We start from the raw sequence: 55,406 nt of genomic DNA, 5'->3' as shown, positions 1-55,406 counted from the left end.
CTGCGCTTGCGGCCGGTGCGGCGGCCGCCGTCGTCGGCTCGGCAGCAGGTGTCTGGCGGACACACGTCGATCACCTACGCGCGCGACTCGCCGTCGCGCACGGCGGCGACGAGGCCTTCGACGCCGTCGATGTCGCCCGCGCGGCGTCCGACATCGACGCCGCCACGCTGCAGATCGCCGCCGCGGCGGGGCAACCGGGTGTCGGCGCGGCGCCGTTCGTGCAGGCGGTCGCACGTGCCCGCGGCGCGGCGGACCGGCTGCTGGCGAGCAGTCGCCATGCTCTCGACGCGTCGAACCCGGTCGCGAGCAGGTGGCGCGACGTGCACGCCGGCTGTCTCATCGCAGCGCAGTTCCTCGACTGACCGCTACGGGGAGTGCGAATCCCCCGGTTCGAAGACGTCGATGGGCCGTACCGCCGAGAACATGAGCAGCGGTATGTGGCGACTCGTCGACCGCTGGTAGTTGATGTACGGCGGGAACAGGTGGCACATGTACTCCCACACGTTGTGCCGTTCGGTTCCCTCGGGTTCGTGCCAGGTGGCTTCGAACGCCTGCGTGGCGATCTGAACGTCGACGGTCTGGCCGGCGATGATGTTCAGATACCACTCCGGGTGCGTATCGGCGCCGCCCTTCGACGCCACGACGACGATCTCGCCGCCCACGTTGCCGTAGATCAGCGGCTTGACGTACACGCGTCCCGACGTGCGTCCCCGATACCGGACCAGGCAGTGCGTCGTGATCTCGCGGCCGCCGACCGAGGTCACGTCGAGGATGTGGCCCCGCGTGCCACCCGACTCCAGGTAGCTGGCCAGGTGCTCGGCCATGAAGTCCGCGCGTTCGGCGCGGATCTCGGCCGCGTCGACGTCGGCCATCAGCAGGGATCGCCGGGCGGCGTGTAGTAGGGCACTCCCTCGACGGTGTAGCAGGGCACCTCGCCGGGCACGTACGGGACGTGCTGCGACGCGATCGCGGCACCGACGGCGACGTCGCCCACGACGTTGGTACACCCGCCCGCTGCGAAGTGCCTGCCACCGGCGCCCGCGCAGACGTCGGCACTCGCCGGCGCGGCGAGGACGATGGGCGCGAGCGCGAGGCCCGCGGCGGAGATCAGAATCGCCGTGCGCTTCACGGAGAACTCCTCACTGCTCGATGGGGACCGGAGTGGGCCCACCAGGTGATTTTGACGGTGCGGTCAGCAAAAGTCCCGACAATGCGCAAACGCGTTTCGCGGCACCGCCGATCGCGTACCGTCCGGGTCGAGCGCAAGGGACATTAAGCCGTCTCCTGCAAGCACTTTGGGTAGCCTACGTTTGCTAGCGCCTTCGGCGTTTGTTCACTAGCTTGTCGGCCATGGTGGAGTCGGTGCGGTGACGGAGCGCAGCCTCGCCCACATCGGCGCACTGGTGGCACAACGGCGAAAAGAACTGGGCCTGACGCGATCCCGCGTGGCTCACCTCGCGGAGATCAACGCCCGCACCATCGCGGCGATCGAAGAGGGCACGCAATGGCCGCGACCCGACACCCAGACCAAAATCGAGTCCGCGCTCCAGTGGGCCGAGGGCAGCCTGGCCGACGCCCGGACGGGCGGCGTCCCGGAGGCGATCGTGCCGAGCACCATGCCCGCGCTCCAGGGGCGCAGCGACGCCGAGCTCTGGGATCTCATCACCTCGGGCACCCTCGACCCCGGTAGCCGCGCAGCCGTCGTCGCCGAGTACGAGAACCGGCAGGTGGCACAGCTGCCGGAACGGCTCGAGCGGCTGAGCAGGCACGGCCTGACGGCGGTGTCGCGGTACGTCGCGATCCTGCTCGAGTCCGCACCGTCGGAGGGTTTCGTCCGCCCCGCCGACGACGAGTCCTGAGCACACCTTCGATTAGTACAGATTCGCCTGTACCGTTGCCGTCATGGAGACGCTCGTCCATCGCGACGCCCTCGCCCGGTTCGGTTACGCCCTCTCCGACCCGACCCGCGCGCTCATCCTGCTGAGCCTGCGCGACGGCGGACGCTACCCGTCCGACCTGGCCGACGCGATCGGCGTCTCCCGGCAGATCGTGTCGAATCACCTCGCGTGCCTGCGCGGCTGCGGACTCGTCGTGGCGGAAGCGGAGGGACGACGCAGCCGATACGAACTCGCGGACCCGCGAATCACCCACGCGCTCAACGATATTCTGGGCTTGGTGCTGGACGTCGATCCCAACTGCTGCACCGAGAACGGTTGCAGCTGATGACGAACGTCAGCGCCGACCGGCGTCGCGTGCTGTCGCGGCGCATCCGATGGTTCGTCGCGGCGACGATCGCGTACAACGTCGTCGAGGCGGTGATCGCCCTGGCAGTTCGCCGGCCCCGATCACCGGCATCGCGCTCGCCGCGGTCAGCCTCGCCGTGATGCCCGTACTGTCCTCTCTCCGCCGTCCTTCTGGTGGGACTGCTGCTCAACGCGTTGTTCGGGTGGTCGTGGGCGGATCCCGTCGCGGCGCTCGTCATCGCGGCCTTCGCCGTGCGAGAGGGACTCGACGTCTGGCGGGGCGACGCCTGCTGCTGACCCCTACTCCACCCTGCTCCGCAGCGCGGCCAGCGACTTCGCCAGCAACCGGGATACGTGCATCTGCGAGTGCCCGATGCGCTCGGCGATCTGCGACTGACTCATGTTCTCGAAGAACCTCAACTGCAAGACGATTCGCTCCCGCTCCGGCAGCGACATGAGCAGCGGCCGCACCGTCTCCACGTCGACGACCTTCTCGATGTTGGCGTCGAGATCGCCGAACGTGTCGGCGATCGAGTAGCCGTCATCACCGCTGGAACCGATGGTCGCATCGGTGGAGCGTGTTGAGTAGGCGTTGGCCGCGATCAGTCCCTCCACGACCTCCTCGCGATCGACGCCGAGGTGCTCGGCGAGCTCAGTGGCGGTCGGTGCCCGGTTGAGTTCCTGCGAGAGTTCGGTTTTCGCCCGGTTCAGGCTCATGTTCAGTTCCTTGAGCCGGCGTGGAACCTTCACCGCCCAGCCGTGATCGCGGAAGTGCCTGCGGACCTCACCCATCATCGTCGGCACCGCGAAGCCGATGAACTCCGTCCCGGTTTCGACGTCGAACCGGTTCACCGCGTTCACCAGGCCGACGCGTGCCACCTGGAGGAGATCCTCGTGCGCCTCACCGCGGTTGCGAAACCGGCGGGCGATGTTCTCGGCCAGCGGCAGGCAGCGCTCGATGATCGCGTCGCGCTGCCTGCTGTAGGCGGTTGAGCCCTCCTCCAAGTCCGCCAGCCTGCGGAACATGTCGCTGACGTCGGAATAGTCGTTGGAGTATCCGGGCGCAATCGTCGCGTCGTCGATCATCCGACGGTGTTCGGCCGGAAGGTCATCGACACGCCCGCGACCGGGGGCTGCCCCTCGGCGGCGACGTTGTAGGCCTTCACGTCGTCGGCGAGGATGTTCAGCACATGGCCGGTGAACCCCTCGAGCGGGTCGTCGGTTAGGGCTCCCGCGGTGCAGACCTCGATGGCGAACTCGTCGGCCAGCCGGTTCACGATCACGCTGAGCGGCGCCCCCTGCGGATCCATGCGAAGGATCAGCGCGGTACACGCCTCGTCGATCGCCAGTTTGAGGTCGGCGACGGCATCCGGACCGAACCCGGCCGCGGCGGCGTGCGCCGAGATGACGGTGCGGAGCAACCCCAGTTTCGAGGGGTCGCCCGCGATCCGAATCTCGAGGGGACCGAATCCGTACGGGATGTCGTCGTTGCCAACGTCCATCAAGCACTCCTGCCTGCACTCGCCGACGCTCGTCCGGGACGGCGAAGACGCGGTTGCGTGATCACCGTGCCGGAAGCTCGACACGACGTTCGATCATGATAGGCGGTGACCGTCGGCGACGGTCAGGCGCTGGCGATCAGCGCATCCCAGTCGATCGCCACGACATCGGTGAAGCCGTCACAGCCGCACCGCCGAAAGGGGTGATCGTGCTGCTCGCCCTCGTCGCCGCAGTCGTTGCACCCGTGGCACGTGTCGAACGCGGAGTGTTCGGCCTTGCGGTGGCCGCAGCCGCACAACACGTCGAAACCACCGCGACCCGAAACGGGTAAAAGGTACGGCCTATCCATGTTTCGGATAGTACTGGTCGGTAATGTCGGAATCCAGTTAGAACAGCGAAGTTGCTCTGTGATTCGCATAACAGCATTTAACTGCATAAACGTCAAAGTGTGCGTTAACCGGGTATTGCGGTCGCGTGGACCCACCGTGGCTCCGTGATAGACACGGACGGTGACGGCTGCGCTCGGCGAGATCGACTTCACCGACCTGGACAACTTCGCGGCGGGCTTCCCGCACGACCTGTTCGCCGTTCACCGCCGGGATGCGCCCGTGTACTGGCACCGGCCGACCGAGCACACGCCCGACGGCGAGGGCTTCTGGTCGGTCGCCACCCACGCGGAGACTCTCGCGGTGTTCCGCGATCCGGAGACCTACTCATCGGTGACCGGCGGCAGCCGTCCCTACGGCGGCACGCTGCTGCAGGACCTCGCCGTCGCCGGCCAGGTACTGAACATGATGGACGACCCCAGACACTCGGCCGTCCGCCGGCTGGTCGCTTCCGGTCTCACCCCGCGGATGGTCAAGCGGGTTGAAGACGACCTGCGCGCCAGGGCGCGTCGGCTGCTCGACGGGGTCGTACCCGGCGAGCCGTTCGACTTCCTGGTCGACGTGGCCGCCGAGCTTCCCATGCAGATGATCTGCATCCTGCTCGGCGTGCCCGAGTCCGAACGACATTGGCTGTTCCACGCCATCGAGCCGCAGTTCGACTTCGGCAGCAGCCGCACGGCCGCCGTCGGCCAGCTGTCGCCGCAGGACGCCGCGTCGCGGATGTACGAGTACGGCCAGCAGCTCATCGCGGCCAAACGTGCCGACCCGACCGACGACATGCTGTCCGTCGTGGCCAACGCGTCGATGGACGGCCAGGCCCCGCTGTCCGACATCGAGCTCTACCTGTTCTTCAGCCTGCTGTTCAGCGCGGGCGCCGAGACCACGCGCAACTCCGTGGCCGGTGGCCTGCTGGCGCTGATCCAGCACCCCGATCAGTGGGAGCTCCTGCGCGCCGACCTCGCCGCCCTACCGACCGCCGTCGAGGAGATCGTCCGGTGGTCTTCGCCGTCGCCCTCGAAGCGCCGCACCGCCACGCGCGACGTCGAACTCGGTGGCTGCCACATCGAAGCGGGGCAGAAGGTGCAGATCTGGGAGGGTTCGGCAAACCGCGACGAGACGGTGTTCGTCGACGCGTCCCGGTTCGACGTGACGCGAACGCCCAACCCGCACCTGGGTTTCGGGCAGGGCGTGCACTACTGCCTCGGCGCGAACCTGGCCCGTCTCGAACTGCGGGTGCTCTTCGAGGAACTGCTGGCCAGGTTCTCGAGCGTCCGACTGGTGACGCCCGTCGAGTGGACGAGAAGCAATCGCCACACCGGGATTCGGCATCTCGTCGTCGAGGTGGCCCGCTAGCTTTCGGGCAGCGGCTCCCAGTCCCGTGACACCGAACGCGTCCACGTCGGCGTGCGGCGGGCCAGGAACGCCTCGACGCCCTCGCGGGCATCGGCGTGTCCCATCACCCGGCGATGCAGGTCCGTCTCGAGATCCGCGACCCGTCGCGGCGGATACCCCTTGATCACCGTGTCCCACAGCAGGCGTTTGCTCAGCGCGGCCGACATCGGCGCCACGTTCTCCGCGATGTCGCGCGCAACCCGCAGCGCCTCATCGAGTACGGCGCCCGCCGGAACCGCCCTGCTGGCGATACCCGTGGCCACCGCTTCCGCGCCGTCGAAGGTGCGCCCCGTCAACAACAGGTCGGCGGCGACCGCCACCCCCGCGATGTGCGGCAACGTCCAGTGCGACATGCAATCCGGGATGACGCCCCGCCGAACCTGCGCCACCGCGTACTTCGCGTCCGCCGCCATGATCCGGATGTCGGCCTGCAGTGCGATGGTGAGGCCGATCCCGATGGCGTGGCCGTTGACCGCCGCGATCACCGGGGTACGCAGTTCGAAGGCGGCCGGATCGGTGGGCGAGGCGGTGAACCCGTCAGCGTCACCGGGCGCATCGAAAGGTCTTGTCGCGGAGGAGAAGTCCGCACCGGCGCAGAACGCGTCGCCGGCTCCCGTCAGGACGATCGCGCGGACGGCGTCGTCGTCGTCGCACTCGACGTAGGCCTTGTTCAGCGACGCGCCCATGGCCGCGGTGTAGGCGTTCCGGCGGTCGGGCCGGTTCAGGGTCAGCACCGCGACGCCGTCGGACACGTGGACCGTCAGGTCGGGCATGACTGCGAATCTATCCGAGATCGCCAACCGGTTTCATTGACGGTCGTCATTGACGACTGCCAGTGAAACGGCTAGCGTGCGGATATGCCGACGTCGAGCACCCTGACCGCGCGTCAGGCGCGGATGCAGGAGACGCGTGCGCGGTTGTTCGACGCCGCACTGGCCGAGATCGGCCGGTCCGGCCTGGCCGGCGCCGACGTGACCGCGATCGCGAACGCGGCCGGCGTCGTGCGCGGCACCTTCTACTTCCACTTCCCGACGAAGGAGCACGTCCTCGTCGAGTTGGAGCGCAACGAAGAGGCCAGGATCGTCGCCGAACTCGACATCGCCCCGAGCGACGGCGCCGACCTCGAGTCCGTGTTGTCGCTGCTGGTGGCCCGAGTGGTCGCCGCCGAACGACGTTTGGGCGCCGTCGTCTTCCGCGAGATGCTGGGACTGCACTTCTCCGCGAACCGGCCCGTTGAGGACGAAGTCCCGCAGCATCCGCTGGCGGAGTTCGTCATCACGGCGATCACCACCGCACAGCGCGCGGGCCGCGTCGCCGCGGACGGCGACGCAGCCGAACTCGGGGTGTTCTTCCTGACCGGCCTCTTCGCGCTGCTCGCCACCGGCGCATACACGTCCACGACGGCGGACGACGTCGTCGGGCGATACGTCAGAACCATCGTCAAGGGAATGGAAAAACGATGAGCGACAACAGAATCGACGGCTATCGCGATTTCCTCAGACGACGTGACGGAGAGGCCGATCTACTGAATCGCCGACTGGCGAATCGCGAAACGTTCTTCAACGACCTGGAGTCGAATCCCGTCCGTTCGGCGCAGCCCGCGGACAGCGCGACGTTCCTGCGCAACCTGCGTCGCCGCACACCCGAAGCCGGCCTCGACCGCAAGATGCTGTTCCTGCTCGCGACCGCGAAACTCAACCAAGCCGAGCGTTTCGGGGTGGGACTCGGCGAGACGTACGGCCTGAACAGCGACGCGGATCTACCCCCCGAGCGGGTGTATCTGGAACTCGAAGAGCATTACCACACAAGACTTCTGGCGTACGTGCTGGACGTCTTCGACCTGACTTTTCAGGTGGTGCCACCGCCGTTCGTCATGCGCCAGCTCGTCAAGGCCGGCGTCTTCCTGCCGGAACGCCTGGGCTTCGTGTTCGTCGGAGCGGCGGAGATGGCGGGGTGCATCATGTTCGACGAACTGCGCCGCGTCGGCGACGAACTGTTCGCCGACGAACCCGACGTCCGCGAGCGGGTCCACACGCTGTACACGGAGATCCTCACCGACGAGGTCGGACACGTCGGGTACTGCGCGTCGCGGTGCACACGGGCGGAACGCGCCGTCATGCGCCGGCTCTACCCGCTGATCGGCCGGGTGTTCGCCCGCCAGACCGTCGAGATCAGCCTCCTCATCGATCCCGCGGGGATACGCGCACGGCTCGACCGGCCCTTCGTCGTGGACGAACTGACGGCCGGGCTGACCAATGAGACCTACGTCGTCACGCATCCCTGACCGAGCGGCGGATTCGGCGGCCCTGTGACCGGGAACACTCGCCGCATGGCATTCAAACTGACGTACACGGACGGCGCTGAAGCGGATTACGACGACGACACCGCATGGGAGGTCGACGACGGCGTGCTCAAGATCGGGCGCACCGAGGGCGACTGGAGCGTCCTGGTGTCGCCGAGCCACTGGGCCGTGATCGAGGTCGGCGGCGCGACGACGGCGAAGGACGAGTCGGACGATGACCAGGACACCGGTGAGGACGACGCTGACGACAAGGACGAGGACACGAAGAAGGACGAGGACTGAGCCGGACCCCTCGACCGGCTCAGCCCAGGCTGGACGCGATCTTCGCGTCCTGCTTGCCCGCGACGTCCAGCACGAACTCCGGCGGCACGGGATCTCCCGCGATGCTGTCGAATTCGAGCGTGGTGAACGCGTTGCCCTCAACGAACAGCAGCACCGTGACCTCCTTCGACCCGTCCGGTGAGGTACCCGCCACCATCACCGAGTCGGTGCCTACGTTCGCGACCTCGGGAGTGCCTCCGACCACCGCGGCACTCAGCGCCCCCTGCGCGCCCTGGAAGGCCACGACCGCGGCGTCCGCATCCGGGAGGACCAGGATGGTGTCACCGATCTGACGGGTGTCATCGCCGTTGGAGAACACCGTCGCCACACCCGGCTGCCCGTTCTGATGCAGGCCGAATCGGTGTCCGCGGCGACGGGTGAGCGGGTCTGGGATGCGCAGCTGTCCGCCCGGCGGCTGCGGTTGATCGCGCGGGCTACGGCTATCCGACCGGTGCCGGTCGCGGACCCCTGACGAGACCGCCCGGCCGGCTGTCGGTCAGTTCGCCGCCGGCGACGATGGTTTCGCCGAGCACCAGCGTTTCGACGTAGCCGTCGGCTCGCTGAATCAGGCGACCGGCCCCCGCGGGCAGATCCTCCACACGCTCCGGGTAGTGCAGGCCGAGATCGTCGAGGTCGATGAGGTTGATGTCGGCGCGTCGACCCGGCGCCAGCACGCCCCGGTCACCGAGTCCGTAGAACGCCGCCGGATCGCCCGTCAGTCGGTGCACCGCCGTCTCGAGCGGGATTCGCGGTCCGCGGGTCCGGTCGCGCACCCAGTACGACATCAGATACGTGGTCATGCTGGCGTCGCAGATGATCCCGCAGTGCGCTCCCCCGTCACCGAGGCCCTGCAGGCTCACCGGATCCGACATCATGTCGTGCAAATGGTCGTAGTTGTTGCCCGCGTAGTTCAGCAGAGGCAGCAGCAGGAACTCGCGACCGTCGGCGCCGAGCAGCGTGTCGTAGGTGACGTCCCACGGGTCGCGGTTCTCGCGCTCGGCAATCGCGGCGATGCTGCCGTCGGCGGACGGTTCGTAGTCGAGGCGATCGCCCAGCGGATAGAGCCGCTTGAACGTGTAGCGGTTGAGTTGATCGGCCGACGGCCCGTCGCCGGCGTCCGGAGTCTCCGCGAGGATGCGGGCCTTCATCTCGGGGTTCCGGAGCACCCGAACGCGCTCGCCCAGCGGAAGTTCCATCAGCGCGCGGTACGTCGGGCGGTGCCGGAACGGGTTCATCCGCGACTGATGACCCATCAGCATTCCGAACGCGCGACTGGCCACCTGCGGTCGGACGTTGGCCCCTGCACGGTTCGCGTCACGCACCGCACGGAACCAGCGCCGCCAGTCGTGCGGATCCTGCTCGTTGACCATCGCCAAAAAGGTCAACGGCATGCCGAACCGCGCACCCAGCCTGCTGATCCACTTCACCTCGGCGTCGATCGAATGGCGTTGGTCACCACCCATCTCGCCACCGACACCGGCCGGAACCACCTGCAGCACACCGGTTCCCGCGTCCACCATCGCCGACATCAGGGCCACCAGTTCGTCCTCCTCCGAGAACGTGCCGGGAACCGGTTCGCCGCTGAGACTGCGATGCCCGGCGGTCCTGCCGAACGACATGCCCAGCGCGCCCGCGCGCAGACCCTCGGTGACGGCTCGGCTCATCGCAGCCAGGTCGTCCGCGGTCGGAGCGTCGAGCGCACGGTCACCCATCACGTAGGCGCGCAACGCCGCCTGCGGCAGTTGCGTGCCGACGTCCACCGCGCGCGGCATCCGCTCGAGGGCGTCGAGGTACTCGCCGAACGTCTCCCACTCCCACGTGATCCCCTCCGCCAGCGCGCTTCCGGGGATGTCCTCGACGCCCTCCATGAGTTCGATGAGCCAGTCGTGGCGATCGGGTTTCACGGGTGCGAACCCGATGCCGCAGTTACCCATGATCGCCGTGGTGACTCCGTGCCAGCACGACGGCGTCAGGTGCGGATCCCAGGTGGCCTGCCCGTCGAAATGCGTGTGCACATCCACGAATCCCGGTGTGACGGTGAGCCAGTCGGCGTCGATCGTACGTCGCGCCGTTCCGTCGACTCGGCCCACCTCGACGATGACACCGTCAGTGACCGCGACGTCGGCGGTGCGTGTTGCGGCTCCGGTACCGTCGACGACCGTGCCGCCGCGAATGATCACGTCGTAGCTCACGACACCCTCCTGGTGGCTCCGGCGTAGCCGAGCGCGTGCGCGTAGGTGGACAGGTTGTCCGCGGTGATCCTGGCGTGCACGCGGCGTTCCAGCAGCGCCCGAAGAAGTGGGTTGTACGCGTGGTAGGTCTCGTGGAAGGTCAGCAGCGTCGAGCCGTCCGGCTGTTCGGACAGCGAGTGATAGCCCTCGGCGCGCGACCACAGCGGCTTGCTGATCGAGACGTACCTCGAGATCTCGTTGACCCTCGCCTCGGTGACGACCTCCCACGACCTCGCCTTGCCACCTGACAGTAGGTACCGGGGTACGTCGAAGACGCAGGTGCGTACCAATCCCTCGCCGGCGTCGTCGCCCTCGCGCAGGACTTCGATGCTGCCCGCCGGGTAGGTGATGATGCGGGGCGACGGCGCGTCCGCGGGCACCGGTGGGTGCAGGACGCGCCACACCCGGCGGACGGGTGCGTCGATCGCGAAAGTCGCTGTGCTCGAGATCATTACCGCTCACCCCAGGCGTTCCACGACGTGACGGTCTCAGGTGGCGGACGGGAGGCGGGCTTGAATTCGGTGCCCAGGGTGTAGGCCACCGGGAAGAGCGCGACCTGGGTCACGGTGTCGGGGATTCCCAGCAGTTCGGCGACCTCCTTCTCCTTGGCCAGATGCAGCGTCGTCCACACCGAGCCGAGGCCGCGCGCGCGCAGTGCGAGCAGGAAACTCCACGCGGCCGGGATGATCGACGCCCACGCCGACGCGGCGACCACCAGGTCGCTGCCGTCGAAACGCCTTTCGATGCAGGGGATGACGAAGACGGGGACGTCGGCGAGGATCGCGGTGAGAGCGTGCGCGCTCTCGTACACCCGACGGTTCTGCGGATCGGACGCCGTGCGGGCGGCGTGCTCGAGATAGGCCTCGCCGACAGCGCGATAGAGCGCCGCGATCGCCGCGCGCTTCTCGGCGTCGGTGACCACCAGCCAGCGCCAGTTCTGCTCGTTGCTTGCCGTCGGCGCCTGCATCGCCAGTCGCAGACAGTCGAGGATGACCTCGCGTTCGACCGGACGCGTCAGGTCCAATCTCCGTCGCACGGCACGCGTTGTCGAAAGCACCTCGTCGACCGACTCGATATCCACCACGTTCCGTCCGCTCGAACCCTAGGTGTCTATTTTTATAGCCTTAGCGTCAGGCAGACAAGGGTCGCGTTCCGCAGCGAGGGCGGGTTCGGTCAGGCGGGCTTGTGGAACGTGTACACGCGGTACTGCAGCAGGCCGGCCTTCGTCAGCCACTTGATCCAGCGGGTTCCCACGACCATCGTCTTCTTCGCGTCTTCCGACCCCTGCTCGCGGAAGAACTTGATCAGGAAGGGATACGTCGGCAGCGTGTTCCTGCGGATGTTGCGGTTCGCCTCGAGCTGCAGTCCGGCCCGCTTGCCCAGGGTCTTGTAGGACCGGATGGGCACGGTGCCGAGCGTGCCGTAGGACTTCGCGATCCGCGAGCGAACGCCCACCCAGATCGGCGTCTTGGCGAAGAAGGCCATCGTGGGTACGAAGTCGGACACCGCCAGGTAACCGCCCGGCTTGAGGACTCGCGCCGCTTCGGCGAGGAACTTCTCGCGTGAGGGGAAGTGGAAGATGCACTCGACGGCCAGCACGCGGTCGAAGGAGTTGTCCTCGAACGGCAGGTCACACGCGTCGGCCTCGACCCAACCGATCGTGTTGCCGTTGGCCGCCGTGGTCTGTGCCTCCGCGGCGGCGAGCTGGCGCGGATCGATGTTCAAGCCGGTGATGTCCATGCCCGAGTGAGCGGCGTTGATCGACTGGATGGTGCCGCCGAATCCGCACCCGACGTCGAGCAACTTCTGCCCGTCGGCGACCTTGCCGGCCTTCAACAGCTCGACGTCCATCTGCTTCATCGCCGCGATGTAATCGGCCCTGGTGCCGTCGGCGGCCTTGGGATCCTCCCAGTACCCCCAGTGCACCTGCTCTTCCCACAGCTGGCCGGTCTCGCCCCCGTCCTGCCGCTCGTCCATCAGCAGGTCGAAATAGGGCAGGTCAGCCATGGGCGGACCGTACCACGGTCGGCACGTCATTCAGTGGCAGCGCACCGATGGTCACATCGTGGGCATGAACTCGGCGAGCGCCCAGATCATGCACACCACCATGGCGAGCCCGATCAGACCGCCCGCCGGAATCATCGCCACGCACACCGCCACCCAGACGAGCAGCCTGGGCCATTCGAACGGCTGGTTGCCCACGACGCCGCCGCGGCGCGCCCGAACTGCGTGGTAGGTCGCCCACACCCCGGCGCCTGCGGCGGCACACGCGATGATCTTCACGCCGTCGGGAGCGACCCCCAGCGCGACGATGGCCGTGATCGCCACCGCGGCCAGACGTCCCCACACCGCCAGGCGATTCCCGACCGACGGGTTCACCGTGTGATCCCGTTCCGGCTCGCCGCGGTAGCGCGGCACCCGGCCTTCGACTCCGAATGCTCGCCACAGCCACCGGGACCACACCGTGCGCAGTCCGAGGTCGTCGGCGATCCGCCGGACGTCGGCGGCACCCTCGGCCATCATCCGTCGCGACTCCGGGCTTCTCCAGTACGCCGTCTTGAACACCCGCCGCGGCACGCCGAACTCCCTGGCGAAGTTGCGTGGCGGTCCCATCGACTCGCCGATCAGCCACCGCAGATAGAAGGGGAACGCGATCGCGTAGGTGGCCCGTCGGAAACGACCGAGACCGTGCATCCGCTCAGCCAGATAGTCGTCGGCGAACGTGATGTGGCGGGCTTCCTCCGCCAGGTGGATGTAGGTGACCTTGTTGAGCAGCGGCGGCACGTTCGCAGCACCGCGATGCTGCAGCGTCTGCTGATAATGCAGCGGCTGCTCGCCGCACAACACCCCGATGAAGTGGAAGATGCTCGCGTAGCCGCCGATGAAACCCAGGATCGGCCCGATGATCCGGGAACCTCGCCGCATACCGGGAACGTCCTCCCCGGTGCGGTTGATGAACTCCTGGAACATCATGATGTGGTTGGCCTCGTCGACCAGTTCGTGCATGAGATAGCGAAACACCGGCGAGCCGTTGGGCAGGGCACCCGCGGAGTGCACGACCCCGCGGATCAGCATCTGCTCGAACTGGATCGTCGCCTTGAGGGTGTTCGCGGTGATCCAGCGGCCCATGTCGATGCGCTTCTGCACCGACTGTTCGGCGTACCACTCCGTCGCCGCGAGTGGATCCGTCGCCGGGTCCAGCTCCCACCGGGGATCGTCCTTGTCCAGCACGTTGTCCGGGGCGTCCCAGTCGATATCGCGGTACGGCTCGAAGCTCAGCCGGGTGGTTGCCTCGGAAAGGGCCTCGACCCGGTCGAAATAGGTGTCCTGAGCTGTGAGGTCCGTGTCGTCGGTGGCCGTCACATCGGGCTCCGGTCACTGTGCACGATGGCACCCAGCAAGCCGCTCAGCGACGTCCAAGGCGTTCTCATATGTGCAATCCATGCTCTCGTCCGTGGACAGTAAAGCGGCTGACTTCGCGATTACTGTAGGGCCTGAGCGGTTGCGATGGGTCACTCCGGCGGAGCGGAGCGATCACAGTTCTCTAACGCCTCGTCACGATGCTCGGTTGAGTTCGCCGGGCGCAGGCGGGTTTTCGCACTCCCATGTCGCGGTGATTCTGTGCAAGCGCAACTACTCGACGACTGCCCCACCGCGTGCGACCAGGCTCGTTCAGCGCGCGCATCGATTCCCCACCCGGCCGTCGACGAAGACGGACGAGGGTGACACGGGCCGTTTGCGACGCGCGTTTCGGCCGCCCATCCGACGCCGCCCGGTGCTCGTCGGCCGGTCGTTAGAGGGCCGAGCACGTCCGGAAAGCACGCCGTTCGTGTCAATCCGACCCGGTTTCAGCAACGAATCACCCGCAATGAGCGAGACCGTGGGAGTAGCCGCACCCCTGCTTCTGGGCGAGGTGCGGTTTCGGCGCGACGGCGATCGGCTGTGCGTGGACCACGCCCCGTCGGTGATGTGGTTCGCGCTGTACGTGCTCGAGCGCTGTCGAGCCGAACCCGACGTCGGGTTGAGCTACGACGGCTCCCTCATCACGCTGCGCGCAGCCAACGGAACGTGGGTGTGGAGGCTCACCGGTCGCCGGTGCGGCCATCGGTGGAGCACCGACGGCGAGCCGTTCGACATGGTCGAAGCCGTCTGGCCGGACTGAGAAGCGGCGCTACGCGGCTGCGCGACGAGCGAAGTCGTTCGGTAGCGAGAGCCGGAACACCTTCTTCCAGGCGGACGCGACCTGTCGGGGCATCGACCCGGTGGTGTACGTCAGGCCGTAACGCTCGAACAGGTCCTGAACCTTCGGCGCGATCTCCTGATAGCGGTTGCTGGGCAGATCCGGGAACAGGTGGTGTTCGATCTGGAACGACAGGTTGCCGGTCATGAAGTGCAGCAGTGAACTGCCGGAGATATTGGCCGACCCGAGCATCTGGCGTACGTACCACTCACCCTTGGTCTCGCCGACGATGGAGGTCTTCGCGAAGGTCTGCACACCCTCGGGGAAGTGCCCACACATGATCACCGAATGCGACCAGATGTTGCGCGCCAGGTTGGCGGTGAGGTTCGCCGACATCGTGGTGAGCGCCGACGGACCGGACAGCAGCGGATGCAATACGTAGTCGCGGATCACGTGTCGCTTGATCTTGGCGAGCACCTTCTTGCCGTCACGGCGCAGTCGCTCCCTGTCCCCGCGGCCCTTCACGTGCTTTCCGAGTTCGAGGTCGTAGGCGGCGATGCCGTACTGGAACAGGCAGGCGTTGATGAGATTCCACAGCGGCTGCGCGAGGTAGAACGGCATCCACTTCTGATCCTCGTCCACGCGCATGATGCCGTACCCGAGGTCGTTGTCCCTGCCGAGCACGTTCGTGTAGGCGTGGTGCAGTTCGTTGTGCGAGTGCTTCCACATGTCGGACGGCGACGCACTGTCCCACTCCCACGTGGTCGAGTGGATCTTGTCGTCGCGCATCCAATCCCACTGACCGTGCAGCACGTTGTGCCCGATCTCCATGTTCTCCACGATCTTGGAGATCGACAGGCCGACGGTTCCGACCAGCCAGGCGGGCGGGAACAAGGAGAACAGCAGAAGGGCGCGGCTGCCGAGTTCGAGCTTGCGCTGGCCCGCGATGACCTTGCGGATGTACGCGGCGTCGCGCTCTCCGCGATCGGCGATGACGTCGGCGCGGATGGCGTCGAGTTCCCGGCCGATGTTGTCGATGTCGTCGGCGGTGAGATGGGCGGTGGGACCGCTGATGCGGTCGGCTTCGAGAGTCGTCATGGCGATTCCTTGAGAGTCGAGGGGTAAGAACGTTGTGGCTAGAGGTCGATGTCGCAGGCGCCGGCGGCAGCGGAGACGCAGGTCTGGATGACGACTCCATCGGCGGCGGCGGTGATGTCACCACTGCGGAGGTCGCGGACGGCGCCCTGGCGAAGCGGTGCGACACAGCCGAAGCAGATGCCCATCCGGCATCCCGACGGCATGAGCACGCCGGCGTTCTCCCCGGCCTCGAGCAGCGTCTGCGCCCCGCCCGCGTCGACGGTGGTGTCGGACCTGGAGAAGGTCACCGTCCCCCCGTCGCCTGCTTCGACGACGGCGGCGCGGAAGCGCTCGGTGTGCAGGCGGTCCGCGATTCCCTCGGCGGCCCAACGCCGTTCGAGCGCGTCGAGCATTCCGGCGGGCCCGCACGCCCAGGTGTGGCGCTCGGTGAGGTCGTCCACCATGCTGCCGAGTTCGGCGGCGTCGAGCATCCCGTCGGTATCGGTGTGGCGTTCGATCAGCCGAATTCGCCCCTGGCTGGCCATCTTCCGCAGCTCCGGTCCGAAGATGACGTCGCCGGAGGTCGGGGCCGAGTGCACGACCACCACGTCCGACTGCCGAGCCGTCATGTTGCGCAGCATGCCCATGACCGGGGTGATGCCGCTGCCTGCGGTGAGGAACAGCACCTTGGCGGCCGCATGGTCGCCGAGGGTGAAGTCGCCGGCGGCCTGGTCCAACTGGACGACCGTGCCGGGCGTCGCGCGACGGACGAGGTGATTGCTCACGACGCCGCCGGGAACGGCCTTCACCGCGATCGTGATGCAGCCGTCGCCGCGGCCGACCTCGGACGTCAGCGAGTACGCGCGCCACTGGCGGACGCCGTCGACGTCGATGCCGATGCGGACGTACTGACCGGGTGTGTGCGTCCGCCAGCCGCGGCCGGTCCTGATCACCACGGTCGCGGCGTCGGGCGTTTCGGGCTCGATCGCGACGATGCGGCCGCGCAGCGTGGCGCTCGACCGCAGCGGGTCGATGACGTCGAGGTAGTCGGCCGGGACCAGTGGAGTGGTCACGCGTTCGGCGAACCTGGTGACCCGTGCTCGCAGCGCGTGTGCGGCGGGGCGGGGGGCGATCGCTGTCATGCGTTAATCCTCGCCGAATGTGCGCACAAATTCTTGGCCGCGCGGCGTAGTCTACCGGTGAGTAACTGTTCGGAGGGAACAAATGAGCCAGCCGCTACGTCGATTCACCGGGCTGCACATCGCCCCCGAGGTCGCCGATCGACTGCGCGCTGTGCTGCCGCGGATGGCCGAGGAGACCGTCGCGGCCATCACGGTGGAGGTGCCCAGCTACACCGACGCGTTCAGCGGCAGCATGGGCCAGAACATCGAGAACGCCGTGCAGATGGCGCTCGGCGCGTTTCTGCGCATCGCCACCCACGCCGACGACTCCCATCCCGCCGGGCAACTCACCGCCGCCTTGGACGGCGCCTACGAACTGGGCCGCGGCGAAGCCCGCAACGGCCGCTCGATCGACGCACTGCTCGCCGCCTACCGCGTCGGGGCGCGCGTCGCGTGGCAGGGATTGTCGGCGACGGCACTCGAGGCGGGCCTCGACGGCGCCACGATCGCCCGGTTCGCCGAGATGGTGTTCGCGTTCATCGACGAGTTGTCGGCGTCGAGCGTGTCCGGCCACACCGACGAGTTGGCCACCACCGGTCGCGCGCGGGAGCGCTATCTCGAGCGCCTCGCCCAGGCCCTCCTCGCGGGAGAATCGGAGCAGGCGCTGGCGGCGCACGCCGAGAAGGCCGACTGGCCCGCTCCTCGGACGCTGACCGCGGTGCTTCTGCCGACCGGGCAGGTACGCGGGCTCACCGCCTTCTTCGGTTCAGCGACGCTGCAGCTGAACGCCGACCTTCCCGGCCTCGACGACGCGGAGTCGATGACGGTGCTGCTGGTGCCGGACGTCGACGGACCCCGAAGGGGTGGTCTCACAACGGCACTCACGGGACGGCGGGCGTGGGTCGGCTCGACGCGGCCATGGCGCGAGGTGCACGTGTCCTACGACCGCGCCGTCCGATGTCGGTCACTTCCGGTCGCCGAGGCGGACGGTGTCGTGGACGCCGATGACCACCTGGTGCAGCTGCTAATCGCGGCCGACCCGGAGTCGGCGCACGATCTCCGCCGAAAAGCGTTGGCGCCGTTAGCGAATCTACGCCCGGACACAGCCGCCCGACTGGCCGAAACGCTGCGGTCCTGGCTGCTGCACCAGGGCCGTCGCGACGCCGTCGCCGCAGAGCTGTTCGTCCACGCCCAGACGGTGCGATACCGGATGACCCAGCTTCGCGAGTTGTACGGCCCACAGCTCACCGATCCCGACGCCGTCTTCGAACTCCTGGTCGCCTTGAGCGTGCCGCCCGCTTAAGCGGTTGTGTCCGTCGCACCCAACCGCAGGTGCTCGATGTGGAAGACCGCTTCGTCCAGCAGTTGCGCGACGTGGTTGTCGAACAAGCGGTAGACGATGCTCCGTCCGTTGCGCTCCCCCGCCACCAGGCCGAGCGCCCGCAGCAGCCGCAATTGGTGAGACACCGCCGGCTGCTCCATGCCGACTGCGGTGGACAGTTCGCCTACCGAGCACGGCGACTGGCGCAGCCGAGTCAGGATCATCAGGCGATTCGGAGAAGCCAAGGCCTGCAACGTTTCCGCGATCTTGACCGCTGACGCCGCGTCGAGTGTCGCCGGTGGCGTGGCGCGCCCGTCGACTCCGTGTCCCATTCCCCCATTGAAGCACGTGCCGACCTGTGCATATGACACATGTAGAGATTTAGATGTATACATGTGCAGACTGTTGACGACGACACCGGGGAGTTCCGTTGAGCACGATGACTGCGCCGCAGAGCCGTCAGGGCGCACCGGCAGCGCCTCGACTGGGCCTCGCCGGACTGTTGTCGGTCGCATCGGTGCGATGGGCGATCGCCGCACTGTGCCTGTTCCTCGTCGGACTCGCCGCCCAACTGCTCGACGCGCCCCCCGCCACGTGGTGGGTCTGCTATCTGGCGTGCTATCTCGCCGGCGGATGGGCACCGGCCCTGGAAGGTGTTCGAGCGCTGCGTAGTTGGAAGCTCGACGTCGATCTGCTCATGGTGGTCGCCGCCGTCGGCGCAGCAGGCATCGGACAGATCTTCGACGGTGCACTGCTGATCGTCATCTTCGCAACCTCCGGAGCACTGGAGGATGCGGCGACCAAACGCACCGAGGACTCCGTGCGGGACCTGCTGGACCTGGCCCCGAGTAGCGCCGCTCGGATCGACGCGGACGGACGCGAGGAACCCGTCCATCCGCGGGACCTGAGAATCGGTGATCAGGTCGTCGTCCGGCCGGGTGAGCGCGTCTCCGCGGACGGAATCGTGGTCGGCGGATCGTCCGACGTCGACGAGTCCTCGGTCACCGGAGAACCGCTGCCCGTCGACAAACTCGTCGACGACGACGTGTTCGCGGGCACGCTGAACGGCGCGGGCGTGCTGCGCATCCGCGTCACCCGGAACCCTTCCGAGACCGTCATCGCCCGGATCGTCGCGCTCGTCGGCGAGGCCTCGGCGACCAAGGCGGGGACGCAACTGTTCATCGAGAAGGTCGAACAGCGCTACTCGATCGGCGTGGTCGCCGCGACGCTGGCGTTGTTCGCCATCCCGCTGATCCTCGGAGCGGATCTCGAGAGCACGCTGCTTCGCGCGATGACGTTCATGATCGTCGCGTCGCCGTGCGCCATCGTGCTCGCCACCATGCCGGCCCTGCTGTCGGCGATCGCGAACGCCGGACGCCACGGTGTGCTCGTCAAATCCGCTGTCGCGATGGAACATCTGGCCGAAACGACGGTAGTCGCGATCGACAAGACGGGAACCCTGACCACCGGAACCCCGCGACTCACCGGCGTCGTACCCCGTGAGGATCTGGACGCCGAACAGGTGCTCGGGATCGCCGCCGGCGCTGAGCAGTTCAGCGAGCACCCGCTCGGACGTGCCGTCGTCGCCGAAGCTCGCCGACGCGGAATCGACATACCGGCCGCGACCGCCTTCCACGCCCGACCCGGCTGCGGTGTACGCGCCCACTGCGCGGGACGGGTCGTCGACGTGGTGAGTCCACGTGCCCTCGGAGGCGATCCGCTGCCCGAGGTCGTCGACGTGCAGGACACCGGGTCCACCGCAGCCGTCGTGGTCGTCGACGCCGTGCCAGTGGGGGTGCTGGGATTCGCCGACACCGTCCGCGAGGGCGCCGCCGACGCGGTGCGTGCCATCACGGCCGTGACGTCAGCACCTCCGGTTCTGCTCACCGGTGACAGCCGGCGCGCTGCCGAGCGCCTGGCTGCCGAGGTGGGCATCGTCGATGTCCGCGCCGACCTGCTGCCCGAGGACAAGGTGGCACAGGTCCGCCGCCTGCAATCCGGCGGGCACCGCGTGTTGTTCGTGGGGGACGGTGTCAACGACACGCCGGCCATGGCGGCCGCGCAGACGTCGATGGCCATGGGACGGGGAGGCGCCGATCTGACACTGGACACCGCGGACGTCGTCACAGTTCGCGACGAACTCGCCACCATCCCCGCCGTCGTCGCACTGGCCCGGCGAGCGCGTCGGGTCGTCATCGCGAATCTGATCATCGCGGCGTTCTTCATCACCGTGCTGGTGGCATGGGACCTCTTCGGGCACTTGCCGTTACCTCTGGGCGTTGCCGGACACGAGGGTTCGACGATCATCGTCGCCCTCAACGGGTTGCGCCTGCTCGGCAATCGAGCGTGGCGCGGCGATCAACCCGGTTAGCTACCTTGTCTGACATGTCGACACGTCCCGCACCCAAGGTTCCCGGCCGGGTGTTCATCACCGGCGCCAACGGTTTCATCGCCCGCAGTCTCGCCGCCCGGTTGCGCGAACTGGGGGCGCGTGTGACCGGTGTCGATCTCACGGCATCACCCTCTGACGGCGTCGTCGTCGGGAGCACGGTGAATCCGGCTCCGTGGGCCGAGCAGCTGACGGACGTCGACGTCGTGGTCCACACCGCGGCGATCGTGTCCAACGCCGCGCCGCTGGACACGGCGTGGGAGGTCAATGTCCTTGGCACCCAACGGGTGCTGCGGGCGGCAATCGCCGCCGGGGTCACCCGGTTCGTGCACGTCTCGTCGATCGCCGCGTACGGTTTCGATTTCGCAGACGGGGTCGACGAAACCGACCCCGTCCGCGTCAGCGGCTACAGCTACGTCGACACCAAGGTCAACTCGGAGCACGTCGTGCTCGCCGCCGACGCGGCCGGTGAGATCGCCACCACGATCATCAGGCCGGGCGACGTCTGGGGACCCGCTTCCAGACCGTGGACGATCATCCCCCTGGAGATGATCGCCAAGGGTCAGATGATCCTGCCCGCCCACGGGCGAGGCGTCTTCAGCCCGGCGCACGTCGACAATCTGGTGGACGGAATGGTGCTCGCCATCGCCTCCGAGCGGGCGGTCGGGCAGATCTTCAATCTGACCGACGGCTTCGGGATCCCGTGTTCGGACTACTTCGGCAGGCTCGCCGCGATGGCCGGCGGGAAGGTTCGCACGCTCCCGACTCCCGCCGCGCTCGCGCTGACGACGTCGCTGGGCGCCGTTCAGCGACGACTCGGCATGGAGAGCGAACTCACCCCGGCCACGATCGGCATGCTCACTCGGCGAGGCACCTACTCGATCGAGAAGGCGCGCACCGTACTCGGCTATCAGCCGATCGTGTCACTCGACGACGGCATGACGCGCGTGGCGCAGTGGGCCCGCGGCCAGGGGCTGATCGGCTGACGAATCCGCGGGTCGGTCACGCGTCGGATTCGGAGATCTGATCGGCGTCGATCAGCGCGGCCAGCTTGGCGTAGCCCTGGTCCACGCCGACCTCCATTCCGCTGCTCAGCCAGGCGTCTCGCGCTTCGAAGCTGTCGCAGAGCGACTGCGTACGCAGCCGGGTGCGCCCGGCGCCGAGATCCTCGAAGAGCAGCGTCTCCAGCGCGACACCGTCCGGCTCGCCCTCCCACGTGAAGGTCTGCACGATTCGGTCCGGGCGGACCTCGTGGAAGCAGCCGTGAAAGCCGAACTCCTCGCCGTCCCCAACGGCGACATAGCGCCAACTGCCGCCGGTGGTGGCGTCCCAGCGGTCGATGGTGGTCGCCATTCCGTCGGGCCCGACCCACCGCGCGAACAACCGGGGGTCGGTGTGCGCCCGGAACAGCTGGGCCGGAGTGGCCGCGAAGTCCCTGGTGATGCGAATGATCGGAACGGTCGGATCCGCTTCGATCGTTGCGGTCGTCGTGTCGTTCATGCCGTCTCCTCTTCCGCCGGGCGATGCCCGGTGTTCTCGTTATCCATTTCCGCCAGAACGGCGTCCAACCGTCGGTATCTGGCCTCGGCCCGCTGCCGGTACCGCTCGATCCACTTGGTCATGAGATCGAAGACCTCCGCCTCCAGGTGCACCGGACTGCGGTGGCCCGGCGCGGTCCGACTGACCAAACCGGCCTGCTCGAGCACCTTCAGGTGTTTCGAGATCGCTTGCAGGCTCACGTCGTACGGCGCAGCGAGCTGACCGACGCTTATGTCGCCGTCGGTCAGCCGAGCAACCAGGTCGCGCCGGGTCGGGTCGGCCAGGGCCGCGAACACCTGCGATAGCGGGTCGCTCATGTCACCTCTTTCTCAACCACTTGGTTGAGATACACCGTAGGACGGACCCCTTTCAGATGTCAACCACTTGGTTGACATCTACGGCGGATTGCGACACCCACCCCAACCTCGGCCGGGAAGAGTAGCGTCGGCGCTGCACGCACACCGATAGCAGATCCTTCTTCACCGGCCTTTCGAGAAGGCATCGCGCGAGGAGACCCATGATCACCAACCGCCTGCCGCAGCGTCGTTCGGGGGTAGCGGCGGCCGCCCTCGTCGTGTTCTCCGGACTCTCCAGTGCCGTGGCCTTTCCTGGCGTCGCGCACGCCGACGTGTGCGCGGGTGCCAACGGACGACACGTGTACGCGAGCGGATGCGTCGACGTCGCCGGGGCGATCGACTATTACGCTCCACCGCCGGCCTACTACGCTCCGTTGCCGGAGGACTTCGCGCCACCGCCACCTCCGCCCCCGCTTCCGAACGTCACCGCGTGCGTTGGGGCGACTGGACGACGCGGGCACGTCTCCGTAAGCGGTTGCACGTAGAGCATCTCGGAGACCGCGGAGTGGAAAGTGGCGCTTCCGCGTTCAGTCTCCGCGTAGGCGTCGCGCCAACTTCTGCCGGTACATGTCGGCGTCGGCGTGGCGGAGCAACCGGTCGACGTCGTCGGTCGCACCGCGCGTGCAGCCGACCGAGGCGCTGAGGCTCACCGACGCGTCGAGAGTGGGATAGCTCCCGGTCAGTGCGATCCTGATGGCGTCGGCCAGGGTCTGCACCCTGTCGGTAGCGGCATCAACGCACAGCACCACGAACTCGTCGCCTCCCAGGCGATAGGCCGCATCGGGTGGCTCGATCGTCTCCATCAGCAGTTGCGCGGCACGGGCGAGGACGCTAACGCCGACAGCGTGTCCGAAGGCGTCGTTGACGAGTTTGAACCCGTCCAGATCGACGAAGACGATGCCCACTGCCGCCGACGGGTCGCCTTCCCGGATCCGACCGATGTGTTCGGCGAACGCGTGCCGATTGTGCAGTCCGGTGAGCGGGTCCGTCAGCGCAAGTCGTGCGAGTTCGGCTTCGGCACGCCTGCGGGCGGTGACGTCTTGGAACTGGGCGACGATGACGTCGTCGCCGCCGTACGCGCCGGGTACCAGGACCGCATTGCGTTGCATCCAGATGGTCGTACCGTCGCGCCGGACGTAACGACGCTCCGAAGACACCTGAGACACCGAGCGGTCCTGCAAGCCGGCGAGGTCGGCGTTAGCCGATGGACGGTCCTCGGGGTGTACGAGTTCGCGAAAGTCCCTGCCGAGCAGATCCTCTGCCTCGTAGCCGAGCAGGGCGCACAACGCCGGGTTGATGTGCAGCGTGTGCGCGGACGTCGTCAGGACCGCCTTGCCGAACGGGGCGTTGGCCATGCTGATCTCGAACAGTCGCAGCGCCTCGTCTCGAGCGTGCTCGGCCTCGACTCGGGCGGTCACGTCGGTGACCTGAACGTAGAAGCCCTCCACCCGGCCGTCGACGATGTCGGGGAGGTAGGAGGCCTGGGTGTACCGGGTCATTCCGTGCTGATCGATGAGAGTGCGTTCGAAAAGCTGCTCCTCACCGTTCAGAACAGCCCGTATGTAGGGAAGGTTCAGCGCGTACACCGCTTCGCCGAGGACATCGCGGATGTGGCGTCCCCGCGCCTCCTCCGGCGTGAAGCCGAAGTAGTCGACATAGGCGGCGTTGGCCATGACATTGCGCAGGTTTCGGTCCCAGTAGCCAATCAACGCTGGAAGACGGTCCAGCAATATCCGCAGTCGACGCGTCTCCTCCTGCAGCGGCAGCAAATGTTGAGGGCTCGTCTCGTTCCGACTCGGCTCACCGAACACGTTCAGCAACAACGCACGCCCTTCGTATGACCACCGAGGCCGCGCCGACGAACAATGCAAAGCCGTCGTCGGACAATCGGTGCACGGCGTCTCGCGTGCCGGCCACCGGGGGGCTCGTCAGCTCGCCAGCAAATTTACATGAAGGTCAAACCCGCCGCAACGGCAAGGTTTCGCCGGAACAAACGGGCCTCCAGGCCCGTTCTGATCAATCTCTGTGGAGCTAAGGGGAATCGAACCCCTGACCTTCTCGATGCGAACGAGACGCGCTACCAACTGCGCTATAGCCCCTAGTGCCGGTACAGGCTATCAGCCGCCCTCGTCTCCGCGAAAACGCGTGACGCTACTGGCCCGCTGCCTGCGGCAGGTCGTACTCGCGGGCGTACGACACGTACTCGAGGTGCTCGAAAATCGGGTCCTCGTCGTCGATCTCCAGCACCACCGAACCGGGGCGCCGGAGTCGTGAAGGGACGACATCGAACTCCTGGTCCTCGGTGTTCTCCACCCCCAGCCTGGACCGGGACATGCGCTGTGCACGCCTGCGTCGCAGTTGCGCCTCGATGCGGGTCTGCCGGCGCAGATAGGCCAGATACAGCACGGTGATCGCGCCGATCGAGCCACTGACCCACCACATCGCGGTCGTCACGAAGAAGGCGATGAGCGCCGAGGCCAGGAGCGCGACGCCCATGCCCAGCAGCATCCGCTTGCGGAACCGGTACTTGCGCGCGCTGACCTTCGCCGCGGTCGCCGACTCGTAACGCTGGCTGCGGGCCCGCGACAGCGACGCCACCTGCTCATCGGGCGAGGCCTCCAGACCCGACGAGTCGTCGACGTACTCGTAGTCGTGCTCGGTGCCGTCGGCGTCCTGCTGGTCGTCGACCTCGTCTACCTCGTCTACCTCGTCCAGGTCCTCGAGTTCGTCGCCGTCGAAGTCGGCGTCGTCGACCGTCCGGATGGCCTGGGTCTGATCGAGGCGCGGTTCGTCGGCGTCGGCCTCCGCCGCGTCGAAGTCGAGCATGAGTTCGTCCTGCTGAGTCGCCGACGCCCCGACGGGCAGCGCACCCGAATCCTCCTCGACGATGTCGACATCGAGGTACAGCGAGTCGGTGTCCGCCTCGTTGGCCGCCAGGACGATGGTCTTACGAGGTGCGGTCTCGCCGTCGTCGCCGTCGAACTCGTCGTCGGCGTAGTCGTCGCTCGGTCGCCAATCCGGGTCGCTGTAGTGGCCGGCGGCCGGTCCGCGCCGCCGCAACAGCCGGGCGCCGCGGCCACCGCCGTTGAGCACTCGGGTCGCGAGTGCGACGTCGCTCGTCCGACGTACGTTGTCGCGCTTGCTGATCAGCATCGGCACCAGAACGAACAGCCAGAGCACGACGAGGGAGATCCACAGGAGGGATTGAGGAATGCTAGGCATGAGGACGGGTCCTTTCCCCTTCAGGCTAGGTCCGTGACCAGCGTGTCCAGGGACGACGCGCCGGGGTCAATTACACACCTGTAATTCGCCCCGATCAAGCACATCAGTCACAAATGTCACATCTGCAACACAATCAGCTCCAGCTGGCGTGTCCGGCCCGCACCAGCGCCGACGTTGCCGACCCCGACATCTCCTCGATCGTCAGCGCCACCAGAAGATGGTCGCGCCACGCGCCGTCCACCTCCAGGTAGCGGCGCAACAGGCCCTCCTCGCGGAAACCGACCTTCGCGAGCACCCTCCGACTCGCCGCGTTCTCCGGCCGCACCGTCGCCTCGATCCGGTGCAGCATCACCGGCCCGAATCCGTGGTCGAGCCCCAGCGCCAGCGCCGCCGTCGCGATGCCGCCGCCGTTGACCTCCTTGGCCACCCAGTAGCCGATCCACGCCGATCGCAGCGCTCCGTGCGTCACGTTGCCGATGGTGAGCTGTCCGCAGAACTCCCCGTCGAGTTCGATGGCATAGGGCAGCATCCGGCCCCGCCGCGCCTCCGCACGCAATCCCGAACACATCGACGGCCATGACGAAACAGCATGCCGCGCTTCCCAATTCACTTCGGCGACCGGTTCCCACGGTTCCAGGTGAGCGCGGTCGGCTAGCCGCGTTCTGCTCCACGCAGCGCCGTCGCGCAACCGCACCGGACGCAGCCGCACCAGGCCGGCGCGCACCCGCACCGGACCCACCGCCCTCGGCCAGCCGGGGTGCGCAGCGGTGTTTCGCCAGATGTTCACGGGCGTGCCGTCAGCCGCGCTGGGCCAGGAACGCCACGTCGACGATCTCCCCCGTGCGGACCTGCTCGGCCTCGCTCGGAATGATCACCAGGCAGTTCGCCTCGGCCAACGTCGCCAGCAGGTGCGACGACGCACCCGGCGCTCCGCCGAGGGCCTGCACCAGATACTCGCCGGTGTCCTGGTCGCGCATCAGCTGCCCGCGCAGGTAGCCCTTGCGACCGGCGACCGACTCCACGGGCGACAACGTCCGAGCCTGCACGACACGCCGCAGCGGTTGCCGCTTACCCAGTGACATCCGGATCAGCGGCCGCACCATCACCTCGAACACCACCAGCGCGCTGACCGGATTCGCCGGCAACAGGAACGTCGGCACGCCCTCGCGGCCCAACTGGCCGAACCCCTGCACCGACCCGGGGTGCATCGCGATGCGCGCGACCTCCATGTCGCCGAGCTCCGACAGCGTCGTCCGCACGCTCTCCGCCGCGGCGCCGCCGACCGCACCGGCGATCACGATCACCTCGGCGCGATTCACCTGGCCCTCGACGACGTCGCGCAGGGCCTTCGGGTCGGTGTCCACGATCCCGACCCGGTTCACCTCGGCGCCCGCATCGCGCGCCGCCGCCGCCAGCGCATACGAGTTCACGTCGTACACCTGACCGTTGCCCGGCGTCCGGGAGATGTCGACGAGCTCACCACCGACGGACAGGATCGTCACCCGCGGGCGCGGATGCACCAGAACGCGTTCGCGTCCGACCGCCGCGAGCAAGCCCACCTGCGCCGCGCCGATGATCGTGCCCGCGCGCACCGCCACGTCACCCGGCTGGACGTCGTCACCCGTGCGGCGCACGTACGCGCCGGAGCGCACACTGCGCAACACCCGCACGCGCGAGTCGCCGCCGTCGGTCCACCGCAGCGGAAGCACCGCGTCGGCGAGCGTCGGCATCGGCGCGCCGGTCTGTACGCGCGCGGCCTGCCGCGGCTGCAGCCGGCTCGGCGTCCTGGCGCCCGCCTCGATGAGCCCCATCACGGGCAGGCTGATCTCCCGGATGTCGGTGACGCCGCCCTCGCCGTCGCCGTCGGTATCGCCGATCGGCTCGGCACCGAGCACGTCGACGCTGCGGACGGCGTACCCGTCGATGGCCGCCTGATCGAATCCGGGGAGCGGCCGTTCGGTGACGACCTCCTCGGCGCACATCAGGCCCTGCGCCTCGGCGATCGCCACTTTCACGGGCCTGGGCGCCACCGCGGCAGCGGCCACCCGAGCCTGCTGCTCCTCAACCGAACGCACAGTGCGCCTTTCTGAAGTACGCGGACCGGCAGCTCAGCGCGATGTCAGCTCTGCGCCAGCCCCAGTCGCTCGACCAGCCAGCGCCTCAGCTCCGGTCCGTAATCGTCTCGTTCCAAGGCAAAGTCAACCGCAGCCTTGAGGTAGCCGCCGGGATTTCCCAGGTCGTGTCGAGAACCGCGGTGCACGACCACGTGGACCGGATGGCCCTCCTCGATCAGCAGCGCGATCGCGTCGGTCAGCTGAATCTCGCCGCCGACGCCGCGCTGCACCCGACGCAGCGCGTCGAAGATCGCCCGGTCCAGCACGTACCGGCCGGCCGCCGCGAAGTGCGATGGCGCGTCCTCGGGCTTGGGCTTCTCGACCATGCCGAGGACCTTCAACACGTTCGGGTTCGCCGCATCCGGAACGACCTCGACGTCGAACACGCCGTAGGCGCTGATCTCGTCGCCGGGCACCTCCACGGCGCACAGCACGGACCCGCCGCGCTTGGCGCGCACCTTGGCCATGGTCTCCAGCACGCCGATCGGCAGCACCAGATCGTCGGGCAGCAGCACCGCGATGGCGTCCTCGTCGTCCAGCAGCACCGACTCCACGCAGCTGACGGCGTGGCCGAGCCCGAGCGGCTCGTTCTGCACGACCGATTCGACCTTCATCAGGTTCGGCGCTCGACGCACCTTCTCCAGCATGGACGTCTTGCCGCGCGCCTCGAGCGTGCCCTCCAGCACCAGGTCCTCGACGAAGTGCGCGACGACGCCGTCCTTGCCCTCGGAGGTGATGATCACCAGGCGTTCGCCGCCGGCGGCGGCGGCCTCCTCGGCCACCAGCTCGATACCCGGAGTGTCGACGACGGGAAGCAACTCCTTGGGCACCGTCTTGGTGGCGGGCAGGAACCGCGTGCCCAGGCCCGCGGCCGGAACGACCGCGGTACGGGGAATGGGTACCAGGGCCTGTGTCGTCATCGTCAACACCATAACGTCACCCGCCGAACAAGACGGCTTGAGGCTCGGATCCGGTGTCGGGTGACATGGTTGACGACGTGGATCGGACGACGCCGGACAAAGGGGCCTTGCGCACAGCGGTCCTCGCAGCCCGCCGCCTACTGTCTCCGCAGCAACGCCGCGCCGAGTCACTGGCGCTGCGCGAGCACCTGTCGGCCATCGCGACACCCGGTACGACGGCGTGCGCCTACGTGCCCGTCGGCACCGAGCCGGGATCCCCCGAGATGCTGGATGCGCTGGTCAGCGCGGGCGTCCGCGTGCTGCTGCCGGTCGCGCGCGAACTCGACGGCGTCCCGCAGCCGCTGTCCTGGGGGGAGTACCGCTCCCCCGCCGACCTCGTCGCCGCGCCGTTCGGACTGCGGGAGCCCGCGCAGCCGTGGCTGCCGCCCGCCGCCATCAGCGGCGCAGCGCTCGTCGTGGTGCCCGCCCTCGCCGTCGACCGGACGGGCGCACGGCTGGGCCGAGGCGCCGGATACTACGACCGAACACTCGCCCTCGCCGCACCCGACGCGCGGTTGGTCGCCGTCGTGCGCGACGACGAGATCGTCGACCTGCTGCCCGCCGAGGACCACGACGTGGCGATGACCCACGCACTGACGCCCGGCCGCGGGCTCGTCACGCTCGGCGCCTGACCTGCTCGGATGCCACGATCGAAGTAGCAGGCGGTGCAGGGAATGACCCGCATCACCTAGCGGTTCTAGCACTTGAGCCGGTAGAGTGCTAACAAGTTTGCCCCAAACGGAGGATCTCGTGCCTACCTATTCCTACGCCTGCACCGAATGCGACAACCGCTTCGACCAGGTACAGGCGTTCACGGACGACGCGCTGACGACGTGCCCTAAGTGCAACGGAAAGCTGCGCAAACTCTTCGGCAAGGTCGGCGTCGTGTTCAAGGGCAGCGGCTTCTACCGCACCGACAGCCGCGACTCGTCGAAGAGCTCGAGCAGCAGTTCGTCGGCCAGCTCCGATTCGTCGAGCTCCAGTTCCTCGGACAGCTCATCGAGCACGTCGTCGGACAAGTCGTCGTCGAGTTCCTCGAGTGCCGGATCCAGCTCGTCGGGCAGCTCGGGATCCTCATCGACGTCCTCGTCATCGACCCCCGCCGCCGCCTCCAGCTAGCGGTATCCACAGCGCAATCCCTCCACAGGCGCGCCGGAGAGCCACTGCTCCTTAGCGTGCGCGCATGAGGGAATCGCTCAACCCGTCGCCACTGAGCCGGCTTTGGCACGGCCTGCGGCCGGACTGGTCGCGCACCGTCGCCGCCCGACGGGTCGCCGCCGCGGGACTGGTCCTGCTCGCGGCCGTCACGGCGCTGAAGCCGGACCCGTCGGCTACGGAGGACCGCGTGGTTGTCGCCGCGCGTGACCTCGAGCCGGGTACCGAGCTGACAGTCGACGACGTCTCGGTCGAATCACGTTCGGCGACAACCACTCCCGACGGTGCACTCACCGACGTCGGGGACCTTCTCGGCAAGACGCTCGCCGGCCCGGCCCGCCGCGGCGAGGCGCTCACCGATGTGCGACTGCTCGGGCCGCGACTCGCCGAGGCGGCCGCAGGGCCCGACGCCCGCGTCGTACCGCTGCATCTCGCCGACCCCGCCCTGCTGGACATCGTTCGCGCGGGCGACGTGGTGGACGTGCTGGCCGTCGACTCAGAACCGATCGACGACGTCACGGCACCGCGAGTGGTCGCGCGCGGCGCCGTCGTCGTGCTCGCATCGGGTGCAGCCGACGGCCCCGGCGGGGACGGCGTCGTGCTGGTGGCGCTGCCCGTTCAGGCCGCGATCGACGCGGCGGGCGCCTCGCTTTCGCAGGCGATCACGCTGACGTTCCACTGAGCGACGTTCCCGCGCCGCACTCGCCGAACCTAGGGAATCGGCGCGGGCACCGGGGTCGTCGTGGGTGCGCCCGACGACGACCCGTGCTCGATCGCGTCCAACACCATGTCGGCCAGTTCCTCGTTCGTCGACCCCGGAACCGGTGACGGCGCAGGTGCGGGTTCGGCCGCAGCGACGGGCGCCAACACCGCCGCCAGCACAACCGCACCGATCCCGACACACCTGCGCGCGCGCCTCGTCACGTTGGTCGCTCCGCTCCTGCCCACTGTCACCGCTCCCAGATCGCTATCAGGCCAACGCAATACCAGGGAAAACTAGCACCGCGGAAGGCCGCCCGCAGCGGTCAACCGGACTAACGTTTGTCCCCTGACGCGTAAAGAACTCAGGAAGGAATCACTTCATGTTGAAGGGCTTCAAGGAATTTCTCGCCCGCGGCAACATCGTCGATCTGTCGATCGCGGTGGTCATCGGTACCGCGTTCACCGGACTGGTTACCAAGTTCACCGAGAGCATCGTGCAACCGCTCATCGACGGTGTCGGCGCGGGCAAGGACGCCGACTACGGAATCCTGCGCGTTCCGATCTACGGCAACCAGACCATCGACCTGAACGTCCTGCTGTCGGCGGCGATCAACTTCGTCCTCGTCGCCGCCGTCGTCTACTTCCTGGTGGTCGTGCCGTACAACAGGCTGCGCAAGAAGGGTGAGGTCGAACAGGCCCAGGACACCGAGTTGTCGATCCTGACCGAGATCCGCAACCTGCTCGCCGACCAGCAGGGCGTGGCCAAGCAGACCACCGGCCCCGGCACCGGTCCGAGCCCCGACACCGCGAAGTTCACCAGCGCCGATAGGGACTGAGCGCCACCACGGACCAAACAGCCCCCCGGCCGCACTGGCCGGGGGGCTGTTCTGTCAGCGATGAACCTAGGGAGTTCTCAGTTCATGTTCCAGGGCTCGCCGTACGTGGTGACCGAGTCGCCGGTGGAGGCGATCAGTCGTGCGAACGGACGCAGCAGGACGCCACCGGCAGCGCCGGTCACGGTGCCGTGAGCGTTCGACACCGCAACGCCACCGGCAGCGCCGGACACGTCGACGGAGAACGTCGCGACTTCCTGGATACCGGGGCCGTTGCCCAGGTCAGCCGAGATCGACACACCCGGGAAGAGGTTCGGGGTGATGACCGAGTTCAGGCCGAACGGCGGCGCGGTGATGTTGCCGTCGTCGATCAGGATGTTCGGCGTGGTGTAGGAGAAGTTGATGCCAACGCCCAGCGACCAGGGGAAGCCGATCTGGTAGCCCAGCTCCAGCGTGCCCTCGAACTCGTCGGCACCGGGGCCGGCGACGATGTACTTCGCGCGACCCGAGTGGAACCACTCGCGAGTCAGCCGGTTGCGGTCCAAGGGGAACACGCCGTTGAGGAACGTGTCCCACTGCTGCACCGTCAGGGTGCGGTCCTGGCCGTCGACCAGGCTCAGCTCATTGTCCAAACCTGCGTGTGAGGTGCCCGTGCTCGCGAACAGAGCCGCGATGGCCGCGACCAGCGCGACCAGCACCCGACTGATTGCCTTCATGTTCTCCCTTATCTCTAGCTGAGAAGTTTCTCAGTGTTGTTCCGGTGAAAAAGGCGCCGACGAGAATCTCGTCGACGCCTTCTTCGACTGGAGTCCGAAGACTAGTTCATGTTCCAGGGCTCGCCGTACGTGGTGACCGAGTCGCCGGTGGAGGCGATCAGTCGTGCGAACGGACGCAGCAGGACGCCACCGGCAGCGCCGGTCACGGTGCCGTGAGCGTTCGACACCGCAACGCCACCGGCAGCGCCGGACACGTCGACGGAGAACGTCGCGACTTCCTGGATACCGGGGCCGTTGCCCAGGTCAGCCGAGATCGACACACCCGGGAAGAGGTTCGGGGTGATGACCGACTCGAGGCCGAACGGCGGCGCGGTGATGTTGCCGTCGTCGATCAGGATGTTCGGCGTGGTGTAGGAGAAGTTGATGCCAACGCCCAGCGACCAGGGGAAGCCGATCTGGTAGCCCAGCTCCAGCGTGCCCTCGAACTCGTCGGCACCGGGGCCGGCGACGATGTACTTCGCGCGACCCGAGTGGAACCACTCGCGAGTCAGCCGGTTGCGGTCCAAGGGGAACACGCCGTTGAGGAACGTGTCCCACTGCTGCACCGTCAGGGTGCGGTCCTGGCCGTCGACCAGGCTCAGCTCATTGTCCAAACCTGCGTGTGAGGTGCCCGTGCTCGCGAACAGAGCCGCGATGGCCGCGACCAGCGCGACCAGCACCCGACTGATTGCCTTCATGTTCTCCCTAAAGGTGTCGACGACGGACCCTTCGCCCGCCGTAGTGTGCCCGGCTCTACCGCTAAACCTGACACATCGCAAGACCTCGGTGTGAGTGGAATTAGAAACCTCACACGTTCTTCTTACGTTTTGCTCATCGTTGACAGGAGGAACATAACGGCGGGGCATCGACCCGGCAACGCAAGGATTCAGCGGAAGTGAAAGCCCACGCACGGCTTGCGAAGTTTGCTGAGCCTGAATTGGCGGGAAGGCCGCGAGCGGCGGCTGACCAGTGGGCTACGTCACCGGGTGCCCGGTCGGCGTTCGCCAACCTGCGGACATACCTAAAGCACCATTTCCGCGCAGTCGGTGCGAACGACGAATCCGCAGTTCAGGAGTGGTGCGGAGGCACGTTGTCACGCAACCACTGGTCGCGGTCGGAGTCGTCGTACGGCGAACCCTCATCGACCTCGTCACGCGACGCCACAGGCATCGAATCACCGAATATCGGGTTAACTGAGTGATGGGTGGGCTTCGAGGGACGAGTCACCGCGACCTCGCACTGTGACGAAGATCACACTTGCTGAGGGAATCGCGTTTACCAGGAGTTAACGCAATCAGCGCCGAAGCCGACGAGCACAGACACGAACCGGCGGTGTCCCCCAGGACACCGCCGGTCGGTTCGACCCGATTCACGCTCTTATATTTCCAAGCTGGATAGCTGCGCGATGATCTGCGCCGCCAGCGGTCCCAACGTCGCCATGCCGTCGCGGACCGCGCCGCGAGACCCCGCGATGTTGACCACCAACGTGCTGCCGGAGATGCCCGCCAGGCCGCGTGACACGCCCGCGTCGACGATCCCGGCCGACAGCCCCGAGGCGCGCAGTGCCTCCGAGATGCCGAGCAGTTCACGATCGAGGATGGTGCGCGTCGCCTCCGGCGTGACATCGCGCGGCGTGACGCCCGTGCCACCCACCGAGATCACCAGGTCGACACCGCCGATGACGGCGGTGTTGAGCGCGTTGCGGATCTCGATCTCGTCGGACGCGACCACCACCACGCCGTCGACGACGAACCCGGCCTCCCCGAGCAGTTCGGTGACCAGCGGTCCGTTGTGATCCTCTTCGCCGTGCGCCGTTCGATCGTCGACGACGACGACCAGTGCGCGACCTACCAACTCACCCGGCTGTTCCATGAGTGTCACCGTATATCTCGCCTCGGACGTCGGTGCGACCGGTGACGAGGCCACCGTCAAGGACGAACGCCCCGGAGCGATGGTCACTGCGGCGCCTTCCCCAGGGTGACCTGAACCGTCTGCGGCTTGTTCTGCGCGTCGAGATAGGTCAGCGTCACCTGGTCGCCCGGCGCCTTCGACCGGATGGCGGCGACCAGCGCGTTACCGCTGCCGATGACCCGATCGTCGACCTTGGTCACCACGGCACCGGCGGGCAGCCCCGCGGCCTGCGCGGCACCTCCGTCGGTGACGTCCATGATCTTGGCGCCGTCGACGGTCCTGTCGCTGACGACCTGCACGCCGAGCGACGCGTGAGACGCGGTGCCGTTCTGAATGAGCTCGTCGGCGATGCGCTTGGCCTGGTCGACGGGTATGGCGAAGCCGAGTCCGATCGATCCGCTCTGCGATTCGGTCGGGTCGCCGCCGAGCGTCGCGATGGCCGAGTTCACCCCGACGAGGTCGCCGTTCATGTCGACCAGTGCGCCACCCGAGTTGCCGGGGTTGATCGCGGCGTCGGTCTGGATGGCGTCGAGCACGGTGTTCTGGTTCTGCGCGTCACCACCGGCGGCGACAGGACGGTTGAGCGCGCTGACGATGCCCGTCGTCACCGTGCCCTCGAGGCCCAGCGGCGAACCGATGGCGACGACGTCCTGGCCGACGCGCAGATTCCCCGACGACCCGAGCGTGATGGGCGTCAGGCCGCTCGCGTTCTCGGCCTTGACCACGGCGATATCGCTGCTGGGGTCGGTCCCGATCACCTCGTAGGAGGTGGTGGTGCCGTCGGCGAACGTCACCTTGGTCTGCGCCCCGGCGCCGGGGTCCTTGGCGCCCGCGACCACGTGGTTGTTGGTCAGGATGAGCCCGTCGGCCGACAGGACGATGCCGGAGCCCTCCTCGGACTGACGTCCCATCTCCGTCTCCAGCTTCACCACGCTGGGCACGACCTTCGCGGCCACCTGCTCGACGGATCCCGCCGGAAGGCTGGCCGCGGGCTGGCTGGGGTTCGCGCCGAGGATGCTCGTCGACCCTCCGGTGTGGTCCGGGTGGACCAGCGTCGCGACTCCGCCGCCGATGCCGGCGGACACCAGTGCGACTGTGAGCGCACCGACGGTCAAAAGCCCTGCGCGCGAACGCTTCCGGGGCGCACCCGGCGCAACGGGCATGGCACGGGTCGGATCGGTGCGGTACGGGTCCTGACGGAACTGCGGCGGCTGCGTCGCGTAGCGCCAGTCGTACTGCTGTTGCGGCGTCACAGGACGCGGCTGGCCCTGGTAGTGCGGCGTGGCGCCCGTGTTGTGCACTCCGGAACGCTCGTAGGAGCTGGGGCCGTGGTGCGGCGGGTACGGCTGGTTCGTCATCGGGGTTCGGCGCTCTTCTTTCCGTGAGTTCGTGCGCAGTCGGTTGCAACTACAACGAAACGTGTACCCAGACTGTGCCCTTCACGGCTGAGAATCCACTTAGAGAATCTTCGGGACATGTGCAGACTTTCCGCAGGTTCCGGTGTCAATTCTCGGGGTTCCGCCCCGCGTCGTCCAATGCATCGCCCTCGCGTGTCGCGGCGGTCACAGCGACGGGTCGGCCGGGCAGCACGACGTGAATCGAGGTCCCGGGCGGGGTTCCCCCCGGCACTGTGTCGTCAATGCGAAGCGTCCCACCGTGTTTCACGACGACCTGCTTCGTGATCGCGAGGCCGAGACCGGAGCCCGGCATCGCCCGCGCCGTCGTCGAGCGGTAGAACCGTTCGAAGACCAGCGCGCGCTCCTCGGGCGGAATGCCGGGGCCCAGATCGGACACCACGAGCTCGGCGTGCACCGGATCGACCTGTCGCAGCCGCACGGCGACGTGTCCGCCCGGCGGGCTCCACTTGGCGGCGTTGTCCAGAAGGTTGAGCACGGCGCGGGACAGCCCTGCGCCGTCGCCGTAGACCTGCCAGCCCGTGCTGTCGACGGTGAACTGGATGTCGTTGCGGCGCCGCCGAACCCGTTCGAGGCTGCGGTCGATCACGTCGGCCATGTCGACGGGCTCGTGCACCGTCACGCTGGCGTCGTCGCGCGTCAGATCCATGAGGTCACCGATCAGCGTCGAGAGTTCCTCGATCTGAGCGATCACGTCGGCGCGCAGCCCCTCCATCTCCTCCTCGGGAAGGCCGGGTGCGCCGGGCTGCACGGACATCAGCAGTTCCACGTTGGTGCGCAACGACGTCAGGGGGGTCCGCAGTTCGTGGCCGGCGTCGGACACCAGGCGCGCCTGCCGGTCCCGCGACTCCGCCAGCGCCCGCAACATCAGGTTGAACGCCTGGGTGAGACGGGCGAGTTCGTCGCTGCCGTGTACCGGGATCGGCCGCAAATCGTCTGTGCGCGCAACCCGTTCGGCCGCTTCGGTGAGTCTGGCCACCGGCCGCAATCCGGTGCGGGCGACCGTGCCGCCCGCGATGGCCGCCACCGCCATCCCGAGACCCCCGACGATCAGCAGGATGGTGCCGAGCCGGTTGAGTACCTTGCTGGTGGGCACCATCGTCTTGGAGATGAGCAGCGAACTGCCGTTCGACAGGTTCACGGCCAACACGCGCTGGTAGTTCGCAGTCCGCAGGGAGAACGTCGCCTTGCCCTGGATCACGTCCTTCTCCGGCTGGCCCAGCGGCAGCGTCTGCCCCTCCTGGTTGGCCGTGTAGATGGAGCGGCCGGGGATCACCAGCATCGCGTTGACGTCGGAGTACGCCGTTCCCTCGATGGCCTTGCCGGGGTCGGCCGCCAGCGACCCGCTCTCGATCAACAGCCGCGCCCTGGTCTGCAGTTGATTGTCGATGTCCTGGTAGAGCGCCCGCGACACCACGACGTAGACCGCCAGCGACATCAGTACGACGACCATCGCGACCATCGACATGGCGAGCAGCATCACGCGCCAGCGCAGCGACACCGAACTGGCGTCGTGCAGCGTCCGCTGCCTGACGTCGGTGGTGCGCTGCTCACGCGCCTTCCACCAGAACGGCGACCGCATCGTGGCCATCAGGTTCGGCGGTTCTTCGCGCAAGCGCTCATCACGGCGGCGTCTCGCGCAACACGTAACCCACCCCGCGAACGGTGTGGATCAGGCGCGGCTCACCCTCGGCTTCCGTCTTGCGACGCAGGTATCCGACGTACACCTCGAGCGCGTTGCCCGACGTCGGGAAGTCGAATCCCCACACCTCCTCCAGGATGCGACTGCGCGTCAGCACCCGGCGAGGGTTGGCGATCAGCATCTCCAGCAGCGAGAACTCGGTGCGAGTCAGGCTGATCCGGCGCTCGCCCCTGGTCACCTCGCGCGTCACCGGGTCGAGGCTCAGGTCGGCGAACGTCAGCGCTGCGGCGTCGGCCGTGTCGTCGTCGGGAGTGCGGCGGCGCAGCAGCGCCCGCATCCTCGCGAGCAGTTCCTCCAACGCGAACGGCTTCGGCAGGTAGTCGTCGGCGCCGGCATCGAGGCCCGCCACCCGCTCCGACACCGAGTCGCGCGCCGTCAACACCAGGATCGGCAGGTCATCGCCGGTACTGCGGAGATGCCGGCACACCTGCAACCCGTCCATCCGGGGCATCATGACGTCGAGAACGACGGCATCGGGTCGATCGCTGGTGATGCGCTCGAGAGCCTCCTGCCCGTCCTGGGCGAGTTCGACGGAGTATCCGTTGAACGAGAGGGAGCGGCGCAGGGATTCGCGGACCGCGCGGTCGTCGTCTACGACAAGAATGCGCACAGCCACAGTTTCAACCCGCTGTCTGAGAGTGGCCTGAGAGGCGCGCCCTATTCAGGGCGTGAAAAACGCCGGTCAGCGCTTGTCGAGGTCGATCAGTCCGAGGCGGGCGGCCTTGAGCAGCCGACGCGGCACCTTGTGCTGCTGACCTGCGACGGTCACGCCGACGAGTTCGGCCTTGGTGGCCTTCCACTGCGCGCGCCGACTACGGGTGTTCGAGCGCGACATCCGACGCTTGGGCACAGCCATGATCAGTCTCTCCTCTTGAGGGTGCTGCCGCGCGAATACTCCAGCGTCGGCGAGTGTCCATCAGGATAGCCGGTGACCTGCGTCGGCTCCAAAACGCAGATCCTCAGTAGTCCCGCACCACGCACAGCACGACGCCGTCGGTGGTCCAGATCGCGTCGTAGACCGGCGGTGTGCAGTCCTGCGGCGTGGCGGCGTGCTGGACGACGCGCATGTCGTGGGCGCCGGCGGTGCACGGCACCGGGATGGTGTTCTTGAGCTGGTCGGGGTCGATCGAGACGTCGGTGGTGATGTTGATGCACATGCCGACCGGGAACTCGTCGGCGGTGCCGTGGTAGCCGTAGTGGCCGGGGTCGACGGGGTCGTCGGCGAGCGCCGGCCCGGCGACCGCCGTGCTCACGACGCCGAAGGCCGCCCAGACGGCGATCCCGACCGACGCCCTCAGGGCTAGCCCCAACTCGGGCCGCGGTCGTTGACCACGCACAGCACCACCAGGTCGCGCGTCGTGTAGATGAAGTCGGTGTTCCCCGGGTCGCACTGAGTGAAGTTGGCCCCGTGCTGGGCCACCCGGTAGTCGCGATTCGGGTCGGTGCACGAGACCGCGCTGACGTACAGGATGTCCTCGGTGTCGAAGTTCCTGTGGTCGTTCTGGTAGTCGATGCAGGCGCCGACGGGGAACTCAGCGGCCATTCCCGACGAGTCGGCCGATGCGGGCGCCGCGCCGCCGAACGCGAGGACGGTCGCAGCGGCGGTGAGGCCGAGCGCGGTGGCACAGGCGCGGGTGTTCATCAACGTCCCTCGGGTCGGAGGGCCTCGAAGGTCCTCGTTGTGTGCACGATAACCGCAGAAGCGCGTCCACGGGACGAAACGTCGGGTCAACGCCGCGTCCTTGACGTGGGACCGGAGGTACCGGCTAACCTACCGGTTGGTTGGCGCTGCGCGACGATGCGATGGAGGTGCTGTGGGTCCGGATTCGGCGGGCAGGAGCGAAGCGACCGGGGGCTCGGGCTCGGTACGAATCGGCAACTGCTCGGGCTTCTACGGTGACCGTCACGCCGCGATGCGCGAGATGATCGCCGGTGGCGAGCTGGACTACGTCACCGGCGACTACCTGGCCGAGCTGACGATGCTCATCCTCGCCCGCGATCGGGCCAAGTCCCCGGACCGCGGGTACGCCAAGACCTTCCTGACGCAGGTGGAGGAGTCCCTCGGGCTCGCACTCGAACGCGGCGTGAAGATCGTCGCCAACGCGGGCGGGCTCAATCCGGCCGGGCTCGCGGCCGCCGTACGCACCCTGGCTGAGCGCCTCGGGCTCGCGGTGAACGTGGCCCACGTCGAGGGCGATGACCTGATCGGGCGCGCCGGGGAACTCGGATTCGGCTCGGTCCTCTCCGCCAACGCCTATCTCGGCGCGTGGGGCATCGTCGACTGCCTCAACGCCGGAGCCGACGTCGTCGTGACCGGTAGGGTCACCGACGCCTCGGTGATCGTCGGGCCCGCCGCCGCTCACTTCGGTTGGCAGCGCGACGATTACGACGCCCTCGCCGGCGCGATCGCCGCCGGCCACGTCATCGAGTGCGGGGTGCAGGCCACCGGGGGCAACTTCGCGTTCTTCACCGAGATCCCCGATCTCCTGCATCCCGGGTTCCCCCTCGCGGAGATCGCCGCCGACGGCTCGTCGGTGATCACCAAGCACGCGGGCACCGGCGGCCTGGTCAGCACCGACACCGTGACGGCCCAACTGCTCTACGAGGTCGGCGACGCGCGGTACGCCAATCCCGATGCGACGCTTCGCCTCGACAGCCTGTCGCTCTCGCAGGACGGCCCGGACCGGGTGCGGATCTCGGGGGTGCGCGGCGAGCCCCCGCCGCCGACGCTGAAGGTCTCGCTCAACAGCATCGGGGGGTTCCGCAACTCGGCGACGTTCGTGCTGACCGGACTCGACATCGAGGCCAAGGCCGACCTGCTGCGCCGCCAACTCGACGCCGCCGTCACGGTCAAACCCGCCGAACTCGAATGGACCCTGGTCCGCACCGATCACCCCGACGCCGACACCGAGGAGACCGCCAGCGCGCTGCTGCGCTGCGTGGTCCGCGATCCCGACCCCGCGAACGTGGGACGCCGGTTCTCCTCGGCCGCAGTGGAACTCGCGCTGGCCAGCTATCCGGGGTTCACCACCACCGCGCCGCCGGGCGAGGGCCAGGTGTACGGCGTGTTCACGCCCGGCTACGTCGACGCCGCGGACGTGCCGCACGTCGCCGTGCACGCCGACGGCACCCGCACCGACATCGCGCCGGCGAGTGAAACGCTGCCGTTGGAGCCTGTGGCGGAACCCTCTCCGCCGGAACCGTTTACCGCCGCAGCCACCCGACGCGTGCCGCTCGGCACGATCGCCGGCGCCCGCAGTGGCGACAAGGGCGGCAACGCCAACGTCGGCGTATGGGTGAGGACCGACGACCAGTGGCGCTGGCTGGCGCACACGATGACGGTCGAGAAGCTCCGCGAGTTGCTGCCCGAAACCGCCGAACTGGCCGTCACCCGCACGCTGCTGCCCAACCTGCGGGCCGTCAACTTCGTCATCGAGGGCATCCTCGGCCAAGGCGTCGCACATCAGGCCCGCTTCGACCCGCAGGCCAAGGGCCTCGGCGAATGGCTGAGATCCCGTCACATCGACATCCCGGAGGAGCTGCTGTGAGTACGAGCATCTGGACCACACCCGAGCGCGAGGCCCTGCGAAAGACGGTGCGCGACTTCGCCGATCGCGAGATCCTACCGAACGTCTACGAGTGGGAGCGCAGTGGCGACCTGCCCCGCGAGCTGCATCTTAAGGCCGGCGAGGCCGGCCTGCTCGGCGCCCAGTTCTCGGAGGCGTACGGCGGCGGTGACGGCGACGCGGTCGATGCCGTCGTCATCTGCGAGGAGCTGCACCAAGCCGGCGTCCCCGGCGGTGTCTTCGCCTCCCTTTTCACGTGCGGAATCGCGGTGCCGCACATGATCGCCTCCGGTGACGAGCGGCTCATCGAGACCTACGTGCGGCCGACGCTGCGCGGCGAGAAGATCGGCTCGCTGGCCATCACCGAGCCGGGTGGCGGCTCCGACGTCGGGCACCTGACCACGAAAGCGGTTCGCGACGGCGACGACTACATCATCAACGGCGCGAAGACCTACATCACCTCCGGAGTGCGCGCCGACTTCGTCGTCACCGCCGCGCGGACCGGCGGGCCGGGCGCCGCGGGCATCTCGCTGATCGTCGTCGACAAGGGCACACCGGGGTTCGAGGTGTCCCGCAAGCTCGAGAAGATGGGCTGGCGATCCAGCGACACCGCCGAACTCTCCTACGCCGACGTCCGGGTCCCGGTCGCCAACCTGATCGGGCCGGAGAACTCGGGGTTCCTCCAGATCGCCGCCGCGTTCGTCTCGGAACGCGTCGGCCTTGCCGCACAAGCGTATTCGAGCGCACAGCGCTGCCTGGACCTGACCGTCGAGTGGTGCCGCAACCGTGAGACGTTCGGGCGTCCGCTGATCTCGCGGCAGTCGGTGCAGAACACCCTGGCCGAGATGGCGCGCAAGGTCGACGTCGCGCGCGTCTACACACGGCACCTGGTGGAGCGCCAGCTCGCGGGTGACACCAACCTCATCACCGAGGTCTGCTTCGCGAAAAACACCGCCGTCGAAGCCGGCGAATGGGTCGCGAACGCGGGCGTCCAACTGTTCGGCGGCATGGGGTACATGGCCGAATCCGAGATCGAGCGGCAGTACCGCGACATGCGCATCCTCGGTATCGGCGGCGGCACCACCGAGATCATGACGAGCCTGGCGGCCAAGACGCTGGGCTACCAGTCATGACACGAGCGAGAAGCGGAGCGGAGCGCGTATGACCGAGTTGGGGTCGTCAATTGACACGCGGTCGGCCGCCTACACCGAAGCGGCGGAGGTCATGTCGGCCAAGCTCGCCGAACTCGACACCGAACACGCCAAGGCGCTGGCGGGTGGTGGCGAGAAGTACGTCAAGCGGCATCACGACCGCGGCAAGCTCACCGCACGTGAGCGCATCGAGATGCTGCTGGACCCGGATTCGCCTTTCCTGGAACTGAGCCCGCTCGCGGCGTGGGGCACCGACTTCACCGTCGGCGCCAGCGTGGTGGTCGGCATCGGCGCCGTCGAGGGGGTCGAGTGCCTCATCGTGTCCAACGACCCCACGGTCAAGGGCGGCACCAGCAATCCGTGGACGCTGAAGAAGATCCTGCGCGCCAACCAGATCGCGATGGAGAACCGGCTTCCGGTGATCTCGATGGTCGAGTCGGGCGGCGCCGACCTGCCGACGCAGAAGGAGATCTTCATCCCCGGCGGGGCCATGTTCCGGGACCTCACCCGGCTGTCCGCCGCGGGGATTCCGACCGTCGCCCTGGTGTTCGGCAACTCCACCGCGGGCGGCGCCTACATCCCCGGCATGTCCGATCACGTCGTGATGATCAAGGAGCGGTCCAAGGTCTTCCTGGCAGGCCCGCCGCTGGTGAAGATGGCCACCGGCGAGGAAGCCGACGACGAGTCGCTGGGCGGTGCCGAGATGCACGCCCGTACATCGGGTCTCGGTGACTACTTCGCGATCGACGAACTCGACGCGATCCGGATCGGCCGTCGCATCGTCGCGCGGCTGAACTGGCGCAAGCAGGGGCCGGCACCCGGTCCGGTGACCGATCCGCTGTTCGACGCGGACGAGCTCATCGGCATCGTGCCCGCCGATCTGCGGATCCCGTTCGACCCGCGCGACGTGATCGCGAGGATCGTCGACGGCTCGGACTTCGACGAGTTCAAGCCGCTCTACGGCGGCTCCCTGGTGACCGGCTGGGCCACGCTGCACGGCTACCCCATCGGCATCCTCGCCAACGCACGCGGCGTGCTGTTCAGCGAGGAATCGCAGAAGGCCACCCAGTTCATTCAGCTGGCGAACCGGTCGGATACTCCACTTCTGTTCCTGCACAACACAACCGGCTACATGGTCGGCCGCAAGTACGAGGAGGGCGGGATGATCAAGCACGGTTCGATGATGATCAACGCCGTCTCCAACTCGACCGTCCCGCATCTGTCGCTGCTGATCGGCGCGTCCTACGGGGCGGGCCACTACGGCATGTGCGGCAGGGCCTACGATCCGCGCTTCCTGTTCGCGTGGCCCAGCGCGAAGTCGGCGGTCATGGGCGGGACACAGCTCGCGGGCGTGCTGTCGATCGTCAGCCGCGCGGCCGCCGAAGCCCGCGGCCAGACCGTCGACGAGGACGCAGACGCGGCGCTCCGGGCTGCTGTGGAGGCGCAGATCGACGCCGAGTCGCTGCCGATGTTCCTGTCCGGGCGGCTGTACGACGACGGCGTCATCGACCCGCGCGACACCCGGACGGTCCTGGGGATGTGCCTGTCCGCCATCGCCAACGGCCCGATAGAGGGGACGTCGAACTTCGGCGTCTTCCGGATGTGAGGACCGACTGATGATCACAAAGGTTCTGGTTGCCAATCGCGGGGAGATCGCCCGCCGCGTGTTCAGCACGTGCCGTCGCCTCGGCATCGGCACCGTGGCCGTCTACACCGATCCCGACGCCGCGAGCCCGCACGTCGCGGAGGCCGACGTCCGGGTGCGCCTCGAGGGCCGCAACGGCTACCTCGACTCCGCACAGGTGATCGCCGCGGCGCGAGCCGCCGGGGCCGACGCGATTCACCCCGGCTACGGCTTCCTCTCGGAGAACGCCGATTTCGCGGCCGCGGTGCAGGACGCGGGACTGACGTGGATCGGCCCACCGGTCGCCGCGGTGCAGGCGATGGGCTCCAAGATCGAGGCCAAGAAGATGATGTCCGCCGCGGGTGTGCCCGTGCTCGAGGAACTGGACCCGGACGCCGTCACCGAGGCGCAGTTGCCGGTGCTCATCAAGGCGTCCGCGGGCGGTGGTGGCCGCGGCATGCGAATCGTCCGCGATCTCGGCGAACTGCCCAAGCAGGTGGAGGCCGCGCAGCGCGAAGCGCAGTCGGCGTTCGGCGATCCGACGGTGTTCTGCGAGCGCTATCTCGCATCCGGTCACCACGTCGAGGTGCAGGTGATGGCCGACTCCCACGGCACCGTGTGGGCCGTCGGCGAGCGGGAGTGCTCGATTCAGCGCAGGCATCAGAAGATCATCGAGGAGGCCCCGTCGCCGCTCGTCGAACGCGTTGACGGGATGCGCGACAAGCTGTTCCGCGCGGCGCGGCTCGCGGCGCAGGCGATCGACTACACCGGTGCGGGCACTGTGGAGTTCATGGCCGACGAGAACGGCGACTTCTACTTCCTGGAGATGAACACCCGACTGCAGGTGGAGCACCCGGTGACCGAGGAGACGACGGGTCTCGATCTGGTGGCGCTGCAGCTGGACGTCGCCGCCGGCGGCGCACTCAGCCCGGAACCGCCTGCTGCGCATGGGCATTCGATCGAGGTCCGGCTCTACGCCGAGGATCCGGCAAAGAACTGGCAGCCACAGGCCGGTCCCGTGCACCACGTCGAGGTGCCGGGTGCCCGCACCGAGTTCGACCTGCTGACCCCGCGCACGGGGATCCGACTGGACTCCGGCGTCGTCGACGGGTCGGAGGTGTCGATCTTCTACGACCCCATGCTGGCCAAGGTGATCTCGTACGCACCCACCCGGCAGCGGGCGGCCGCCGTGCTCGCCGATGCGCTGACGCGGACGCGGCTGCACGGCATCACCACCAACCGCGACCTGCTGGTCAACGTGCTGCGTCACCCCGCGTTCCTCGCAGGTGCCACCGACACCGCGTTCTTCGACACCCACGGACTGGCCGAACTGGCCGCTCCGGTGACCGATCCGAGCGCCACCCGGCTCGCCGCCTTGGCCGCCGCGCTGGCCGACGCGAGCCGGAACACCGCCGACGCCAGGGCTTTCCGCGGACAGCCCAGCGGCTGGCGCAACGTGCCGTCGGGGTATCAGGTCAAGTCCTACGTCGACGCCGCGGGTGCTGAGCTCGAGGTCGCCTACCGTTTCACCCGCGGGCGGCTGGAACTGCGTGATGGCGAAACCGTCGGCCTCGTCTCCGCCACACCCGACCGGGTGGTGCTGTCGGTGGCCGGCGTCGAATCCGGCTTCGACGTGGCCCGCTACGGCGACCAGGTGTTCGTCGACGCTCCGCACGGCGCGGTCCGGCTCACCGTGATGCCGCGCTACCCGGACCCCGCGTCGGCCGTCGCGCGGGGATCGCTGCTCGCGCCGATGCCCGGCTCGGTGATCCGCGTCGGCGCCGCCGCGGGTGACGCCGTCACGGCCGGCCAGCCGCTGATCTGGCTGGAGGCCATGAAGATGGAGCACACCATCACCGCACCCGCCGCCGGTGTGCTCGCCGAACTGAACACCCATGCCGGCCAGCAGGTCGACGTCGGAACCGTACTCGCCCGCATCGAGAGCACCTAGAGGAGAACCCATGAGCTTCATCGAGACCGAGGAACAGCAGGAACTGCGCAAGGCCGTCGCGCAGTTCGCCGCCAGCTACGGCGAGAAGTACTACCTGGAGAAGGCGCGCGCCGGCGAGCACACCACCGAATTGTGGACTGAGGCAGGCAGGCTCGGGTTCATCGGCGTCAATCTGCCCGAGGAGTACGGTGGCGGCGGCGCGGGCATGTACGAGCTGTCGCTGGTGATGGAGGAGATGTCGGCCAACGGCGGCGCGCTGCTGCTCATGGTGGTCTCCCCCGCCATCAACGGCACGATCATCAGCAAGTTCGGCACCGAAGAGCAGAAGAAGCGCTGGATTCCCGGCATCGCCGACGGCTCGATCACGATGGCGTTCGCGATCACCGAACCCGACGCCGGGTCGAACAGCCACCGCATCACCACCACCGCGCGCCGCGACGGCAGCGACTGGATCCTGTCCGGCCAGAAGGTCTACATCTCCGGCGTCGACCAGGCGCAGGCCGTCCTCGTCGTCGGACGCACCGAGGACCACAAGACCGGCAACCTGAAGCCGGCGCTGTTCGTCGTTCCCACCGACACCCCCGGAATGTCGTGGACCAAGATCGACATGGAGATCGTCAGCCCGGAGAACCAGTTCCAGCTCTTCCTCGACGAGGTGCGGCTGCCGTCGGACGCTCTCGTCGGCTCCGAGGACGCGGCCATCGCGCAGCTGTTCGCCGGCCTCAACCCCGAGCGCATCATGGGCGCCGCCAGCGCAGTCGGCATGGGCCGCTTCGCGATTCACAAGGCCACCGAGTACGTCAAGACCCGCCAGGTATGGAAGACGCCGATCGGCGCGCACCAGGGCATCGCCCATCCCCTGGCGCAGAACCACATCGAGATCGAGCTCGCCAAGCTGATGATGCAGAAGGCGGCGACGCTCTACGACCTCGGTGACGACGGCGGCGCCGCCGAGGCGGCGAACATGGCCAAGTACGCCGCGGGCGAGGCGTCGGTGCGTGCCGTCGACCAGGCGGTGCAGTCACTCGGCGGCAACGGGCTGACCAAGGAGTACGGCATCGCCTCGGTGCTGACGGCGTCGCGGCTGGCGCGGATCGCTCCGGTGAGCCGCGAGATGATCCTGAACTTCGTCGCGCAGACCTCGCTGGGCCTGCCCCGGTCGTACTGATGCAGCTCGTCCGCTACAACCTCGACGGGGCCGTCGCCCGGCTCGTGCTCGACTCGCCGCACAACCACAACGCGCTCTCCACGGCGCTGGTGACGCAGCTGCGTCAGGGGCTGGCCGATGCCGCGGCGTCGGGTGCGCGCGCCGTCGTGCTCGGGCACACCGGCAGGACGTTCTGCGCGGGAGCGGATCTCAGCGAGGCCTCATCGTCCGAGGGCGCGGGCCCTGCCGATCTCGCCGTCGATCGGGCGCGCGAGATGACCCACGTGCTGCGGTCGATCCTCGAGTTGCCCGTTCCCGTCATCGGTGCGATCGACGGCAACGTGCGCGCGGGCGGCATGGGACTGGTGGGCGCCTGCGACATCGTCGTCGCGGGGCCGGCGAGCACCTTCGCGTTGACCGAGGCCCGCATCGGGGTGGCGCCGTCGATCATCTCGTTGACCCTGCTGCCGAAGCTCGACGCGCGAGCGGCGGGCCGCTACTTCGTCACCGGCGAGAAGTTCGGGGCCGACGAGGCGGCGCGCATCGGCTTGATCACCGTGGCGACCGACGACGTGCCGGGGGCCGTCGCGGCGCTGGCCGCCGAGACCGCGAAGGGCTCGCCCCAGGGGCTCGCCGCATCCAAGGCGCTCACCACCGCGGCGATCCTCGAGGGCTTCGATCGGCACGCCGAGGACCTCACGCAGCTGTCGGCGCGGCTGTTCGTCTCGGACGAAGCGCGCGAGGGCATGATGGCGTTCCTGGAGAAGCGCCCGCCGCGCTGGGTGTCGTGAGGCGACCGTAACTCCGGTTACGCGAGGTGTGCGAACGCGACGGCGGGGCAACGCGATGTCTATGGATTCCGTGACGGATGTGGCCAGGCCCTTGCATGTGCCGGGGTTAGTCGTAGGCTCGTCGATGATGAGCACTCCAGCGTCGCGCGACTCCACGATGCGTGCTGCCGACACCGACCGGATTCGGGTGGCGCAACTGCTGACGGAGGCGGCATCGCAGGGGCGGCTCCAGATGCCCGAGTACGAGAATCGGCTCGCGAAGGCGTACGCCGCGCAGACGTACGACGAACTCGATCGGCTGAGCGCCGATCTGCCCGGCGCCATGTCGTCGTCGCGGGATTGCGGCGGTGTGCGCCCCGCACCGTCGACCCTGCTGCTGGCGATCATGAGCGGATTCGAGCGGCGCGGCCGGTGGAACGTCCCGAAGCGGTTGACCGCGCTGGCGCTGTTCGGCGGGGGCGTCATCGATCTGCGCTACGCCGACTTCACCTGCCACGACGTGGAGATCAAGTCCTACTCGGTGTTCGGCGGTCAGACCATCCTGCTGCCGCCCGAGGTCAACGTCGACGTCCGCGGGCACGGTGTGATGGGCGCGTTCGACCACGTCGACGAGACGGGCTCACCCGGCGCTCCGCACATCACGATCCGCGGCTTCTCGCTGTGGGGCAGCGTCGGCATCAAGCGCAAGAAGCGCGCAGCCACCTGAGCTCACTCGTCGTCGAGCAAGCGCGACGCGCGCTCGGCCTGCGCCAGCAGCTCCGCCCCGGTGAACTTGCGTCGCGGCGGCAACTCCACCCACTGCCCGTCGAACGGTGAGCTGTCGACGTCGGTGGGGTTCACCAGCCGCCGGAAGCTGAGCTTGTCGCGAACGTCGGCGGGATCGGCGGGGTTGATACGCGAGTAGTGGAAGATCGCGCAGTTCTTCACGTCCTGCGCCTTGTCCCGCTCGATCACCTCGAACTCCTCGGGAAGCAGCCGTTCGATGTTGTACCGCGCGATGCCCATGAAGTCCCCGTGGGTGACGACGAGCACGCGCCGCCCTGCGGCTTCGCGATGCAGCGTGCCCTGGAAGTCACGAAACCGATCGCTGACCTCGTAACGACTCTCCCCGCCGGGAAGCTTTGTATACCAGGGTGATTGGCCGTACATCTTCATGGCCAGCGCATAGCGGCGTTTCCGTTCGGCGCGGGGAAGCGCGCCGTAGGTCCCCCAACTGCGTTCGACGACGCGGTCGTCCATGATCCAGCCGCCGCACTCGGTACCTCCGAGATGAGCAGCCGTCTCCCTGGTTCGCAGGAACGGCGAGAAGTAGCGGAAGTCGAACGACGCGGCGCCGCCCAGGTGCCGGTCGAACCACGCCCCCGCGAGCTTCGCCTGCTCGATTCCGCGCGTCGACAGCCGTTGTTCCCAGTCGGGACGGTCGTAGATCTCGGCGTGCCGGGTGCTCAACCGGCCGAGTTTGTCGGCTTGCTGGGCGATGTTGGCCTCGGATTCGCCGTGACGCACGAAAACGAGATCGTTGGGCATCGCCATGGCGCCACCCTGCCATAGCCGCCCGACGAGACGGCCCGGCGATTACCCTTCGCCGCCGCCCTCACCGTCGGCGTCGCCGGTGGTGTCCGACGCGGGGGTGGCGGGCTTGCCTGCGTTCGCGATGGCGTCGTGCACCCCCTGGGCGATGTCACCGAGGATGCCCCAGCTGCCGGATCCCGGCTTGGCGCCACCGGATTCGATGATGATCTCCGGCTCCACCTTGTTGGCGCCGCCGTCATCGGGCTCGGTCTCCTCCTCCGCCTCGACCTCTCGGATCTTGGCGGTGAAGGTCGGCTTGGGATCGTCGCCGGGTGCTGCCGCCGGTGCGGGGTCCGGTGCGGGGGCCGGTGCGGGCGCGGGGTCCGGTGCCGAGAACGCCTCGGCCTTCGGCGCCTCCGGCTCCGCTTCGGGCGTCGACTCGGCGACCTCCGCCTCGGGCGCGGAGAACGCCAGCGTCTTCATCAGCGGCATCGGCGGTGCCGGCGGAGGCGGCGTCGGATCCTCCGGCACCGGGCCCGCGAGCAGATAGCGCACGACGCCCGAGATGCCGTTGTCGAAGAACTCGTTGACGATCGCCGCCTGGTTGGGGTCCGACACGCGAGCCAGGATCTGGGTTCTCGCCACCTCGGTGACGCCGCCGCCGAAGAAGTCGTTGATCACCTGCTGCTGCTGGGGGTCCTGGAAACCGGCCAGCAGCTGGAGTTGGGCGACCGATGTGACACCACCGGTGAAGAAGGCGTCGATGTTCGCCTGCTGGACCGGATCGGTGAAGCCGTCGCGGAGCCTCTTGTAGACGACTCCGGTCGCGCCGGTCACCTCCTCCTCGTTCTGGCCGAAGAAGATGTCGAGGTACTCCAGGGAATCCGGGTCGGAGGTGCCGCTCGCCAGGTACTCGTAGGCCAACTGACTGGTGCCGCCGTCGAAGAACGCGTCGATACCCGCGACCTGATCGGGGTCGGTGTTGTTGGTGACGAGGTACAGCCGGACCAGTTCGGAGATGCCCTGGAAGAAGGCGTTGATGCCGTCGACCTGGTCGGGGTCGGTGTTCTGGGTCGTCAGCATCAGCTGGATGTAGGCGGCGAGGCCGCCGTTGAAGTACTGCGTCAGACCGACCTGCCCCGGCACATAGCTGCCCTGCTGCGCGTAGAGCAGTTGGTAGAGCACACCCGCAATGCCCGACGTGCCGGGCGCGCCGGTGACGGGCGGTAACAGGATGTCGTCCGGCGTCGGCGGATTCGTCGGGTAGGCCCCCTGGGGCGTCACCCCGAAGTACACGTTGATGAGATCGGTCAGGGTCAGCGCGGCGGCCAGATTCACCTGGGCCTCGGTCTGCTTGACCACCTGGATGTCGCGCGGGGCGAGCGGCGGAGCGATGGCCGGCACCAGGGCGACCATGCCTGCGGTCGCGAATGCGGCTCCCGCGGTGATGAACGAGCGAACTGCCATGTGCCGGCCCTCCGATTGGTCTGACAAACGCGACTATGAGGAAGCTGAGAGACAACCAAGGGGATCGTACGACGACGGTTGAACATTTGCCCGCAAAGTCGCCAACCATCACGAAAGCTTTTCGACGCCTTCGCTAATTCTTCACGATAACCAGCACTACAGCCCTGGTATCCAGAGCACAGAACCGCGGCTGGGGGGTGTCGGCGGCACGCAAGGCCGTTGTAGCCGTTTATTTGCTAGTACAGCACGGGTGCGTTAAGCGCACCGCGCTGGCAGCGACTCTTCAGCAAACAGCACTCACCCGGTCCGGCAATCGCGGAGGGGCCGCCCTCCGACTGCCGAACCGCATTCATGAACCAGACAGGTGAACTCGATCCCGACGGATCGCCCGCGGCCGAGCCGAACGGGATCGCCATCGTGCGATGGCCGAGCGCCAATCCGCCGGATGCGGGTTTCGCAAACTCCGACGAAGCGCTTTCCCGTCAGCCCTCCGCGCCGCCACCGTCGGTAGCGCCGCCGCCCGACTCGCCCGTGCCGCCCGTCGCGCTACCGCCGGCCGGCTGACCGCCGCCCGACATGCCCGCGATGGCGTCGTGGACACCCTTCGCGATGTCGCCGAAGACGCCCCAGCTGCCGGATCCCGACTTCGGGCCGCCGGTGCCGAGGATGATCTCGGGTTCGGCCTTGTTCGCGCCGCCGTCGTCGGGCTCCGCCTCCTCCTCGGCCTCGACCTCACGGATCTTGGCAGTGAAGGCCGGCTTGCCCTCCCCCGCTGCGGGTGCCTCCCCGGTCGCTTTCGCCGGGGGCGCGGTCTCCGCAGCGGGTGCGGTCGCCGCGGCGGGCGCGGACGCCACGGCCGGCTTCGCCTCCACCGCGGGCTCGGCCGTCGCGGGCTCGGCCTCCGCGGCCGGCTTCGCCTCCACCGCGGGGTCCGACTCCGCAGCGGCCTGGACGGTGACCGCAGTCCTCAGGGTCTCCTCCTCGGGCTCCTCCTCGGGCGGCGGCGTCGGCGCCGGGCCGACGAGCAGATACCGCACCACACCGGAGATGCCGTTGTCGAAGAACTCGTTGATGAGGTTCTGCTGGTTGACATCGCCGGTGCGCGACAGCAGTTGCACGCGTGCCACTTCGGCCGCACCGCCGTTGAAGAACGGGTCGATGACGCTCATCTGCTCGGGTGTGAGATCGCCGGTGGCCGCCGCGGCCTTGAGTCGGGTGTAGACGACGCCGGACACGCCGTTCAGCGACGGGCTGCCCGACCCTCCGGGGTCGACGATGTTGTTGTTGATCCCGAAGAACGCGCTCAGGTACGGCGTCGACGTCGGCAGCGGCTCACCTTCCTCGTCGACGGTGCCCAGGTCGCCACCGAGCTGCTGGTACGCCACCTGGGTGACGCCGCCCTGGAACAGGTTGTTGATGAACGCCTGCTGCTCGGGGGCCTGGAAGCCGGCCAGCAGCCGCAGGTACAACACGCCGGGGGCGCCGAACAGCGCAGGGTTGCCGAACCCGCCCTGGTTGAAGAAGGTCTTCAGGTACGTGGTCGTTGCCGGATCGGTGGTTCCGGACTGGAGGTACTCGTAGGCCAGCTGAGACAGGCCGTCGAAGAACGCCTCGATGCCGGCGCGCTGCGCGGGGTCGGCGTTCTGGGTGAGCAGTGCGAGTTCGATGTAGTCGGTGAGCCCGCCGTTGAAGTAGGTCTCGAGACCGACCGTGCCGGGGAGGTAAGCACCCTGCTGCTGGTGCAGCAGCTGGTAGATGACCCCCGACAGCCCGGACGTGCCCGGTGCGCCGGTGACCGGCGGCAGCGGTGGCGCGTCCGGACCCTCCGGGTCGACATAGGAGCCCGCAGGCGTCACGCCGAAGTAGACGTTGATCAGATCCTGCAGCGTGAGCTGAGCAGCGAGCTGTACGTGGGCTTCGGTCTGTTTGATCACCTGGATGTCTCGGGGCGCCAGGGGTGGAGCGATGGCGGGCACCACTGCCACCATGCCCGCGGTCGCGAACGCCGCTCCTGCCGTGACGAACGAGCGAACTGCCATTTTGCCGACCTCTCCGATTGCTGTGACGACGCGGCCAGTCGAAAGCTGAGATTGAGCCGAGAAGATCGTATAACGAAAGCTGTAATATTTGCCCGTTTACAAACTAACTCCGATCTTTTGAATTGACGACAGCGCCATTTATTGACCTCTAGCTGTAGACCAGCGCCGCAAAGCGTGGATTTCGACGGCCCGAGCGGGCCGAGTATCGACGTACTTGAGTTAACCAACCACCGGTATTTTATTTGCTGTATCCGCATAGTCCGTTATTCGCCAATGGTGACGCGTCAGCATTCAGCAAATAGCCGTTCAGCCGTTCGGAGGAAGTCGTCCCCATTCGTACCGAATGCATGACCAGCGGTCAGGCGGATTCCGCACCGGCCCGCGACAGCCGGGATCGCAACTGCGTGGTCACATCAGCTGGGACGACGCGACGTTGTCGGCGCGGTCCGTTGCCCCGGACCGGACCCGGCGACGTGCCGAGATGGCACCGCAAACGCCGACGGCCCACCCGGAGGACCGGGTGGGCCGTCGAATCGGAAGGTCGGGCGTCAGCTGTCGCCGCCGCCTGCGTCGCCTCCGGCACCGGCGCCGTCGGCACCCGGCTGGGCACCTCCGCCGGCACCCGCGATGGTCTTGCCGATCGCGTCGGCGACCTGTCCGAAGACGCCCCAGCTACCGGATCCGCTCTTCCCTTCGGAGCCGAACGGCAGGATCGGCGTCACCTCGGCCTTGTTGCCGTCCTTCACGGCTTCCGTCGCATCCTCTTCGGCGCCGGCATTCACCTGCGACTTGGCGAGTTCATTCGGGGTCGGATCGGCCGCTGGCGCGACGGCAACCGGGGCCGCCACGGGCGGTGCGTCGTCACCCTTCGGCGCTGCGGGAGCCGGTGCCGGAGCCGACAGCTGCTCGGCGTCGCCCTGGCCGGGTTCGGCCGCGGGAGCCGGAGCACCTGCGTCCTCCACTTCGGACGCCGTGAACGTGCGTGCGGCGAAGGTCTCCTCCGCCTCGTCTGGAACCGGCTTGGGGCCGACGAGCAGCAGTCGGACGACCTCCGCAACGCCCTCATCGAAGAACGCGTTGATGATCGCCTGCTGCTGCGGGTCGGAATTCGCGGCGAGGAATCGATCCTGGATGTTCTCGGTGATACCCCCCTCGTAACCCGTGGTGGCGTCGGGGAAGAACAGAGCGATGTCGCGAAGCTGCTGCGGGTCCTGGGTCGAGCTCAGCAGCTGGGTGCGCACCACTTGGGTGACGCCACCGTCGAAGAAGTCGTTGAGGAACTGGCGCTGCACCGGGTCCGACGTGCCGGACAGCAGTTGCCTGCGCACGACCGCGGTGAAACCGCCGTTCACGTAGAGGTCCTCGATGAACTGCGCCTGCTCCGGCGTGATGTCTCCGGCCAGCGCGGCTTCCTTGAAGCGCACGTAGGAGACACCGGAGAAACCACTCAGTGCGGGGTTGGGGCTGTACTGGTTGAAGAAGTAGTCGAGATACACCTGCTGGTTCGGCGTGGTCACGCCGGAGGACGCGTAGCGATACGCCAGCTGCGTGAGGCCACCATCGAAGAAGTCGTTGATGAACTGGGCGTTCGACGGGTTGTTCAGGAGCAACTGCTGCCGCACCACTTCCTTCAACCCGAACTGGAAGAACTGGTCGAGCACCGCCCGGTTGGGTGCGAAGCCGCCCTGCTGCTCGGAGAGCAACTGGTAGATGAGGCCGGGGAAGCCGGCCGTGCCCGCCGCGTCGGTGACCGGTGGGATGTTGTCATCGTTGGGCGCGGGGTCGACGCCGAAGAACACGTTGATCAGGTCCTGCAGGTTCGCGGCGAGCGTCACCTGCTCCTCTGCCATCGCGACGACGTTCTTCTGCGCCTCAGTCAGCTGGGGGACGATCGTCGGCGTCAGCGCGAGCACGCCCGCCGAAGCGACGGCGATACCGGCGGTGAGCAAGGGGCGAAGAGCCATTGCGATCTCCTGAGAGGAAGCTTAGAAGTTGCGATTGAGAGGATCATGCCACAGCCTGGCAAAGTTTTGCACCCGGCCTCGCAAATAAATTGACCGATCTTGAAAATAGCCGCCAGCAACAGTTGACCGATAGTGCCGCGAAATTACTGGGAACGACCGTCACCACGTTGTCGCAGCGTCTCCTAGCTGCTACGACGGCCTTCAGGACAGCGTTGTAACAACCATTGTTAGCTGACAGCAAACGGTGCCGAGGAGGGCAAGCGGAGGGGGTCGACGCCAGGTCTTCGACAGAAGGTTTCAGCCACTTCGTCAGTTAACACATTTGGTGAGAGGCTCGAGGCGCGCGGCACTCGCCAGTGCGCGCTGGCGATCCGTAGGTGGTGTGAATCAGCGGCGACGGCGACGGGATCCGAGGTAGTCGCCCACCACGGCCGCTCCCAAGCCGTCGAGATCGGGTTCGACGACGCGCCCCTGCACGCGACGCGCCACCTGATCGATGAAGCGCGCCAAGCCGGGGTCACTCCCGAGCCGGAAGATGGTCACCTGCGCCCCGAGTCGGGCGATCTCGTCGAAACCCCTCACCGTGTGCGCGATGGTGCGCGGGTGCGGGGGGTAGTCGAAGAAGACGCCGGTGCCCTCGCCGTCACCCCAGTCCTCGAGGTGGGCGGTGGGCTCGCCGTCGGTCACGATGAGCACGACCGGTTGCGCATTCGGGTGCCTGCGCAGATGACGGGTCGCCAGCGCCAGCGCGTGATGCAGATTCGTCCCCTGCTCGTAGACGCCTTCGAGCCCGGTGAGCTCCGCTGCGGTCACGGTGCGCGCATAGCGGCCGAACGCGACGATCTGCAGTGCGTCGGAGCGGAACCGGGTGCTCACGAGGTGGTTCAGCGCGAGTGCGGTGCGCTTCATCGGCAACCACCGATTCTCCATGACCATCGAGAACGAGGTGTCGACCAGAAGCGCGACTGCGGCCTGCGTCCGGGTCTCGGTTTCGGAGATCTCGACGTCGTCGACGCTGATCTTGAGCGGGCGCTCGACGGTGCCGGTGCCCGCGCTGCGCAGTACGGC

60 protein-coding genes, 1 tRNA gene and 1 pseudogene (2 of these 62 cut by a window edge) are annotated in these 55,406 nt (G+C 67.8%); 24 read left to right on the top strand and 38 right to left on the bottom strand.

The window, feature by feature from the left end:
* Positions 1 to 362, top strand: partial view of an acyl-CoA dehydrogenase family protein gene (locus NM203_RS06455; RefSeq protein ID WP_255058895.1) — the 3' end only. Its footprint begins 391 nt before the window's first position; only the last 362 of its 753 coding nucleotides appear in the window; the start codon falls outside the window, past its left edge; the stop codon is at positions 360 to 362.
* A gap of 3 nt (positions 363 to 365) precedes the next feature.
* Here the strand turns inward: NM203_RS06455 and NM203_RS06450 are convergent, their stop codons facing one another.
* Both NM203_RS06450 and NM203_RS06445 read right to left on the bottom strand, forming a co-directional pair.
* A complete protein-coding gene (locus NM203_RS06450) occupies positions 366 to 872 on the bottom strand; it encodes a nitroreductase/quinone reductase family protein (RefSeq protein WP_255058894.1) in 507 nt (168 codons plus the stop codon).
* Positions 872 to 1,129 carry a hypothetical protein gene (locus NM203_RS06445; protein ID WP_255058892.1) on the bottom strand — a complete coding sequence of 86 codons (258 nt, stop codon included), beginning with the start codon at positions 1,127 to 1,129 and terminating at the stop codon, positions 872 to 874. Before NM203_RS06445 ends, NM203_RS06450 begins: the two co-directional genes overlap by 1 nt.
* 238 nt (positions 1,130 to 1,367) lie before the next feature.
* Here NM203_RS06445 and NM203_RS06440 point away from each other — a divergent pair, with 238 nt between their 5' ends.
* The 3 genes and pseudogenes from NM203_RS06440 to NM203_RS06430 all read left to right on the top strand — a co-directional run bounded on the left by NM203_RS06440 (position 1,368) and on the right by NM203_RS06430 (position 2,540).
* Positions 1,368 to 1,859 (top strand): helix-turn-helix domain-containing protein, encoded by a 492-nt coding sequence (locus NM203_RS06440; protein WP_255058890.1) that lies wholly within the window; start codon positions 1,368 to 1,370, stop codon positions 1,857 to 1,859.
* A 43-nt stretch (positions 1,860 to 1,902) separates the two neighbouring features.
* Positions 1,903 to 2,223, top strand: coding sequence for an ArsR/SmtB family transcription factor (locus NM203_RS06435; protein WP_255058889.1), 321 nt, complete (start codon positions 1,903 to 1,905; stop codon positions 2,221 to 2,223).
* Positions 2,223 to 2,540, top strand: a pseudogene (locus NM203_RS06430) (hypothetical protein). Before NM203_RS06435 ends, NM203_RS06430 begins: the two are co-directional and overlap by 1 nt.
* Positions 2,541 to 2,543: 3 nt before the next feature.
* Here the strand turns inward: NM203_RS06430 and NM203_RS06425 are convergent.
* The 3 genes from NM203_RS06425 to NM203_RS06415 all read right to left on the bottom strand — a co-directional run bounded on the left by NM203_RS06425 (position 2,544) and on the right by NM203_RS06415 (position 4,092).
* Entirely contained in the window at positions 2,544 to 3,329 is a 786-nt protein-coding gene (locus NM203_RS06425; protein WP_255058887.1) for a SigB/SigF/SigG family RNA polymerase sigma factor, read from the bottom strand.
* Positions 3,326 to 3,745, bottom strand: a complete 420-nt coding sequence (locus tag NM203_RS06420) for an ATP-binding protein (RefSeq protein WP_255058886.1) — start codon at positions 3,743 to 3,745, stop codon at positions 3,326 to 3,328. The genes NM203_RS06425 and NM203_RS06420 overlap by 4 nt, the downstream gene beginning before the upstream one ends.
* A gap of 122 nt (positions 3,746 to 3,867) precedes the next feature.
* Complete coding sequence (locus tag NM203_RS06415) at positions 3,868 to 4,092, bottom strand: hypothetical protein (RefSeq protein WP_255058885.1); 225 nt, start codon at positions 4,090 to 4,092, stop codon at positions 3,868 to 3,870.
* Positions 4,093 to 4,252: 160 nt separating this feature from the next.
* Between NM203_RS06415 and NM203_RS06410 the strand changes: the two genes are divergently transcribed.
* The gene (locus NM203_RS06410) at positions 4,253 to 5,482 is read left to right on the top strand and encodes a cytochrome P450 (protein WP_255058883.1); all 1,230 of its coding nucleotides are present in this window, start codon (positions 4,253 to 4,255) and stop codon (positions 5,480 to 5,482) included.
* Here NM203_RS06410 and NM203_RS06405 read toward each other — a convergent pair.
* Positions 5,479 to 6,294 carry an enoyl-CoA hydratase/isomerase family protein gene (locus NM203_RS06405; protein WP_255058882.1) on the bottom strand — a complete coding sequence of 272 codons (816 nt, stop codon included), beginning with the start codon at positions 6,292 to 6,294 and terminating at the stop codon, positions 5,479 to 5,481. The two genes, NM203_RS06410 and NM203_RS06405, sit on opposite strands and share 4 nt — an antisense overlap.
* Before the next feature lie 84 nt (positions 6,295 to 6,378).
* On the opposite strand from NM203_RS06405, the gene NM203_RS06400 reads away from it, so the two are divergent.
* From NM203_RS06400 to NM203_RS06390, 3 genes are read left to right on the top strand one after another with little or no spacing between them, the layout of a single operon-like run.
* On the top strand, positions 6,379 to 6,984 hold the full coding sequence (locus NM203_RS06400; protein ID WP_255058881.1) for a TetR/AcrR family transcriptional regulator: 606 nt from the start codon (positions 6,379 to 6,381) through the stop codon (positions 6,982 to 6,984).
* Positions 6,981 to 7,805, top strand: a complete 825-nt coding sequence (locus tag NM203_RS06395) for a hypothetical protein (protein ID WP_255058880.1) — start codon at positions 6,981 to 6,983, stop codon at positions 7,803 to 7,805. The genes NM203_RS06400 and NM203_RS06395 overlap by 4 nt, the downstream gene beginning before the upstream one ends.
* A 45-nt stretch (positions 7,806 to 7,850) precedes the next feature.
* Positions 7,851 to 8,105, top strand: coding sequence for a hypothetical protein (locus NM203_RS06390; RefSeq protein ID WP_255058878.1), 255 nt, complete (start codon positions 7,851 to 7,853; stop codon positions 8,103 to 8,105).
* A 19-nt stretch (positions 8,106 to 8,124) separates the two neighbouring features.
* Here the strand turns inward: NM203_RS06390 and NM203_RS06385 are convergent, their stop codons facing one another.
* From NM203_RS06385 to NM203_RS06360, 6 genes are all read right to left on the bottom strand, one after another.
* Positions 8,125 to 8,472, bottom strand: a complete 348-nt coding sequence (locus NM203_RS06385; RefSeq protein WP_255058877.1) for a hypothetical protein — start codon at positions 8,470 to 8,472, stop codon at positions 8,125 to 8,127.
* Between the two features lie 112 nt (positions 8,473 to 8,584).
* Complete coding sequence (locus tag NM203_RS06380) at positions 8,585 to 10,336, bottom strand: N-acyl-D-amino-acid deacylase family protein (protein WP_255058875.1); 1,752 nt, start codon at positions 10,334 to 10,336, stop codon at positions 8,585 to 8,587.
* Entirely contained in the window at positions 10,333 to 10,827 is a 495-nt protein-coding gene (locus NM203_RS06375; RefSeq protein WP_255058874.1) for an SRPBCC family protein, read from the bottom strand. Before NM203_RS06375 ends, NM203_RS06380 begins: the two co-directional genes overlap by 4 nt.
* Entirely contained in the window at positions 10,827 to 11,456 is a 630-nt protein-coding gene (locus NM203_RS06370) for a nitroreductase family protein (protein ID WP_255059139.1), read from the bottom strand. Before NM203_RS06370 ends, NM203_RS06375 begins: the two co-directional genes overlap by 1 nt.
* 92 nt (positions 11,457 to 11,548) lie before the next feature.
* The gene (locus NM203_RS06365; RefSeq protein WP_255058872.1) at positions 11,549 to 12,382 is read right to left on the bottom strand and encodes a class I SAM-dependent methyltransferase; all 834 of its coding nucleotides are present in this window, start codon (positions 12,380 to 12,382) and stop codon (positions 11,549 to 11,551) included.
* Positions 12,383 to 12,433: 51 nt separating this feature from the next.
* Positions 12,434 to 13,738: an AurF N-oxygenase family protein gene (locus tag NM203_RS06360; RefSeq protein WP_255058871.1), complete on the bottom strand. Its 1,305-nt coding sequence runs from the start codon at positions 13,736 to 13,738 to the stop codon at positions 12,434 to 12,436.
* A 505-nt stretch (positions 13,739 to 14,243) separates the two neighbouring features.
* Between NM203_RS06360 and NM203_RS06355 the strand changes: the two genes are divergently transcribed.
* On the top strand, positions 14,244 to 14,537 hold the full coding sequence (locus NM203_RS06355; RefSeq protein ID WP_255058870.1) for a hypothetical protein: 294 nt from the start codon (positions 14,244 to 14,246) through the stop codon (positions 14,535 to 14,537).
* Between the two features lie 9 nt (positions 14,538 to 14,546).
* Here the strand turns inward: NM203_RS06355 and NM203_RS06350 are convergent, their stop codons facing one another.
* Complete coding sequence (locus NM203_RS06350) at positions 14,547 to 15,653, bottom strand: fatty acid desaturase family protein (protein ID WP_255058869.1); 1,107 nt, start codon at positions 15,651 to 15,653, stop codon at positions 14,547 to 14,549.
* A 38-nt stretch (positions 15,654 to 15,691) separates the two neighbouring features.
* Positions 15,692 to 16,774: a ferredoxin reductase gene (locus NM203_RS06345; protein WP_255058868.1), complete on the bottom strand. Its 1,083-nt coding sequence runs from the start codon at positions 16,772 to 16,774 to the stop codon at positions 15,692 to 15,694.
* Positions 16,775 to 16,856: 82 nt separating this feature from the next.
* Between NM203_RS06345 and NM203_RS06340 the strand changes: the two genes are divergently transcribed.
* A complete protein-coding gene (locus NM203_RS06340) occupies positions 16,857 to 18,056 on the top strand; it encodes a PucR family transcriptional regulator (protein WP_255058866.1) in 1,200 nt (399 codons plus the stop codon).
* Here NM203_RS06340 and NM203_RS06335 read toward each other — a convergent pair.
* Positions 18,053 to 18,406: an ArsR/SmtB family transcription factor gene (locus tag NM203_RS06335; protein WP_255058865.1), complete on the bottom strand. Its 354-nt coding sequence runs from the start codon at positions 18,404 to 18,406 to the stop codon at positions 18,053 to 18,055. The two genes, NM203_RS06340 and NM203_RS06335, sit on opposite strands and share 4 nt — an antisense overlap.
* A 107-nt stretch (positions 18,407 to 18,513) precedes the next feature.
* Between NM203_RS06335 and NM203_RS06330 the strand changes: the two genes are divergently transcribed.
* Positions 18,514 to 20,445, top strand: coding sequence for a heavy metal translocating P-type ATPase (locus NM203_RS06330; RefSeq protein ID WP_255059137.1), 1,932 nt, complete (start codon positions 18,514 to 18,516; stop codon positions 20,443 to 20,445).
* A gap of 14 nt (positions 20,446 to 20,459) precedes the next feature.
* Positions 20,460 to 21,449, top strand: coding sequence for an NAD-dependent epimerase/dehydratase family protein (locus tag NM203_RS06325; protein WP_255058864.1), 990 nt, complete (start codon positions 20,460 to 20,462; stop codon positions 21,447 to 21,449).
* A 16-nt stretch (positions 21,450 to 21,465) separates the two neighbouring features.
* On the opposite strand, the gene NM203_RS06320 is transcribed toward NM203_RS06325, so the two are convergent.
* Both NM203_RS06320 and NM203_RS06315 read right to left on the bottom strand, forming a co-directional pair.
* Positions 21,466 to 21,963: an SRPBCC family protein gene (locus tag NM203_RS06320; protein WP_255058863.1), complete on the bottom strand. Its 498-nt coding sequence runs from the start codon at positions 21,961 to 21,963 to the stop codon at positions 21,466 to 21,468.
* A complete protein-coding gene (locus tag NM203_RS06315) occupies positions 21,960 to 22,319 on the bottom strand; it encodes an ArsR/SmtB family transcription factor (protein ID WP_255058862.1) in 360 nt (119 codons plus the stop codon). Before NM203_RS06315 ends, NM203_RS06320 begins: the two co-directional genes overlap by 4 nt.
* 200 nt (positions 22,320 to 22,519) lie before the next feature.
* Between NM203_RS06315 and NM203_RS06310 the strand changes: the two genes are divergently transcribed.
* Positions 22,520 to 22,843, top strand: coding sequence for a hypothetical protein (locus NM203_RS06310; RefSeq protein WP_255058861.1), 324 nt, complete (start codon positions 22,520 to 22,522; stop codon positions 22,841 to 22,843).
* Between the two features lie 42 nt (positions 22,844 to 22,885).
* Here the strand turns inward: NM203_RS06310 and NM203_RS06305 are convergent, their stop codons facing one another.
* The 6 genes from NM203_RS06305 to NM203_RS06280 all read right to left on the bottom strand — a co-directional run bounded on the left by NM203_RS06305 (position 22,886) and on the right by NM203_RS06280 (position 28,614).
* Positions 22,886 to 24,169 carry a sensor domain-containing diguanylate cyclase gene (locus tag NM203_RS06305; protein ID WP_255059135.1) on the bottom strand — a complete coding sequence of 428 codons (1,284 nt, stop codon included), beginning with the start codon at positions 24,167 to 24,169 and terminating at the stop codon, positions 22,886 to 22,888.
* Positions 24,170 to 24,384: 215 nt separating this feature from the next.
* A tRNA-Ala gene (locus NM203_RS06300) sits at positions 24,385 to 24,457 on the bottom strand.
* Positions 24,458 to 24,509: 52 nt separating this feature from the next.
* The gene (gene sepX / locus NM203_RS06295) at positions 24,510 to 25,580 is read right to left on the bottom strand and encodes a divisome protein SepX/GlpR (RefSeq protein ID WP_255058860.1); all 1,071 of its coding nucleotides are present in this window, start codon (positions 25,578 to 25,580) and stop codon (positions 24,510 to 24,512) included.
* A gap of 133 nt (positions 25,581 to 25,713) precedes the next feature.
* Positions 25,714 to 26,367, bottom strand: a complete 654-nt coding sequence (locus tag NM203_RS06290) for a GNAT family N-acetyltransferase (RefSeq protein ID WP_255058859.1) — start codon at positions 26,365 to 26,367, stop codon at positions 25,714 to 25,716.
* A 10-nt stretch (positions 26,368 to 26,377) separates the two neighbouring features.
* A complete protein-coding gene (glp, locus tag NM203_RS06285; RefSeq protein ID WP_255058858.1) occupies positions 26,378 to 27,655 on the bottom strand; it encodes a molybdotransferase-like divisome protein Glp in 1,278 nt (425 codons plus the stop codon).
* A 44-nt stretch (positions 27,656 to 27,699) separates the two neighbouring features.
* Positions 27,700 to 28,614, bottom strand: coding sequence for a UTP--glucose-1-phosphate uridylyltransferase (locus NM203_RS06280; protein WP_255058857.1), 915 nt, complete (start codon positions 28,612 to 28,614; stop codon positions 27,700 to 27,702).
* A gap of 77 nt (positions 28,615 to 28,691) precedes the next feature.
* Here NM203_RS06280 and NM203_RS06275 point away from each other — a divergent pair, with 77 nt between their 5' ends.
* From NM203_RS06275 to NM203_RS06265, 3 genes are all read left to right on the top strand, one after another.
* The gene (locus NM203_RS06275) at positions 28,692 to 29,285 is read left to right on the top strand and encodes a 5-formyltetrahydrofolate cyclo-ligase (protein ID WP_408633301.1); all 594 of its coding nucleotides are present in this window, start codon (positions 28,692 to 28,694) and stop codon (positions 29,283 to 29,285) included.
* Positions 29,286 to 29,403: 118 nt separating this feature from the next.
* Complete coding sequence (locus tag NM203_RS06270) at positions 29,404 to 29,772, top strand: FmdB family zinc ribbon protein (protein ID WP_255058855.1); 369 nt, start codon at positions 29,404 to 29,406, stop codon at positions 29,770 to 29,772.
* 64 nt (positions 29,773 to 29,836) lie between these two features.
* Complete coding sequence (locus tag NM203_RS06265) at positions 29,837 to 30,490, top strand: SAF domain-containing protein (protein WP_255058853.1); 654 nt, start codon at positions 29,837 to 29,839, stop codon at positions 30,488 to 30,490.
* A gap of 29 nt (positions 30,491 to 30,519) precedes the next feature.
* Here NM203_RS06265 and NM203_RS06260 read toward each other — a convergent pair whose 3' ends face one another.
* The gene (locus tag NM203_RS06260) at positions 30,520 to 30,732 is read right to left on the bottom strand and encodes a hypothetical protein (protein WP_255058852.1); all 213 of its coding nucleotides are present in this window, start codon (positions 30,730 to 30,732) and stop codon (positions 30,520 to 30,522) included.
* 158 nt (positions 30,733 to 30,890) lie between these two features.
* Between NM203_RS06260 and mscL the strand changes: the two genes are divergently transcribed.
* Positions 30,891 to 31,346: a large-conductance mechanosensitive channel protein MscL gene (gene mscL / locus NM203_RS06255; RefSeq protein ID WP_255058851.1), complete on the top strand. Its 456-nt coding sequence runs from the start codon at positions 30,891 to 30,893 to the stop codon at positions 31,344 to 31,346.
* 77 nt (positions 31,347 to 31,423) lie between these two features.
* Here mscL and NM203_RS06250 read toward each other — a convergent pair whose 3' ends face one another.
* The 9 genes from NM203_RS06250 to NM203_RS06210 form a co-directional block, all read right to left on the bottom strand.
* On the bottom strand, positions 31,424 to 32,059 hold the full coding sequence (locus NM203_RS06250; RefSeq protein ID WP_255058850.1) for a porin MspA: 636 nt from the start codon (positions 32,057 to 32,059) through the stop codon (positions 31,424 to 31,426).
* 101 nt (positions 32,060 to 32,160) lie between these two features.
* On the bottom strand, positions 32,161 to 32,796 hold the full coding sequence (locus NM203_RS06245; protein WP_255058849.1) for a porin MspA: 636 nt from the start codon (positions 32,794 to 32,796) through the stop codon (positions 32,161 to 32,163).
* 679 nt (positions 32,797 to 33,475) lie between these two features.
* Positions 33,476 to 33,970, bottom strand: coding sequence for a MogA/MoaB family molybdenum cofactor biosynthesis protein (locus NM203_RS06240; RefSeq protein ID WP_255058848.1), 495 nt, complete (start codon positions 33,968 to 33,970; stop codon positions 33,476 to 33,478).
* Between the two features lie 83 nt (positions 33,971 to 34,053).
* Entirely contained in the window at positions 34,054 to 35,367 is a 1,314-nt protein-coding gene (locus NM203_RS06235) for a S1C family serine protease (protein ID WP_255058847.1), read from the bottom strand.
* Positions 35,368 to 35,512: 145 nt separating this feature from the next.
* Entirely contained in the window at positions 35,513 to 37,015 is a 1,503-nt protein-coding gene (locus tag NM203_RS06230) for a sensor histidine kinase (RefSeq protein WP_408633309.1), read from the bottom strand.
* Between the two features lie 31 nt (positions 37,016 to 37,046).
* Complete coding sequence (locus NM203_RS06225; RefSeq protein WP_255058843.1) at positions 37,047 to 37,736, bottom strand: response regulator transcription factor; 690 nt, start codon at positions 37,734 to 37,736, stop codon at positions 37,047 to 37,049.
* 72 nt (positions 37,737 to 37,808) lie between these two features.
* Positions 37,809 to 37,982, bottom strand: coding sequence for a 50S ribosomal protein L32 (rpmF, locus tag NM203_RS06220; protein ID WP_255058842.1), 174 nt, complete (start codon positions 37,980 to 37,982; stop codon positions 37,809 to 37,811).
* Between the two features lie 103 nt (positions 37,983 to 38,085).
* Positions 38,086 to 38,436, bottom strand: coding sequence for a hypothetical protein (locus NM203_RS06215; RefSeq protein ID WP_255058841.1), 351 nt, complete (start codon positions 38,434 to 38,436; stop codon positions 38,086 to 38,088).
* Positions 38,427 to 38,768 carry a hypothetical protein gene (locus NM203_RS06210; protein WP_255058840.1) on the bottom strand — a complete coding sequence of 114 codons (342 nt, stop codon included), beginning with the start codon at positions 38,766 to 38,768 and terminating at the stop codon, positions 38,427 to 38,429. Before NM203_RS06210 ends, NM203_RS06215 begins: the two co-directional genes overlap by 10 nt.
* Positions 38,769 to 38,940: 172 nt before the next feature.
* Here NM203_RS06210 and NM203_RS06205 point away from each other — a divergent pair, with 172 nt between their 5' ends.
* From NM203_RS06205 to NM203_RS06175, 7 genes are all read left to right on the top strand, one after another.
* Complete coding sequence (locus tag NM203_RS06205; protein WP_255058839.1) at positions 38,941 to 40,674, top strand: acyclic terpene utilization AtuA family protein; 1,734 nt, start codon at positions 38,941 to 38,943, stop codon at positions 40,672 to 40,674.
* Complete coding sequence (locus NM203_RS06200; protein ID WP_255058838.1) at positions 40,671 to 41,825, top strand: acyl-CoA dehydrogenase family protein; 1,155 nt, start codon at positions 40,671 to 40,673, stop codon at positions 41,823 to 41,825. The genes NM203_RS06205 and NM203_RS06200 overlap by 4 nt, the downstream gene beginning before the upstream one ends.
* 28 nt (positions 41,826 to 41,853) lie before the next feature.
* The gene (locus NM203_RS06195) at positions 41,854 to 43,449 is read left to right on the top strand and encodes an acyl-CoA carboxylase subunit beta (RefSeq protein ID WP_255058837.1); all 1,596 of its coding nucleotides are present in this window, start codon (positions 41,854 to 41,856) and stop codon (positions 43,447 to 43,449) included.
* Between the two features lie 10 nt (positions 43,450 to 43,459).
* Entirely contained in the window at positions 43,460 to 45,418 is a 1,959-nt protein-coding gene (locus NM203_RS06190) for an acetyl/propionyl/methylcrotonyl-CoA carboxylase subunit alpha (protein WP_255058836.1), read from the top strand.
* Between the two features lie 10 nt (positions 45,419 to 45,428).
* Entirely contained in the window at positions 45,429 to 46,586 is a 1,158-nt protein-coding gene (locus tag NM203_RS06185) for an acyl-CoA dehydrogenase family protein (protein ID WP_255058835.1), read from the top strand.
* A complete protein-coding gene (locus NM203_RS06180) occupies positions 46,583 to 47,356 on the top strand; it encodes an enoyl-CoA hydratase family protein (RefSeq protein WP_255059134.1) in 774 nt (257 codons plus the stop codon). The genes NM203_RS06185 and NM203_RS06180 overlap by 4 nt, the downstream gene beginning before the upstream one ends.
* A 127-nt stretch (positions 47,357 to 47,483) precedes the next feature.
* Complete coding sequence (locus tag NM203_RS06175; RefSeq protein ID WP_255058834.1) at positions 47,484 to 48,062, top strand: DUF1707 SHOCT-like domain-containing protein; 579 nt, start codon at positions 47,484 to 47,486, stop codon at positions 48,060 to 48,062.
* A gap of 2 nt (positions 48,063 to 48,064) precedes the next feature.
* On the opposite strand, the gene NM203_RS06170 is transcribed toward NM203_RS06175, so the two are convergent.
* From NM203_RS06170 to NM203_RS06150, 5 genes are all read right to left on the bottom strand, one after another.
* Complete coding sequence (locus NM203_RS06170) at positions 48,065 to 48,889, bottom strand: histidine phosphatase family protein (protein ID WP_255058833.1); 825 nt, start codon at positions 48,887 to 48,889, stop codon at positions 48,065 to 48,067.
* A gap of 42 nt (positions 48,890 to 48,931) precedes the next feature.
* Positions 48,932 to 50,335: a hypothetical protein gene (locus tag NM203_RS06165; protein ID WP_255058832.1), complete on the bottom strand. Its 1,404-nt coding sequence runs from the start codon at positions 50,333 to 50,335 to the stop codon at positions 48,932 to 48,934.
* Between the two features lie 482 nt (positions 50,336 to 50,817).
* On the bottom strand, positions 50,818 to 52,374 hold the full coding sequence (locus tag NM203_RS06160) for a hypothetical protein (protein ID WP_255058831.1): 1,557 nt from the start codon (positions 52,372 to 52,374) through the stop codon (positions 50,818 to 50,820).
* 548 nt (positions 52,375 to 52,922) lie between these two features.
* The gene (locus NM203_RS06155; RefSeq protein WP_255058830.1) at positions 52,923 to 54,338 is read right to left on the bottom strand and encodes a hypothetical protein; all 1,416 of its coding nucleotides are present in this window, start codon (positions 54,336 to 54,338) and stop codon (positions 52,923 to 52,925) included.
* 387 nt (positions 54,339 to 54,725) lie between these two features.
* Positions 54,726 to 55,406, bottom strand: partial view of a vWA domain-containing protein gene (locus NM203_RS06150; RefSeq protein WP_255058829.1) — the 3' portion only. 1,296 nt of this gene lie beyond the right edge of the window; the window shows 681 of its 1,977 coding nt (coding positions 1,297-1,977); its start codon lies beyond the right edge, outside the window; its stop codon occupies positions 54,726 to 54,728.

Source organism: Mycolicibacterium arenosum (assembly GCF_024320865.1).
Lineage (GTDB): Bacteria > Actinomycetota > Actinomycetes > Mycobacteriales > Mycobacteriaceae > Mycobacterium > Mycobacterium arenosum.
The sequence above is the reverse complement of the archived record's forward strand: the minus strand, read 5'-3'. Positions and strand labels throughout refer to the sequence as shown.

Excerpts from the sequence above, each read along its gene's own strand:
- NM203_RS06355 (WP_255058870.1), top strand. The coding sequence starts at position 14,244 with ATGAGCGAGACCGTGGGAGTAGCCGCACCCCTGCTTCTGGGCGAGGTG.
- NM203_RS06190 (WP_255058836.1), top strand. The coding sequence starts at position 43,460 with ATGATCACAAAGGTTCTGGTTGCCAATCGCGGGGAGATCGCCCGCCGC.
- NM203_RS06280 (WP_255058857.1), bottom strand. The coding sequence starts at position 28,614 with ATGACGACACAGGCCCTGGTACCCATTCCCCGTACCGCGGTCGTTCCG.
- NM203_RS06250 (WP_255058850.1), bottom strand. The coding sequence starts at position 32,059 with ATGAAGGCAATCAGTCGGGTGCTGGTCGCGCTGGTCGCGGCCATCGCG.
- mscL (WP_255058851.1), top strand. The coding sequence starts at position 30,891 with ATGTTGAAGGGCTTCAAGGAATTTCTCGCCCGCGGCAACATCGTCGAT.
- NM203_RS06415 (WP_255058885.1), bottom strand. The coding sequence starts at position 4,092 with ATGGATAGGCCGTACCTTTTACCCGTTTCGGGTCGCGGTGGTTTCGAC.
- NM203_RS06350 (WP_255058869.1), bottom strand. The coding sequence starts at position 15,653 with ATGACGACTCTCGAAGCCGACCGCATCAGCGGTCCCACCGCCCATCTC.
- NM203_RS06335 (WP_255058865.1), bottom strand. The coding sequence starts at position 18,406 with ATGGGACACGGAGTCGACGGGCGCGCCACGCCACCGGCGACACTCGAC.
- NM203_RS06340 (WP_255058866.1), top strand. The coding sequence starts at position 16,857 with ATGAGCCAGCCGCTACGTCGATTCACCGGGCTGCACATCGCCCCCGAG.
- NM203_RS06210 (WP_255058840.1), bottom strand. The coding sequence starts at position 38,768 with ATGAACACCCGCGCCTGTGCCACCGCGCTCGGCCTCACCGCCGCTGCG.
- NM203_RS06400 (WP_255058881.1), top strand. The coding sequence starts at position 6,379 with ATGCCGACGTCGAGCACCCTGACCGCGCGTCAGGCGCGGATGCAGGAG.
- NM203_RS06330 (WP_255059137.1), top strand. The coding sequence starts at position 18,514 with ATGACTGCGCCGCAGAGCCGTCAGGGCGCACCGGCAGCGCCTCGACTG.
- NM203_RS06230 (WP_408633309.1), bottom strand. The coding sequence starts at position 37,015 with ATGGCCACGATGCGGTCGCCGTTCTGGTGGAAGGCGCGTGAGCAGCGC.
- NM203_RS06345 (WP_255058868.1), bottom strand. The coding sequence starts at position 16,774 with ATGACAGCGATCGCCCCCCGCCCCGCCGCACACGCGCTGCGAGCACGG.
- NM203_RS06160 (WP_255058831.1), bottom strand. The coding sequence starts at position 52,374 with ATGGCAGTTCGCTCGTTCGTCACGGCAGGAGCGGCGTTCGCGACCGCG.
- NM203_RS06195 (WP_255058837.1), top strand. The coding sequence starts at position 41,854 with ATGACCGAGTTGGGGTCGTCAATTGACACGCGGTCGGCCGCCTACACC.
- NM203_RS06170 (WP_255058833.1), bottom strand. The coding sequence starts at position 48,889 with ATGGCGATGCCCAACGATCTCGTTTTCGTGCGTCACGGCGAATCCGAG.
- NM203_RS06375 (WP_255058874.1), bottom strand. The coding sequence starts at position 10,827 with ATGATCTCGAGCACAGCGACTTTCGCGATCGACGCACCCGTCCGCCGG.
- NM203_RS06390 (WP_255058878.1), top strand. The coding sequence starts at position 7,851 with ATGGCATTCAAACTGACGTACACGGACGGCGCTGAAGCGGATTACGAC.
- NM203_RS06420 (WP_255058886.1), bottom strand. The coding sequence starts at position 3,745 with ATGGACGTTGGCAACGACGACATCCCGTACGGATTCGGTCCCCTCGAG.
- NM203_RS06175 (WP_255058834.1), top strand. The coding sequence starts at position 47,484 with ATGAGCACTCCAGCGTCGCGCGACTCCACGATGCGTGCTGCCGACACC.
- NM203_RS06315 (WP_255058862.1), bottom strand. The coding sequence starts at position 22,319 with ATGAGCGACCCGCTATCGCAGGTGTTCGCGGCCCTGGCCGACCCGACC.
- NM203_RS06265 (WP_255058853.1), top strand. The coding sequence starts at position 29,837 with ATGAGGGAATCGCTCAACCCGTCGCCACTGAGCCGGCTTTGGCACGGC.
- NM203_RS06310 (WP_255058861.1), top strand. The coding sequence starts at position 22,520 with ATGATCACCAACCGCCTGCCGCAGCGTCGTTCGGGGGTAGCGGCGGCC.
- NM203_RS06320 (WP_255058863.1), bottom strand. The coding sequence starts at position 21,963 with ATGAACGACACGACGACCGCAACGATCGAAGCGGATCCGACCGTTCCG.
- NM203_RS06365 (WP_255058872.1), bottom strand. The coding sequence starts at position 12,382 with ATGGCTGACCTGCCCTATTTCGACCTGCTGATGGACGAGCGGCAGGAC.
- NM203_RS06405 (WP_255058882.1), bottom strand. The coding sequence starts at position 6,294 with ATGCCCGACCTGACGGTCCACGTGTCCGACGGCGTCGCGGTGCTGACC.
- NM203_RS06395 (WP_255058880.1), top strand. The coding sequence starts at position 6,981 with ATGAGCGACAACAGAATCGACGGCTATCGCGATTTCCTCAGACGACGT.
- NM203_RS06425 (WP_255058887.1), bottom strand. The coding sequence starts at position 3,329 with ATGATCGACGACGCGACGATTGCGCCCGGATACTCCAACGACTATTCC.
- NM203_RS06325 (WP_255058864.1), top strand. The coding sequence starts at position 20,460 with ATGTCGACACGTCCCGCACCCAAGGTTCCCGGCCGGGTGTTCATCACC.
- NM203_RS06450 (WP_255058894.1), bottom strand. The coding sequence starts at position 872 with ATGGCCGACGTCGACGCGGCCGAGATCCGCGCCGAACGCGCGGACTTC.
- NM203_RS06240 (WP_255058848.1), bottom strand. The coding sequence starts at position 33,970 with ATGGAACAGCCGGGTGAGTTGGTAGGTCGCGCACTGGTCGTCGTCGTC.
- NM203_RS06185 (WP_255058835.1), top strand. The coding sequence starts at position 45,429 with ATGAGCTTCATCGAGACCGAGGAACAGCAGGAACTGCGCAAGGCCGTC.
- NM203_RS06435 (WP_255058889.1), top strand. The coding sequence starts at position 1,903 with ATGGAGACGCTCGTCCATCGCGACGCCCTCGCCCGGTTCGGTTACGCC.
- NM203_RS06245 (WP_255058849.1), bottom strand. The coding sequence starts at position 32,796 with ATGAAGGCAATCAGTCGGGTGCTGGTCGCGCTGGTCGCGGCCATCGCG.
- sepX (WP_255058860.1), bottom strand. The coding sequence starts at position 25,580 with ATGCCTAGCATTCCTCAATCCCTCCTGTGGATCTCCCTCGTCGTGCTC.
- NM203_RS06155 (WP_255058830.1), bottom strand. The coding sequence starts at position 54,338 with ATGGCTCTTCGCCCCTTGCTCACCGCCGGTATCGCCGTCGCTTCGGCG.
- NM203_RS06235 (WP_255058847.1), bottom strand. The coding sequence starts at position 35,367 with ATGACGAACCAGCCGTACCCGCCGCACCACGGCCCCAGCTCCTACGAG.
- rpmF (WP_255058842.1), bottom strand. The coding sequence starts at position 37,982 with ATGGCTGTGCCCAAGCGTCGGATGTCGCGCTCGAACACCCGTAGTCGG.
- NM203_RS06165 (WP_255058832.1), bottom strand. The coding sequence starts at position 50,335 with ATGGCAGTTCGCTCGTTCATCACCGCGGGAGCCGCATTCGCGACCGCA.